Raw genomic sequence first — 57,671 nt, 5'->3', positions numbered from 1 at the left:
CCGTTTGCGTGTCTGCACCGTGGATGCCGGCGACGGGCAGCCCGTGCAGGTCGTCTGCGGAGCGCCGAATGCGCGCGCCGGGATGAAGACGGTGTTCGCGCCCCCCGGCACCTACGTGCCCGGTCTCGACAAGACCTTGGCGGTCGGCAACATCCGGGGCGTCGAGAGCCTCGGCATGCTGTGCTCGGGCGCCGAACTCGGCCTCGGCGAGGAGTCCAGCGGCATCCTCGATCTGCCGGCGGACGCCCCGACCGGCCAGACCTACGCGCTCTATGCCGGGCTCGACGATCCGGTCATCGAGATCAACCTCACCCCGAACCGCCCGGATTGTACCTCGATCCACGGCATCGCCCGCGATCTTTCGGCTGCCGGCATCGGCGTGTTGAAGCGCGAGCCGATGCCGCCTGTGCGTGGCGAGGGCGAGTGCCCCGTGCCGGTCGCCCTCGATTTCGAGCCCCTCGATAAGGGATTGTGCCCGTATTTCGCCCTGCGCCTCGTGCGCGGCGTGAAGAACGGCCCCTCCCCCGACTGGATGCAGGCCCGCCTGCGCGCCATCGGCCTTCGCCCGATCAACGCGCTCGTGGACATCACCAATTACCTTACCTTCGATCGCGGACGCCCGCTCCACGTCTTCGACGCAGCCAAGGTGAAGGGCGCTCTCACGGTCCGTCGCGCCCGCGACGGCGAGAGCCTGAAGGCCCTCGACGGCAAGACCTATGCGCTCGATGACGGCATCGTCGTCATCGCCGACGAGAACGGCCCCGAATCCATCGGCGGCATCATCGGCGGCGAGGCCTCCGGCTGCGACGACGGCACCGTGGACGTGATCATCGAATCCGCTCTGTGGGATCCGGTGAACATCGCCCAGAGCGGCCGGCGTCTCGGCATCATCACCGATGCCCGCTACCGCTTCGAGCGCGGTGTCGACCCCGTCTTCGCCCTGCCGGGGCTGGATCTGGCCACCCGCATGGTCGTCGAGATCTGTGGCGGCACGCCGAGCGAGGCGGTGATCGCCGGTGACTTGCCCGAGACCGAGCGTGTCATCGATTTTCCCTGGACCGAGACCCGCCGGCTCGCCGGGATCGAGCTGTCCCGCGCCGAGATGAAGGTGACGCTGGAGACCCTCGGGTTTCACGTGGCCGGCTCGGGCGAGCGGGTGAAGGTTCTCACCCCGTCCTGGCGCCCGGATGTGGAAGGCAAGGCCGATCTCGTGGAGGAGATCATCCGCATCGCCGGCCTCGACCGGATCGAGCCGAAGCCACTGACGCGCGGTGATGCCGCCATCGCCAAGGCGACGCTGACGCCCCTGCAGAAGCGCACGCGTCTCGCCAAGCGGGCACTGGCCACGCGCGGCCTCGTGGAGGCGGTGACGTGGTCGTTCATCCCGCATGACGACGCCGTTCTGTTCGGCGGCGGCAAGGCGGATCTGGCGCTGGCCAACCCCATCGCCGCCGATCTCTCCGACATGCGCCCGAGCCTGGTGCCCGGCCTACTCCGGGCGGCCCAGCGCAATGCCGACCGCGGCTATGGCGACGTCGCCCTGTTCGAGGTCGGCCAGTGTTTCGAGACCGACCAGCCCGAGGGCCAGTCGATCCGCGCCACGGCCATTCGCCGGGGAACGGCACGCCACGAGGGCGCCGGCCGCCATTGGGCGGGGGCCGCCGCCACCGTCGATGCGTTCGAGGCGAAGGCCGACGCGCTGGCGCTCCTCACGGCGCTGGGCGTGCCGACCGGCGGCCTCCAGATCGTGGCGGGTGGTCCCGGCTGGCTTCATCCCGGACGCTCCGGCACGATGCAGTTCGGGCCGAAGAACCAGATCGGCTATTTCGGCGAGATCCACCCCCGCGTGATGAAGGCTCTGGACCTGAAGGGCACGCTCGTGGCCTTCGAGATCACCCTGGATACGATCCCCCTGCCGAAATACCGCCCCACCAAGGTGAAGCCCGCGCTGGCCCTCTCCGACTTCCAGCCGATCTCGCGCGACTTCGCCTTCGTCGTCGGGCGCGACGTGGCGGCGGGCGACGTGGTGAAGGCGGCGCAAGCTGCCGAGCGCAAGCTCATCGCCGGGATCGACGTCTTCGACATCTACGAGGGGACGGGCATTCCCGAGGGCGCGAAATCCGTCGCCATCGCGGTGAGGCTCCAACCGGTGGAGCGGACCCTTACCGACACGGAGATCGAGGCCGTGACGGCCAAGATCGTCGCCGAGGTCGCCCGCAAGACCGGCGCGACTTTGAGGGGGTGAGAGCTTGTCTGAGGTGTTTTTCCAAGGCCTTACCTCATCCCGATGTGCCGCGTAGCGGCCTCGAAGGAGGGCTCCAGATCACGCACCGGCCTCTGGAGGCCTGCTTCGAGGCCCTTCGCCGGGGCAAAGGGCACCTCAGGATGAGGTTGTCTGCTTCGATGATCGACTCGAGCATGAGCAGCCACCGAAAAATCCGATCCGACAGGCTTTGAAACGGCGCTCGGAACTCCAGACAAGGAACCGACCACATGGCGAACCAGGAACTGATCGACGTCTTGTCGGCCGCCAAGCATCTGCCGAAGGCGGCGATGCTTGAGGCCCTGGCGAGCCCCGCCGACATCGCCGAGCCGGTCCTCGCCGTCCTGGCTTTGGCGGCGGAGGGCAAGGAGCTCGACGAGGCGCAGGGCAACCTGCTGTTCTGGGGAGTACACGTCCTGGCGGCGGCCGGTGAGACGCGCGCCTTCGCCCCGCTTCTCACCATCCTGCGACGCCAGGATTCCGACGGGCTGGACGCGCTCCTCGGCGACGCCCTCACCATCACCATGGCGAAGATGCTCACCAGCCTCTTCGATGGCGATGTCGCGCCGATGCACGCGCTGCTGCTCGATTCGACGGTGGACGGCTTTGCCCGCTACGAAGTCTTCGCCGCCCTCGCCTACCTGACCCAGATCGGACGGATCGACCGGACCCAGACCCACGATCTCCTCGTGCGGTTCGACGACAAGCGCGCCGCCGTCGAGGGCGACATCGCCTGGGTCGGCTGGGAGGAGACCATCGCGCTTCTCGGTTTCGCCGACCTTGCCCTGCGGAGCACGGCGGCCAGGGCCGACGGGCGTCTGAGCGACGAGTTCAGCGATGCAGGGTGGTTTCACACCACCCTTCGCCGGGCGACCGCGAAGCCGAGCGACCTGCAGCGGTTCGACGGACAGAATTACGGCACGTTCGACGATCCCATCGGGGCCTTGGCCTGGACCGCCGAGGGGGCGGGCCTTCCGATCCGCAATCCGGTGAAGATCGGCCGCAACGATCCGTGCCCGTGCGGAAGCGGGAAGAAGTACAAGAAGTGCTGCCTCAACGCGGCCTGACGAAGGGTGAGGATTGGCCCGGACCGTAAAGGTCCGGCGGGTCCGGTCGCGAGGACGCGACAGCCTTCACCTGTGGCGTTACGATGAACCCACCGCATTCATCTTCGCCGGAGCAGCGCCATGTCCCTCGTGATCCCCATCATCCTCGGCTCCGTCCGCAGCGAGCGCCAGGGATTGCGCGCAGCGCGATTCCTCGTGGCGCGAATGCAGGAACGCGGCATCGAGGCTCCGCTCGTGGATCCGGCCGAGTTGAAGCTTCCGCTCCTCGACAAGATGTACAAGGAATATCCCAAGGGCGAGGCGCCAGCGGTGCTGGAGGACCTTGCCACGCTCTACCGCCGGTCGGATGCGTTCGTGGTCGTCTCGGCCGAGTACAACCACTCGATCCCGCCGGCCCTCTCGAACACGCTCGATCACTTTCTCGAAGAGTATTTCTGGCGGCCTTCGGCCATCGTCTGTTACTCGGCCGGGCAATATGGCGGCGTACGGGCGGCGATGCAGCTCCGGGCGATGATGGCCGAGCTCGGCGCGCCGAGCATCGCCTCGCTGCTGCCGATCCCCCGCATCCACAAGGCGCTCGACGAAGAGGGCGTGCCGCAGGAGGAATGGCTCTCGAAGGCCGCCAAGCGGTTCCTCGACGAGCTCGTCTGGCACGCCGAGGCGCTGAAGGCGCAGCGCGCCAAGGGCACCCCGTATTGAAAGCCTGTTCGATTGGATTTCTCAGCGGATGCTCACGCCAGAGTCGAGCATCCCAGCAGACCGCCTCATCCTGAGGAGCCCGCGTCAGCGGGCTTTGGGGGAGCCCTCCATTTGGCGCACGATGTCTGGAAGCCTCCTTCGAGGCCACTACGCGGCACCTCAGGATGAGGTAAAGCGTTGGAAAAGCAAATCAAACAGGCTTTGAGGGTGGTGCTCCGTGCCGGGAACCCGCCGATGCGAGGCCCGGCGCGGGTCTTGCGCGTTGACCATCCATGATGCCGGAGGCCGCAGCAAAGATGACGATTCTTCAGACCCTTCTCGCCGACCTCGTGAAGGCGGCGCTGATCTCCGACGACGCCGAGAGCCTTCGCTGGCGTGACGATGCGAGGCGTGCCCATGCGGCGCTCGCCTCGGACCCGTCGGCTGTGGCGGGGTTGAAGATCGACGGGATCTGGACCTTGGCCGTCCGCGAGGCGGAGGCACCCGCGTTTCGCGCGTCGGAGACCCGGGTCTCGTTCATGCTGCCGGTCGCCTGCCCGTTCAGCCTTGCCGAAATCACGGATCCGGGTTTCGACATCGATGCCGGGGTGGAGCGGATCGTCGGTTCCGCGTCCACCGGTTGATGGACATCGGAAGAACATTGCCCCCGGCCTCGCGCGGTCCCATGTTGTCGGATGTGGAAAGGCCCGAGCCTGAGGCCTTTCGACCTCTCGTCGCCAAGACATGAGCGGCGCGTTATACGAGTTCGAGCCCAGAGACATTTGGCCAGACGCATCAATCCCAACCCCGGGCAGAGCGCCCTTCCCTCCCGCGAGCAGATCCTCGCCTTCATCGCGCAGGCGACCGAGAAGGTCGGCAAGCGCGAGATCGCCGCGGCCTTCGACATCAAGGGTGCCGACCGCATCGGCTTGAAGCGCATCCTCAAGGAGATCGAGGAGGAAGGGGAGATCGAGCGCGGGCGGGCCGGGTTGGTTCCGCCCGGCCGGCTGCCGCCGGTGACGTTGGCCGATATCAAGTCGCGGGATCGCGACGGCGATTTCTTCGCGGTTCCCGTGGAATGGGACCACGCCAAGGGTCCGCCCCCGAAGATCCTTGTCTCGTCACCGCGCAACGGCAAGAAACCCGGCCGTGCCGCGCCCGGTATCGGCGACCGCGCCCTTCTGCGCGTCGAACTCATTCCCGGCGAGAGCGGGCGCTATTCCGGCCGTGTCATCAAGGTGATCGGCAAGAACAAGGCGGAGGTGCTCGGCGTCTACCGCTCCGGCCCCGATGGCGGACGCATCGTGCCTGTTGAAAAGCGGGCGCAGGGCCGCGAGATCGCGATTCCGGCCGGCGAGGAAGGCGAGGCGCGGGACGGCGACCTCGTCAGCGTCAGCCTCGTCAGCGAGAGCCGGTTCGGCCTGCCGCGAGGGCGCGTCACCGAGCGCCTCGGGTCGCTCGGCTCGGAGCGCGCCGTGAGCCTCATCGCGCTCCATCTCCACCACATCCCCCACGTCTTCGCCGCCGACACCCTGGCCGAGGCCGACGCGGTGGAGCCGGTGGGGATGAAGGGACGGGAGGATTGGCGCGCCGAGCCTCTCCTGACCATCGACCCCCCCGACGCCAAGGACCATGACGACGCCGTGATGGCGGTGCCGGACCCGGACGAGGCCAATCAGGGCGGCTTCGTCGTCACCGTCGCCATCGCCGATGTGGCCGCCTATGTCCGCCCCGGCTCGGCCCTCGACCGCGAGGCGCTGCTGCGCGGCAACTCGGTCTATTTCCCGGACCGCGTCGTGCCGATGCTGCCGGAGCGCATCTCCAACGACCTCTGCTCGCTGAGGGAGAAGGAGGATCGGCCGGCCATCGCGGTGCGCATGGTGATCGGCCCCGACGGGGTGAAGAAGCGCCACAGCTTCCACCGGGTCATGATGCGCTCGCGCGCCAAGCTGTCCTACGCCCAGGCGCAGGCGGCCATCGACGGATTCACCGACGAGACGACCGCGCCGCTGCTGGAGCCGATCCTGCGCCCGCTCTGGGCCGCCTACGCGGCCCTGACGGCGGCGCGCGAGGCCCGCGGCCCCCTCGCCCTCGACCTGCCGGAGCGAAAGGTGCTGCTGACGCCGGACGGGGCCGTGGACCGGGTGGTGGTGCCGGCCCGCCTCGACGCGCACCGGCTCATCGAGGAGTTCATGATCCAGGCCAACGTGGCCGCCGCCGAGACCCTGGAACAGGCCAAGCAGCCGCTGATCTACCGGGTCCATGACGAGCCGGCCCTGGAGAAGATGCGCGCGCTCGGCGAGGTTCTCGCCTCCATCGGCATCAAGATCCCCAAGGAAGGGGCACTCCGCCCCGCCCTGTTCAACCGCATCCTCGGCTCCGTGGCCGAGACCGAGCACGCGATCTTCATCAACGAGGTGGTTCTGCGTTCGCAGGCGCAAGCCGTCTATGCCGCGCAGAATCTCGGGCATTTCGGCCTGAATCTCCGGCGCTACGCCCATTTCACCTCGCCGATCCGGCGCTATGCCGATCTCATCGTTCACCGGGCGCTGATCGCCGCCTGCCGCCTCGGGCCGGACGGCCTGTCCTCCGACGTGACGGTGGGCGCCCTGGACCAGATCGGGGAGCAGATCTCGGCCGCCGAGCGTCGCGCCATGGCGGCCGAGCGCGAGACCATCGACCGGCTCATCGCGCATCACCTCGCCGACCGGGTCGGGGCCACCTTCACCGGCCAGATCTCGGGCGTCACCCGCGCCGGGCTGTTCATCAAGCTCGACGAGACCGGTGCCGACGGCTTCGTGCCGATCTCCACCATCGGCAACGATTTCTACCACCACGACGAGGCCCGCCACGCCCTGGTCGGCTCGCGCAGCGGCGAGACCCATCGCCTCGGCGACCGGGTGGAGGTGAGGCTGGTGGAGGCGGCGGCCGTGGCCGGCGCCCTGCGCTTCGAACTGCTCTCCGAAGGCCAGACGAGGCCCGGGGCCGGGGGGGCAAGATCTCCGCGCTCGCCGAGTTTCCACAAGGCCGGACCGCCCGGCAGGCCCGCCGGCATCCGCAACTCCGGGTCGCGCCACCGCGGGTCGCGCCGCTAGGGCGGCTGGTGTAGGGTCACTGAACGTTGAGCGTTCATCTCTCCCTACCGCTCCCCTCATCCTGAGGTGCCGCGTCAGCGGCCTCGAAGGAGGGCTCCAACTGGCTCAGTGGTGGCTGGAGGGCTCCTTCGAGGCCCGCTTCGCGGGCACCTCGGGATGAGGTTGCGGCGTTCGAGATTTGAAGCAGAAAGTAGGGAAGCCATGACAGCGAGCGTCGAGTCCCTGCCCGGTGAGCGCATCGGCCTCGTCAAAGCCATGGCGCGTGGCTTCGTGTGCCGCTGCCCGCATTGCGGCGAGGGCAAGCTCTTCGGCAAGTTCCTGAAGGTCCGCCCGGCCTGCGACGCGTGCGGGCTCGAATTCCACCACCACCGGGCGGATGACCTTCCTCCCTATGTTGTGATCTTCATCATCGGACACATCGTCGGGTATTTCATTCTCGAACTCGAGACGAATTACGACGTGCCGTTGTGGTTTCAGCTCTCGTTCTGGCCGATCGTCACCCTCGGATCGGCCCTTGCCCTGCTGCAGCCGGTGAAGGGCGCGGTGGTCGGATTGCAGTACGCCCTTGGCATGGGGGGCTTTGCCACGCTACCGACGGCCCCAAGCGTGGCAATTGCGCGCTCCGAGGAGGTTCAGCTTGGACCAAGCGACAATCCTACCCCCGGCCTCGGCCGCGCCTGAATCCCCCAGGCGCGCCGCCGCTCTGCGGCCCCGCAACGCGGCGACCCTCATCATCATCGACCGCACGGCGCGCCAACCGAAATTCCTGATGGGCAAGCGGCATGAGGGCCTCGCCTTCATGCCCGGAAAGTTCGTCTTCCCCGGCGGGCGGATCGAGCCCGGCGACCGGCGCATGAGCGTGGCCGGTGCCCTCTCGTCCCGGGCCGAAGATGCCCTGGTGAAACGCGTTCCCCGTGCCTCGCACTCCCTCGGGCGGGCGCTCGCCCTGGCGGCGATCCGCGAGACCCATGAGGAGACCGGCCTCTTCCTCGGCACCACCGAATACGGCCCGCCCGAGACCGTGCCGGAGGGAAGCTGGCAGGCGTTCAAGCAGTTCGGTGTGATGCCCGACCTCGAAGCGCTCCACCTCGTGGCGCGGGCGATCACGCCGCCGGGCCGGCCACGCCGGTTCGACACGCGCTTCTTCACCATCGATCGCAAGGCCGTGGCCGCCGAACAACCGGGGATCGTCACGCCGACATCCGAACTCGTGGAACTCGCCTGGGTGAGCTTCGCCGAGGCGCGGGAACTCGACCTGCCGCGAATCACCCGTGTGGTCCTCGACGAGCTGGAGTTGCAGATCGCCGGCGGGTTCGCGCCTTACCTGCCGATCCCGTTCTTCTACGAGCGCAACGGCAGAAACGTTCGTGAGGTTCTGTAGACGATCCAGGAACCGGACCCGCTCACGTTCCGTTGAACAAACGAGGATAGAGTTGGAGTACGACCATGATGAAGGGCGGTTTGCTGTGGTTGATCGGCATCCCATTGCCGATCATTCTGCTGATCTACTTCTTCACGTCCTGGCTGCACTGAGCCGCATTGGGACGAGAACGAGCGCCGGCGCGATGCCGTTGCGGCGGATATGAAACGGAAAAGCCCTCTTTCCCTTACCGGGAGAGAGGGCTTTTTTCTTGTGCCGGCCTAAGCAGGTTGGCATTGGCGAGCCAACGCTTCACCTCGCTCAGGTCTTTGACATGTCGCAGGTTTTGGAGCGCAAAACCGGTGACTACTTTTGCTAAACCTGCTTGGGTCCGGTGTTACTCGGCGGCGTCGAGGCGTGGGCGGACGATCTCGGCGCGCTCGCGCTTGACCAGTTCGGCCGTGAGGAACGCGACTTCCAGCGCCTGCTCCGCATTGAGGCGGGGATCGCAATAGGTGTGGTAGCGATCCTGCAGGTCGTCGGCCGTCAGCGCGCGGGCGCCGCCGGTGCATTCCGTCACGTTCTTGCCGGTCATCTCCAGATGAATGCCGCCGGCGATGGTCTGCTCCGCCCGGTGGACGCCGAAGAAGCCTTCGATCTCCGTCATCACCCGCTCGAACGGACGCGTCTTGTAACGGCCGGCCGCGATGGTGTTGCCGTGCATCGGGTCACAGACCCACACGACCTTGCGGCCCTCACGCTCCACCGTGCGGATCAGACCGGGCAGATGCTCGCCGACCTTGTCCGCGCCGAAGCGGCAGATCAGGGTCAGGCGGCCTGCCTCGTTCTCCGGGTTGAGCTGGTCGATCAGCTTGATCAGCCCCTCGGAGGTCATCGACGGCCCGCATTTCAGCCCGATCGGGTTCTTGATCCCGCGCGCATACTCGATATGCGCGTGATCCGCCTGACGGGTGCGGTCGCCGACCCAGAGCATGTGACCCGATGTGGCGTACCAGTCACCGCTGGTGGAATCGACGCGGGTCAGCGCCTCCTCGTAGCCCAGCAGCAGCGCCTCGTGGCTCGTGAAGAAATCCGTGGTGCGGACCTCCTGGTGCGTCTCGGGGTTGATGCCGATGGCGCGCATGAAGTCGAGGGCGTCGCTCATCCGCTCCGCCACGTCCTGGTAGCGCGAGGATTGCGGGCTGTCCTTGACGAAGCCGAGCATCCAGCGGTGCGCGTTCTCGAGATTGGCATAGCCGCCGGTCGCGAAGGCACGCAGCAGGTTGAGCGTCGCCGCCGACTGGCGGTACGCCTCCAACTGCCGGCGCGGATCAGGGATGCGCGCCTCCTCCGAGAAGGTGATGCCGTTGACGATGTCGCCCCGGTAGCTCGGCAGGCTCACGCCATCCATCGTCTCGGTGGGCGAGGAGCGCGGCTTGGCGAACTGCCCGGCGATGCGCCCGACCTTCACCACCGGCGACCCGCCCGCGAAGGTGAGCACCAGCGCCATCTGCAGGAAGACGCGGAAGAAATCGCGGATGTTGTCGGCCGAATGCTCGTCGAAGCTCTCGGCGCAATCGCCGCCCTGCAGCAGGAAAGCTTCCCCGGTGGAGACGCGGGCGAGCGCGGATTTCAGCTTGCGCGCCTCACCTGCAAAAACGAGGGGCGGAAAGCTGGCGAGCTGGGTCTCGACCGTCTGGAGCGCAGCGGCATCCGGATAGGCCGGTACCTGCTGGATCGGCAGGTTGCGCCAGGATGTCGGCGTCCAACCGGTCTTCGATGTCCAACGCTCGCCCATGATGATCTCCCGTCCACCTCTCGGCCGGCTTCACGAAAGGGGGAATCCTTTGCGAAGAGCGCGGCTTATAGAGCGGTTCTCGAAGAGAAGCGAGCGCTTCGGATCGACGGGCTGCCCCGCGCGCGAGGTCATCGCCACGGCGAGACGGCGGAACGGCGAGCGGGTTCCTCGCCCGTGACATCGAGGGGGCGAGACCGAAGGCGGCCGGGTTCCTCGGGCCTCACGCCATGGCGGGGACCGCCGGAGCGGATCGACCTGGGCGCGAGGCCTTGGGTGAGAGGCAGAGCGCGGCGCGAATGAAGATGCCTGTCAGCGCCAACTCGATGGCGATCCTCGCGGCGAGGACGTCGGTGACGTGGATCCTGACGAGATGGAGCATTTCGCTCACCGCCACGGCTGCGACGGCCCCGACGGTGAAGACGAGAAGGGAATTCCGGCCGAGGCGACTGAGAGGGTGATCGGGCCCCATCCGATACAACAGGCGGATGAGCGGCGCTCGCGGCGCGGCGGCGACGACATAGGCCAGGGCCATCACATGCAGGAAACGCAGCGGCGATTGGTAGGTTTTGCTGGCGCCGAACCAGAACGACGCGTTGCGATGCTCCGCCCATTCGAGGGCGTCCGGCGAGACGCGGATCACGATCGCGGCGAGCATCGGGTATGTGGCGAGGTAGGCCAGGGATAGGGCAAGCGCCGAGCCGCTATGGGGCAACGGGACGTCCAGCGTCATCGCCCGGCCGAGGGCGATCCCTGTCGCGAACAGGAGGGTCCAGGGCAGGATGGTCAGGGCGAAGGGTTGGCCGGACAGACTGTTGGGCAAGACGAGATCGAAATGGCCGGCGATGGCCCAGGTGATCAGCGCGGGCGGGATCGGGGCCCACCAGCGCCACGCGGCCAGGCGCAGCAGGACGGGTGCGATCAGCATCAGCACTACGTAGAGGCGCAGGACGCTGGAATAGCCGACGGTCTGACGGAACGTCACCGCATGCCAGAACATCGTCCAGGGGCCGTGGTCGCGCAGCAAGGCCGCGTCGCCCGTGACTTCGCCGATTGGCCCGCGGATTTCCAGAATGAGCGCGAGCAGGGCGAGGGTCGCGAGAATCAGGGCAATATTGAACGTGTGCAGCCGCATGGCCCGCACCCACAGGGGTCTGACGAGCCCGGCGACGTCCACCGGATGCGGGCGCTTCGAGAAAGCGAGCGACGTCGAGATCCCGCTGAGCAGGACGAACACCTCCGAACTGTCGGAGAAGCCGAGGCGGGACGGCGAGAGGTGGAAGAGATAGCCACCATCGAGATGATTGACGAAAATGTTGACGAGGCAGAGACCACGGATGGCATCGATCGTCGTGCGCCGCTCGATCACGGAAGAGTCGTCCAGAAATTGGTCTACAACCAAGTTTGGACGAGTTCCCGTTAAGACTGCGTTTCTCCGGACTCGTCGAGGACGGCACGCTCGCTCTTTACGCGGGAGCGGCTGCCTCGCCCTACTCCCCCTCCCCGTCCTCCACGGCGATGCCGTGTTCCGACAGGATCCAGAAGATCGCCTCGAGATCCTCGGCCGTCACGTCGCGCGGCGGCAGGGCCTCCTCCAGATCCTCGTAGGTCAGGCGGCGCGCCCGCTGCGCTTCGGCCTTGGCGAGCAGGCGATCCACCGTCTCACGCATGTCCTCCGGCAGGGCGTCGTGACTCGGCAGGCGACGATCGACATCCGGAAACAGCGCCTGTTCCAGCATTCGGTCGATGATCGCCTGGCGCCGGTCGTGCGCGTCGTCGTTCTTTGCCATGCCCCGTTATGGAGCGCGAAAGCCGCTCGAAACAAGAGAGCCCCGCATCGCCGACTTCATGGCGCCGGAGGACGCGGCGGCCTCAACCCTGAAGGGTCGAGGCCGAGCGGGCGATGGTCACCGGGATCGCCTTGGCGGCCGGCGTCTTCGATTGCTCGTCGTGGTGCCAGAGCGGGATCAGCGGATTGAGCTCCGGGTAGTAGCCCGCGCAATTCCCCGGCGGGATGTTGTAGGCGACGATGCGAAGCCCCTTCACCGAACGGACCCTATCGTCGGAGACCGTCGTCACGTCGACGATCTCGGCATCGGCAAAGCCCAGGCGAGCGATGTCGTCGGCATTCATGAACAGGATCGTCCGCGTGCCCTTCACGCCACGGAAGCGGTCGTCATAGCCGTAGACGGTGGTGTTGAACTGGTCGTTCGAGCGCAACGTGATGAGGTCGAGGGCATCTTCGCTCCGCAGCGGCATGTCGGGATCGGCCTCGATTCCCTCCGGAACCGTGAAATTGGCCTTGCCCGTCTCCGTCTCCCAGCGGCGGTCGCGGGCGGCCAGCGGCTTGTGGATGCCGCCCGGCTCGAACATCCGGCCTTCGAGGTTGTGGAACACCGAGGGGTAGGTCGCCTCCATGGCCCCGCGAATGCGGGAATAGTCACCGACCCATGAGTCCCAGGGAACGTTCGGATTCGGCTCCAGCGTCGCCTTGGCGATCTCGGCGACGATCCAGGGCTCGGAGCGGACCTGGTCGCTCACCGGATTGGTCTTGCCCCGCGAGCCATGGAAGCACGAGGTCGAGCTTTCCATCGAGACCGCCTGCGGTCCGCTTGCCTGGGTGTCGATCTCGATCCGGCCGAGGCAGGGCAGGATATAGGCGACCTCACCGTTGATGAGGTGCGAGCGGTTGAGCTTGGTCGAGATCTGCACGGTGAGGCGCATGGTCCGCCATGCCTCCTCCATCCGCACCGTCTCGGGGATGGCGCGGACGAAGTTGCCGCCGAGGCTGATGAAGGCCTTCACGTCCCCGGACACGATACCTTCGCAGGCCTCCACCGTGTTGAGGCCCTTCTCGCGGGGCGGCTCGAAACCGTATTGCTCCTTCAGGACATCGAGGGGCGCGAGTTCCGGCTTCTCGGTGATCCCCACCGTGCGCTGGCCCTGAACGTTGGAATGGCCGCGAACCGGACAGGGGCCGGCGCCTTTCCGCCCGATATTTCCGCGCAGGAGCAAGAGGTTCACCAGCATCTGCACGGATTCCGTGCCCTTGCGATGCTGGGTCAACCCCATGCCGTAGACGCCGATGACGGCACGCGCGCGGGCATAGACGGTGGCCGCCGCCTCGATGGCGGTGCGGGTGAGACCCGACCGGCCTTCGAGGGCCGCCCAATCCTGGCTTTCGCAATAGGCCGCGAAGGCGTCGAACCCGTGGGTGTGCTCGTCGATGAAGCTCCGGTCGAGGATGCCCGGACGTCCGACGCCCAGCGCCTCCCGGTCGGCGGCGATGAGCGCCTTGCACATCCCGGTGATCGCCGCGAGATCGCCGCCCGCCTTGACCTGATGGTACTGGGTCGAGATCTCCGTGGCGTGGCGCGTCGCCATCTCCACCACCGATTGTGGGTTGGTGAAGCGCTCGAGCCCGCGCTCGCGCAGCGGGTTGAAGGTGACGATCGGAACCCGGCGTTTGCGGGCCTCCTGCAACTGGTGCAGCATCCGGGGCGCGTTCGAGCCGACATTCTGGCCGAAGAACAGGATCAGGTCGGTGGTGTCGAAATCCTCCAGCACCACCGTTCCCACGGGGACGCCGATCGACGCCTTGAGGCCGACGGAGGTCGGCTCGTGGCACATGTTGGACGAGTCGGGCAGATTGTTGTTGCCGTACATCCGGGCAAGGAGCCCGTACATATAGGACGTCTCCAGCGACGCCCGGCCCGATGCGTAGAACACCGCCGATTTCGGATCGAGGGCACGCAATTCCCGACCGATCGCCGCCGTCGCCTCGTCCCAGGAGACCGGCACGTAACGATCGCTGCCCGCATCGTAGCGCATCGGATGCGTGAGCCGGCCCTGCTCTTCCAGGGCGTAATCCGTCCAGTCGCGGAGTTCCGTCACCGTGTGCCTGGCGAAGAAGTCGGGGCCGCAGCGCTTGGCGGTCTGCTCCCAGGCCGTCGCCTTCGCGCCGTTCTCGCAATATTCGAACGTCAGCGGCTTGGCGGGCTTGGCCCAGGCGCAGGATACGCACATGAAGCCGTCCGGCTTGTTCTGCTTCATCAGCAGCGCCGCGCCCGACACCGGGATCTCCTCCCGCAGGAGGATCTCGGTGAGGGACTGCGCCGAGCCCCAGCCGCCGGCCGGCCCGCCATAGGCCTCGATCTTCGGCTCCGCCATCTTGTCGGTCATTCGCTGGGCCTCTGACGCTGGGTCGGTTGGCAAGCCAACGGCAGCGCCGAGTCCCTGTTCCGGGGTGCGGCTCTAACCCACTCCCTCCGGCCGTTTGGTCACGGCGGGCACCCGCATGGTGACGAGTTCCTCGCCCGCGGTGGGATGGACCGCGATGGTCCGGTCGAAATCGGCCTTCGTCGCGCCCATCGTCACGGCGATGGCCACCGCCTGGATGATCTCGCCGGCATCGTGGCCGACGATATGGACGCCGAGCACCCGGTCGCTGGCGCAATCCACGATGATCTTCATCAGGACACGCTCGGCGCTGTTGGAGAGCGTCGCTTTCATCGAGCGGAAGCTCGACTTGTAGATATCGACCGCCTCGAACCGCTCGCGCGCCTGATCCTCGGTGAGGCCGACGGTGCCGATTTCGGGCGTCGAGAACACGGCGGTGGCGATGAGGTCGTGGTTCACCGCCCAAGGCTTGCCGCCGAAGACGGTGTCGGCGAAGGCATGGCCCTCCCGGATGGCGATGGGCGTCAGGGCGGCACGGTTGGTGACGTCGCCCACCGCGTAGATCGAGGGCACGCTGGTCTGCGAGAAGGCGTCCACCGGGATCGCGCCGCTCTCGTCGGTCTCGATGCCCACATTCTCCAGGCCGAGGCCGCTCACCGCCGGCTTGCGCCCCGTGGCGACGAGAACCTGGTCGACCTCGATGACGCTGCCATCGCCCAGGGTGGCGGCGATGCCGCTGTCGCGCCGTTCGAGGCGCTCCACCGTCTGGTCGAGCCGGAGATCCAGGCGCTTGTCGAAGGCGAGGCCGAGGGCGTCGCGGACCTCGTCGTCGAACCCGCGCAGCAGGCGGTCGCCCCGGTGCAGCAGGGTCGTGCGCGACCCGAGATGCGCGAAGACGCTGGCGAATTCCACCGCGATGTAGCCGCCGCCGATGATGAGGATACGCTCGGGCAAGGTCTCCAGCTCGAAGACTTCGTTGGAGGTGATGCCGAGATCGCCGCCGGGAATGACCGGCACCTTCACCGGATACGCGCCCACCGCCACGAGGATGTATTTCGCCCGCACGCGGCGCCCCGAGGCGACGAGGCGGATCGTATGCGCGTCCTCGATGACGGCCCGCTCCGCGATGACGGTGACGCCCGCCCGTTCGAGATTGGTGTCGTAGATCGATTCGAGGCGCGAGACCTCGGCGTCCCGGCGGGTTTTCAGGACGCTCCAGTCGAAGCGCGGCTCGCCCACCGACCAGCCGAATCCGGCCGCGTCCTCGAACTCGTCGGCGAAGCGCCCGGCATAGACCATGAGCTTCTTCGGAACGCAGCCGCGGATCACGCAGGTGCCGCCGATCCGGTACTCTTCGGCAAGACTGACCCTGGCGCCGTAGCCGGCCGCGATGCGTGCCGCCCGCACGCCCCCCGAGCCGCCACCGATGACGAACAGATCGACGTCGAATTCGTCGGTCATGGCAGATTCCTCACAGTGACGGATGCGGGTTCGGCGATCTTGGCGGAACGCGGGGCTGGTTCCGTCCGCTCTATCGCAGGAACACGATGCCCGTCATCGCCGAACGCCGAGAATCCATCGTCGCAGATGGTTATGCCGTGCCGGGATGGCTGCCCGGCCGCGGGCTCGACGTCCGAACGACGTGCCGGCTACAGGAGGAAGTCACTCGCGTGCAGGCTCTCCACCACGTTCTTGAGGGAGATCTGGAAGTCGGCCTTGCCGTCGCCGGTCACGTCGCCCTCCACGATCGTCGCACTGCCTGAGACGAGGGCGTGGAGCTGGCCCGCCTGCTTGCTGAAGGCGGCGTCGCCGATGAAGCTGAAAGGCTGATCGCCCGTCGCACCCGTCACGGCTTGGATCAGGTGCAGATCGATATGGTCGGCACCGATGGTGAAATCCGAGATCTGGTCCCGGTGCTCGGCGCCCACCGCGCTGTCCCTGACGGACTTGAACTGGAAGGTGTCGTCGCCCGCCCCGCCGAGGAGGACGTCGCGGCCGCGTCCGCCGATCAGCGCATCGTCCCCCGCGCCGCCCTTCAGCGTGTTTGCGGCGGCGTTGCCGGTGAGAACGTTGTCCCCGGTGTTGCCGGTTCCGTCGATCGCCGACGTGCCGGTGAGCGTGAGGTTCTCGATGAACTGGCCGCCGATGGAGAAGGACACGGAGGATTTGACGAGGTCGACGCCGTTCAAGCTCCGCTCGATGACGCGATCGCCGGAATTATCGACGATGTAGACGTCGTCACCATCGCCGCCCTTCATCGTATCGGCGCCGGTATAGCCATCGATGTAGTCGGAATACCGCGATCCGTTGATCGTGTCGTTCCCGGCGAAGATGTCCTTCAGCACGTATTGCGTGTCGTTGTGATCGAAGAATGTCTTCTCGTGGGCGACCGTCACGTCGATGCCGCGCAGCGTGCTGTAGAGGCCCGCGCCGTCGTCGTAATCGAGTGCCGTCGTCGTCCCCGATGTCGGGTCTCCGTTCCTCGCGTAAGTCAGATCGTGGCCTTGGACCAGGATGGCCGTGCGATCGTTGAAATCGAGCTCGTATCCGTTCGGGCCAGTATCGTAATAAAGTCCACCCGTCTTATCGAGGTGCCAGATATCCAGCGTTCGAAAATCGACCTTGTCGTAGACGCTGTACGTCGCCATCGTTTCCACCCGTGTTCGAGCAGCGATGTCTGGGCCTGACAGTGCCTATGGCCGGATCATCGCGTGGGGCGCTCGGTATCCGGGCCTAAGAGCGTTGTACATTCACACAATTGCGACGTGCCGGACCGGGACGAAGCCTCCTTCGACGTGGTCGCTCCGGTAAGATCGCAGGTAGGAGCCTGGCGATATCGACATGCATCTGAGCCATGGGTGGCGGCCTGAAGCATGGTTGCAATGGTAACGCTAAATATTTTTCGAGACGGCCGCGATCCCAGCTACGCTTAGCGGCCGTGTATCGGGTGATATCTACGGAACGCTTTGGCTTCCATCGGAATTGAATGGGTCCGATGAGGGAGATTATCATGCGACATCAGCTGGCTACACTCGCCTTTGTGGCGATTCTTGGTTCGAGCGCGGCCTACGCGCAGACCACCGTGACCGGCAAGCCCGCCACCGACGCCGAGACGAGCGCCAAGTCCGGCGGCCAGGAATCCGTGACGCGGCCCAACACCGACAAGCCCGACGCGAACCGCCCCGCCACCACACAGGCGACAGCGGCCAACGCCAAGCTCGAAGAAGGCGCCAACAGCTTCACCGAGGGCCAGACCCGCAGCCGGCTCGAGCAGGCGGGCTACAAGGACGTCAAGGAACTCAAGAAGGACGACAAGGGCATCTGGCGCGGGGCGGCGACGCTCAACGGCAAGCCGGTCACCGTCGGCGTCGACTTCAAGGGCAACGTCGCGGCCAACTAGCCGCGCCCCTGAAGCCGCAGGCCTGTCGATACAGTGAGAGGAACGATCCCATGGCATACCAGACCATTACGGCACTCTACGATTCCTACGACGATGCCGGTAAGGCTGTCGCCAAGCTCGAAGCGTCGGGCATCAGCCACAGCGACATCAGCATCGTCAGCAGCAACGAGAACGACCGGCATGCCGGACGCGTGACCACCGCCGATCATACTCGCACCGACACCGCCGAGACGGCATCGACGGGTGCCGGCACCGGAGCGGGCGTCGGTACGTTGCTGGGCGGCGCGGCCGGCCTCCTGACCGGGCTCGGCCTCCTCGCCATCCCGGGCGTCGGTCCCGTCGTCGCCGCCGGCTGGCTCGTCACCACCCTGGCCGGTGCCGGCATCGGTGCCGCGGCCGGTGGCCTCGTCGGCGGCCTGACCGGCGCGGGCTTGAGCGAAGCCGATGCCCATACCTACAGCGAGGGCGTGCGCCGGGGCGGTACCCTCGTGACCGTCAAGGCCAACGATGCCCGCGCGTCGCAGGTGATGGACGTGCTGGAAGAGCACGGTTCGGTGAACGTCACCGAGCGCGCCGAAGGCTGGAAGGCCGATGGCTGGACCGCGCCGACCACGACGCCCTCCGATGCCACCACGGTCCCCGGCGCCCGTCCGGGCGTGCGCTCCTACCCCACCGCGCCGCTGTAATCCCGGCACCGATCCCAAACGGAAAAAGCCGCCCGAAAGGGCGGCTTTTTTGTGCTGTCTCGATGAGGAGACGAAGCTTACTTGATCTTGGTTTCCTTGAAGTCGACATGCTTGCGCACGACGGGGTCGTACTTCTTCATGGACAGCTTCTCGGTCTGCGTCCGGGAGTTCTTCTTCGTGACGTAGAAGTAGCCGGTGTCGGCGGTCGAGATCAGCTTGACTTTAACGGTGACGGCCTTGGCCATGGCGCGGTGCTCCTGAAGGTGGCGGCATTCCGCTTGAGCGAAACGCAAAATGGCCGGCACGGACCGGCTGAATTCCGCGCGGTCATTGCCTCATCGGGCTCACTTCGTCAAGGCCGGGGCGGTTCTCCGAAGCCGCCACAGGACGAGGCCGGCATAGGCGACGAGCACGCCGCACATGGCATGGGCGAAGCCCTGGGGGGGCATCAGGTCCATGCCGCCGCCGATGATCGGCGGCCCGACCATCAGGCCGACATTGTAGAAGATCAGGAAAGCGGCATTCGCGCCGGCGAGCTCGGCCCCGCGCACGCTGGCCCCCAGATGGGCCAAGCCGACCGTGTAGAGCGTGCCGGTCAGGCCGCCCCAGATCAGCAGTAGGACGGCGAGCCAGAAAGGGGACGCCGAGGCCGCCGGGATCAAGGCCGCGCCGATCGCACCGCCAAGGGCCGAGGCGAGGAGGAGGTGGCGGCGGTCGAACCGGTCGGCGAGGAGGCCGAACGGGATCTGGAACAGGACGTGGCCGAGAGCGAGCATGCTGACGAGACCGGCGGCACTCTCCGCATCGAGCCCGATCCGCAGGCCGTAGAGCGGCAGGATGGCGAATCCCCCGGTCTCGACGGCGCCGTAGACCAGGGCCGCGAAGATGGCGGCCGGCGCCAGCCGGACATAGCCGAGGACGCCTCGGCTGCTCTTTCCCTCGATCACCGGCGCCAGGCCGCGCGCCAGGGCGATGGGCACGGTCCCGAGGAGGAAGAGAGCCGCACCGGCGCAATACGGTGCATAGCCATGGGTGCCGATGACGACGAGGAGGGTTGGTCCCACCGCGAAACCCAGCGCAAGCACCGTCGCGTAGATGCCCATGACGAGGCCGCGCCGGGCCGGGGGCGCGACCTCGTTAATCCAGAACTCGGACAGCACGAAGAGGACGCCCAGCGTCGCCGAGAAGACGAAGCGGAGGGGGAACCACCAGCGGATATCGTGGAGCAGCTTGAACCCGACGAGGGAGGCGGCGCCGACGCAGATCGCCAGGATGAGAAAGCGCACGACGCCGATCCGGGCGGCCAGACGCGGCACGAACGGCACGGTGACGATGCTGGCGAGACCCGCCAGAGCCGTATTGATGCCGATGACCGTGCTCGACACGCCCATACGCTCCATCTCGAGGGAGAGGAGCGGGATCGACAGGCTGAGGCCGATGCCGACCACCGCCACGCAGGTGATCGCGGCGCTCATCGCCGCCACATGCGCGCGATCGAGGGTGTCCGAGGCGGGGCGGTCGAGCATGATCCAGGGCCGTTCCGAGGGATGCGCGAGAGGGCGCATGGAGGGTGAGGCTCTACGCCATCATCCCCCTTCCGCGGAACCTGCCGGACGGCTGGGCCGGGCTGCGCACCCGGCCAGCCGGCGCTATCGTGCCGCCGATTTCAGGGGCTTCCCATCCTGCTTGGGGGCCTGGCGCTCCATCTTCTGCCCATCGCGCAGGTCGACGGGCGGGCTCAGGACGATCTGCTCGCCCCCGTCCAACCCCTGGTCGATCTCGATGGTGGTGCCGAGATCGCGCTGGATATGGACGCCGCGCCATTCCACCGTGCCGTCGTCGCGGGAGATCGCGACCTGGGTGCCGCGCTGATTGAACACCAGGCCCTCGGCCGGGATGACCGTGTTCCTTCCCGTCCGCGGCACCTTCAGCGTCACGTAGACGTAGAGGCCGGGCCGCAGGCTGCCGTCGCCATTGGGAACGTCCACCTGCGTGGTCAGGGTCCGGGACGAGGTCAGCAGGGCGACCGAGCTGCGCTCGACCTTGCCGGAGAAGGTCCGGTCCGGGATCTGCGGCACCTTGATCGTCGCGGCGACGCCCGGGCTTACCCCGACGGCGAGATTCTGGGGCACGTTGACGACCACGCGCAGGACGTCGTCCCGGTCCATGGACAGCAGGGCGGTGCCGGTGCCGTCAGCCTGGACGAGATCGCCGATATCGACGCTGCGGGCGGTCACGACACCGTCGAACGGGGCGATCACGTCCTTGAAGCCGGTCAGTGCCTTCAGGCGGTCCACGGTGGCGCGCTGCGCCTTGATGTTGGCCTCGGCCACCTTCACTCCCGCTTCCGCCGAGGCGAGGCTCGCGCCCTGGCTCAGGACGCTGGCCTGGGAATTGTCCGCGTTCTGCTTCGAGGCCCAGCCCTGCACGGCGAGGGTCGAGGTACGGCTGTTGGTGGCGGTGGCGAGATTCACGTTGGCTTTCGCCTGATCGACCATGGCCCTCGCCTGGAGCAGCTGGGCTTCGAGTTGGCCCACCTGCGCCTGGGCCTGCGCCAGCTGCTGGTCGAGATCGGGGGCGGCGATGCGGATGAGGATGTCGCCCTGCTTCACCCGCGTGCCGATATCGACCCGGCGCTCGGCGATGTAGCCCGTGGCACGGGCGAAGAGGGAGGCCCTGGCGAAGGCGTCGGTCTGTCCGGGCAGGGTGATGTCGATGGGCTGGTCGGCCCGCTCCACCGCGATGGTCCGCAGCTTCGGCACGAACTCCCTGGCCTTGCGCTGCGTCTCTTGCGCCGCGGCGGCCTTCTGCCAATGGCCGTAACCGCCCCAGCCGAGCAGGCCGACGGCGATGAGCCCGGCGATGAGGAACGGCCCCTTCCCCGGCGGCGGCGGGATCTCCGCCGGGCCTCGCCCGGACCCATCACTCGAACCATGAGCCGTCACCGTGCCGGACTTCTCATCGATCGCGTCACCAGGGCTGTTCCCGCTCATGCGTAATCCTGAAGCGGCTTGACCTCGCCCCGCCTGAGGAGGGTGTAGAGGAAGGGCACGAAGAGCAAGGTCGAGGGCGTGCCGATGGCGATGCCGCCCATCACGGCGCGGGCCAGCGCCGCGTTCTGCTCGCCGCCCTCCCCGGTGCCCAGCGCCATGGGGATAAGGCCAAGGAACATCGCGCCCGCCGTCATCAGCACCGGCCGCAGTCTCGTTTCACCCGCCAGCAACGCCGCTTCCGCCGCGCTGCATCCCGTCGCCTCCCGGTGCTCCTTGGCGAAGGTGACGAGGAGGATGGAATTGGCCGACGCGATCCCCACCGACATGATCGCCCCGAACAGCGACGGGATCGAGAAGGTCGTGCCGGTGATGAACAGGCTCGCGACGATCCCGCAGAAGGCGAGCGGGAGCGCCGCAAGCACCACGAGTGGGTCGCCCCAAGACTGGAAGTTCACGGCCATGAGCAGATAGACCGCCACCAGGGCGATGGAGAGGCCGATTCCCATGCGGAAGAAGGCCGATTGCATGTTCTCGATCTGCCCGCGCACGGTGATCTTGTCCGGAGCCGGCAGGGCCTTCTGCTCTTCCTCGACGATCCGGCGGATGTCTTTGGCCACCGAACCGAGATCGGAATCCTGCACCGCCGCGTAGATGTTGAAGGTCGGCTGCGTGTTGACGTGGTTGATCACGGTCTGCGACCCCTCGCGGCGCATGGTCGAGACGCTGGAGAGCAGCGTCAGCACGCCCGGCGCATCGGAATTGCCGCTGACGAGGAGCGGAGTGTTCTGGATCGCCGTGAGGCTGTCGTTGCGGTATTCCGGGGTCTGCACCCAGAGTTGGTAGGGGATGCCGGTCTTCGGGTCGGTCCAGAAGTTCGGCGTCACCTGGAAGGAGCCGGACAGGGAGACGTTGAGCCCTTGCGCGATCTGCTGCTCGGTGAGGCCGAGCTCGGAGGCGAGGCGCCGGTCGACATCGACGAAGAATTGCGGCGTGCCGACGATCTGGTGGAGATGGACGTCCACCGCCCCGCGCGTCTCCTTGAGGCGACGGACGATGTTCTGCGCGGCGGCGAGGTCCTTGGCGGTGTTGCGGCCCGAGACCTGGATGTCGATCTGCGCCAGCGTTCCGAAATTGAGGATCTGCGTGATGATGTCGGATGGCTGGAAATAGACGATCAGGTCGGGGAAGCGCTCGCGCAGCACCTCGCGCAGGCGCTTGGTGTAGTCCGCGACCGAGCCGTGGCCCTCTTTCAGGTTGATGAGCATCTGTCCGTCGTTGTTGGCGACGAACGACCCGTCCGAGAAGGCGAAATTGTAGTTGTTCGCGGGCAGGCCGAGATTGTCGAGAACCTGGTCGATCTCGCCCTCGGGGATGACCTCGCGGACGACGGCCTGGACTTCGGCGAAGGTCTGCACCGCCGTCTCGATGCGCATGCCCGGCCGGGTGCGCAGATGCAGCGTCATCTGGCTCGATTCGACCTGCGGGAAGTAATCCTGGCCGACGAAGCCGAACAGGCCCGCCGTGCCCGCGAAGATCACCGCCACGGTGGCCAGCGTGACGACGCGGCGGCGCAGGACCACGTGGAGCAGTCCGAGATAGCTACGGTGGAAGCGGGCGAACCGGGCTTCGAATCCCCGCCGGAACCAGCCCGCGAGGCGGAAGAGCGGCCCGAACAGCCATCCCAGCGCACGGGCGACGCGGCCCCTTCGCGGAGCCTGCCCGCCCTTGCCGTGATGCGCTTCGTATTCCCGTGCCACGAGCACGTCGATCAGCACCGGCACCAGGGTGCGGGACAGGACGTAGGAGGTCAGCATCGCGAAGACGACGGCGAGCGCCTGGGGCGTGAACAGGTATTTCGGCGTGTCCGTGAGGGCGAAGACCGAGACGAAGGCGGCACAGATCGAGAGTGTCGAGATCAGCGCGGGTTTGGCGATGCCGGCCGCGCCCTCCACCACGGATTTGCGGAACGGCTCCCCCTCCTCGAACAGCCGGTAGGTGTTCTCGATGGCCACCGTGGCGTCGTCCACGAGGATGCCCACCGCCAAGGCGAGTCCGCCCAGCGTCATGACGTTGATGGTCTCGCCCAGCGCCGTGAGGATCGCGAGCGAGGTCAGGATCGACAGCGGGATCGAGACGAGCACCACGATGGTGGAGCGCCAGGAGCCGAGGAACAGCAGGATGGTCAGGCCGGTGAGCGCGGCGGCGATGACCGCCTCGTGGATCACGCCCTCGATGGCGGCGGAGACGAAGACCGACTGATCGAACAATTCGCGTAGCGCCATGCCCTCGGGGGCGGCGGCGCGGATGTCCGGCAGGGCCTTCTTCACGTTGTTGACGACGTCGAGGGTCGAGGCGGTGCCGTTCTTGAAGATGCGCATCAGCACAGAGTTCAGGCCGTCGGCCCGCACGATGTTCACCTGCGGCGGGCCGCCGTCGCGGACATTGGCCACGTCGCGCACCAGCACCGGCTGTCCGCCGACCACCCGGATCGGCACCTGATTGAGCGCCTCGATGGCGTCCGGCGTGGCGTTGAGCTGGATCGGGTATTGCTGCTCGCCGATCTTGGCGAGGCCGGAGGGCACGGTGAGGTTCTGCGCCGTCATGGCGTTGGTGACGTCCAGCGCCGTCAGGCCCAGAGCGCGCAGGGCCTGGAGGTCGAGATCGACCATGATCTGGCGCGGCGTGCCGCCGAAGGGCGAGGGCAGCGTGGAGCCCGGCACCTGGGTCAGGCGCTGGCGGATGCGGTACTGCGCGTAATCGTAGACCTTGGTCAGGCTCTCGCTGGTGGAGGAGAGCGAGAGCTGGATCACCGGGACGGAGGAAGCCGAGAACCGCAGGACGATGGGCGGCTGCACCCCCGGCGGCATGGTCGAGCGGATCGAGTTCATCGCCGAGACGGTTTGGGCGATGGCGAGATCGATGCTCACCGACTGGTCGAAATAGACCTTCTGGATCGCCGTGCCCTGCAGGGTCGTCGATTCCATCCGGGCGATGTTGTTGACGTTGTTGGAGAGCGAGAACTCCGCATAGGTCGTGATGCGACGCTCCATCTCGGAGGTCGAAAGGCCGGTATAGGTCCACACCACCACGACCACCGGGATGTCCACGGTGGGCAGCACGTCCTTGGGCGCCACGATCACCGAGGCCGCTCCCCCGAGCATCATCAGCACGGCCAGCACGTAGATCGTGATGCGAAACTTCAGAGCATACTGGACGAGGCCCATACGGTATCCGCGCAAACCTATTCGGGCTGGTGTACCACGTTCGTCGCATGCGACGAGGTGATCTGTAGCCGTGACGCCGCGACGCAAGCGGCGGACCGGGCCGGGATATTTGTTTCCGGATGTAACCGGTACGCGGAGACGCTCCTCCCAGGACCGCGCCTATTTCGCGGGTTTGGCCGGCACGTTGCGGCAGATGCCCTTGAGCGTCGTCCAGTCCGTCTCATCGAGAATGCGGCGGCCCACCGTCTCCGAGCCCGCCATCGCGCGGATGCGGTTGGCGCGTTCCACCGTGAAGGGATGGCTGCGGAGCAGGCCCGCGAACTCGGGCTTCTCGTCGTCCTTGGCGATGCGTTCGAGGATCGTCGCCAGCGCCGTCGCATCCCCGCCCGACCGGCGCATGACCTCCACCGAATAGGAATCCGCCGCGTTCTCGGCCTCACGCGAATAGCCGGCCGAGATGGCGGCCTGTCCCACCGCGACGACGATCGTGGAGCCGGTCAGGTCGCCCAGCACGAGACTGAGGAGGAACGAGCTTCCGCTCGCCGCCAGCAGAGCGCGCATGGGATCGTGCGCGGCGACATGGCCGAATTCGTGGGCCAGCACGCCGGCGAATTCGTCGGGCGTCCGGGACTGATCGATGAGGTCCGACAGCACGACGACCCGCCCACCGGGCAAGGTCAGGGCATTGGCGATGGCGTGCCGGCGGACGCTGATCGCCGGATCGACCGGCAGGCCGCCATTCGCCGTCATCCGCTCGATCAGCCGGTCGAGGACGGCCCGCGCCGGGGCATCGCCGCAGACCGGCGGGTCGCCCAGGATCTTGCCGATCTGCCCGTCCACCGCGCCGCCGAGCCGCGCTTCGATCGCCGCCGGGATGACGGGTGCCAGACGCACGGCAATGGCCGGGACACCGTAGATCGCCAGACCGATCACCGAGATCCCGGCCGCGATCGACCACAGGACGAGGCGCAGGCGACCGCCCGAGGCGGAGGAGTCGGTTCGGTACAGGTCCGGACAGCGATCCTTCAGCGCGGCGGCCAGAGTCTCGTCGGTGAAATCGACCCGCTCGGCACGTCCCGCCGGGCCGACCCGCATGAGCGGGGCGGCCGTGTCGCCCGCCGCGAGGTCGGCGAGTGTCCAGGCGAGGCGGAGGTCCCGCCCGGTGATCTCCAGGCTGTCCTCGAGGACCAGGGTCACGGGATGGGCCCTGGCGCTCAAGCCATCGTAGTACGTGCCGTGGACCGCTTGTGCCGGCACTAGAACCCCACTTCGAGGGCGCCGCCGACATCCAGCGCGTCGGCGAGGCCCTCGTTGAGGCCGCTGCCCACGCGCCGGCTCGACGCGAGCACGGCATCGAGGCCGCCGGCATTCTCGACCACCGTCGTGGTGGCGACCGCGGCCCAGAGCCGCGCCGTGATGACCCGGACATAGAGGACCGCGAAGAACAGCGCGCCGCCGAGATAGCCGAATGCCATGCCGAACAAGAGCGCCCAATGAAATCCGCTTTCCATGCCCTGCGCCTGGAGGAGCAGGCCGCCGCCGCCGATGACGAGGCCGAGGATCAGCACGAATCCGATCACGGAGAGAAGGTAGACGAGATAGGGCCAGTAGAACTGGCGGGCCTTCAGGGTGGACGAAAGGCGCACGGGGCCGAGGCTGGCCGCGTTCATGAAGAGCCGTGTCTCCCGCGCCCGGTAGAAGGGGATGAGCAGCAGCCCGAGAGGAATGGTAATCCCCAGCGTCGTGAGGAAGAGCTCCCCGAACGTTGCGATGGGGGTGCCCTCGTAATCGCTGTTGAACTCCGTCTCGCCGGGCTTGCCCCCCTCCTTGGGGATGAACAGGTCGTCGGGGATGGTGAAATCGGCGGCCACGAGGAAGGCGATCAGCGCGGCGGCGATGGGCAGCACCACCACCACGTAGAAGGCCAGCCAGGGCAGCAGCAGCGAGCGCCCGCGCGCGGTGGATTCCATCCGGCTCGACCCGATCAGGGTGTGATTGATCCGGTACCGCTCCAGGCTCGCGCGCATGAAGGGGAAGGCGAGGCCGAGGGTCAGAAGCGTCAGCAGCGACCAGCCGATAGCCATCAGCGCGTAGGTGATCGCCGATCCGTCCTGCCCGAGGCGGATGCCGCGCCACAGGGTGCGCGAGGCGCGATAGCGCCGGCCGCGATAGATCGCGAACTGGCCGAGGACGTAGAGGACGAGGAAGGACAGCACGCTGCCGAAGGCCGCGAGCCAGGGCGCGGAGATCGTCGCGATGAAGATCAGCACGTAGACGGGGATCAGGATGGCGACGGCGACGAGGAAGCCGAGGAACAGCTCCTTGCCGGTTCCGGTATATTCGCCCGGGCTGCCGTCGACGATTGTCCGGTTCCAGAAGTAGCGCCGCAACTCGGTGATGTACCAGAACCGGTAGATGCCGAAGGTGACGAGGGACAGGAGGAAGCCACGGACGGCGATGCCGGTGAGGCCCTTGAGTGTTCTGTCGAAGGTGATCGGGCCGGAGCGGTCCATCCCGGATCGCGTGTCGGTCATTGGCGGCTGCGACATGATACCTCCTCTCTCTGGAGGCGACATATAAGCCTATCGTCTCAGACGAGGCTACCCGCCGACGTGACTTTAGATCGGCCTGCTCTTGCCCGGATGAAGTACGGGGCCGCCGCCATTGTCACAAAGCCCCCGTCCGGTCTTCGAATGTCGCCCGGAGACCTGTATTAAAAGCGTTTTCATCGCGTGATCGCGATGGAGGGGGAGATCTGTCTCACCGACTGTCGAATGATCGAAGGAGATCGCTCCGATCAGCAGCAGCGGAAACCATTCCGGTTACCGACACCGAACCGGGCATTCTCCCGGTTGCGGTAGAATTCCCGCTCGGTCATCGGCTCCTGGTCGGCATGGGTCCGGCGGATATGGGCGGCATAGGCTTCGTAATCGCCCTGCCCCACCATGAGGCGGGCGCCGTCACAGACGCATTTCGAGAAGGTCTTGAGCCGGTCCCGCAATTCCGTCGACGACAGCGCCATGGTTCTTACTCCGCCGGGACGGGGGACGGGCCGCCGCTCTCGAGCGCCGTCCAGCGGTCGGCCCTGTAGGCCTTCAGGCAGGCCTGGACGCCGAAGACGGCGATGGCCACCACGAGGCCGACGAACATGACGGCCAGCGCCGCGTCGATCCGGTCGTTGAAGACGATCTTGTGCATGTCGGCCATGTTCTTGGCCGGACCCAGCACCTTGCCCTCGGCGATCGCCGCCGAGAACCGGTCCGCATGGGACAGGAAGCCGATCTTGGGATCGGCCGAGAAGATCTTCTGCCAGCCCGCCGTGAGCGTGCAGATCAACAGCCAGACGGTGGGGATGACCGTGACGAAGGCGTAGCGCTCGCGCTTCATCTTGAAGATCACCACGGTGGCCAGCGTCAGCGCCACGGCCGCCAGCATCTGGTTCGAGATGCCGAACAGCGGCCACAGGGTGTAGATGCCGCCGAGAGGGTCGGTGACGCCCTGGTAGAGGAAGTAGCCCCAGGCCGAGACGCAGAGGGCCGTGGCCAGGATGCTGGGCGCCCAGGCCGAGGTGTCCTTGAAGGTCGGCGAGATCAGGCCGAGCAGGTCCTGCAGCATGAAGCGTCCCGCCCGCGTGCCGGCATCCACGGCGGTGAGGATGAACAGGGCCTCGAACAGGATCGCGAAGTGGTACCAGAAGGCCATCATCGTCTTGCCGCCGATGGCGGACGAGATGATGTGGGCCATGCCGACGGCGAGCGTCGGGGCGCCGCCGGTGCGCGAGATGATCGAGTGCTCGCCGACATCCTTGGCGGTCTGGGTGATCACATCGGCGGAGATCGGGAAGCCGAGATTGGTCACGGCGGCGGCCGCCGTCTCGGCGGAGGTGCCGAGCAGGGCGCCCGGCGAGTTCATGGTGAAGTAGATGCCCGGATCGATCACGCTCGCGGCGACCAGCGCCATGATCGCGACGAAGCTCTCCATGAGCATGCCGCCGTAGCCGATGAAGCGGGTGTCGGCTTCGTTGTCGATGAGTTTCGGGGTCGTGCCCGACGAAATCAGCGCGTGGAAGCCGGAGACGGCACCGCAGGCGATGGTGATGAACAGGAACGGGAAGAGGGAGCCCGCCCAGACCGGGCCGGTGCCGTCGACGAACTTCGTCATGGCCGGCATCTGCAGATGCGGGGCGACGACGACGATGCCGAGCGCGAGACCGATGATGGTGCCGATCTTGAGGAAGGTCGAGAGGTAGTCGCGCGGGGCGAGCAGGAGCCAGACCGGCAGGATCGAGGCGACGAAGCCGTAGCCGATCAGCATCCAGGTGAGCTGCGTGCCGGTAAAGGTGAAGGCCGGGCCCCAGACCGGGTGTTCGTTGATCTGGCCGCCGCCGATGATGGCGGCCATGAGCAGGATGAAGCCGAGGATCGACACTTCGCCGATCTTGCCCGGCCGGATGAAGCGCGCGTAGAGGCCCATCAGGATCGCGATCGGGATCGTGGCCGCCACCGTGAAGGTGCCCCAGGGGCTCTCGGCCAGCGCCTTGACCACGATCATCGCCAGCACGGCGAGCAGGATCACCATGATCATGAAGGTGCCGAACAGCGCGATCACGCCGGGGATCACGCCGAGCTCGGCCCGGATCAGCTCACCGAGGGAGCGCCCGTCGCGGCGCATGGAGATGAACAGGATCATGAAGTCCTGCACCGCGCCCGCGAGCACGACGCCCGCCAGGATCCAGAGCATGCCGGGCAGGTAGCCCATCTGCGCGGCCAGGACCGGGCCGACGAGGGGACCCGCGCCCGCGATCGCCGCGAAATGGTGGCCGAACAGGACGGTCTTGTTGGTGGGGACGTAGTCGAGCCCGTCGTTGTGACGGTGGGCCGGGGTCTTGCGGCTCGGATCGAGCTGCATCACCTTGTCGGAGATGTAGAGCGAGTAATAGCGGTAGGCGATGAGATAGACGCAGACCGCCGCCACGACGATCCACAGGGCGTTGATCGATTCGCCGCGGCTGGTGGCGACGATCGCCAGGGCCGCCGCGCCCAACGCACCCACAAGGGCCCACGGCCCGTGCTTCTGTATAGCACCCATCGACGTCTCGCTCCCGCGACCCGTCCTTGATGGCGGATCGTCAGGTTTCTTCTCGCTCAAAAATTCTTTCGGGGCCAGAGAGAAAAATACAAAGGCGCGGACGATGTCAGTCCGTGACGATCACACGGTTGGGCAACTCGTCGATATCCCCCGCCCGACGCGGCAAATGCTGCGCGAGGACCGCGCCGATCCCCTCCACGGCGGAGACGAGGCCGTCGGTCGCCGCGCCGCGTCGAAGGGACGACAGCAGCGCGTCGATGGCCGACGACCACGCCGCCGGAGAAATCCGGGAGGCGATGCCCGAATCGGCGACGATCTCCGCATGGCCCTCGGCGACGGCGAGGTAGATCAGGATGCCCGTGCGCCCACGCGTCCGGGCCAATCCGCGGGCGGTGAACTCCCGCGATGCCGCCTCGTGCGCCCGTGCCCGTCGGATCGAGCGTGGAACGAGGAGAAGGCGGGCTCGCGGATGGGCGGCCGCGGCGAGCGCCGCGAGGACGATGGCGGCCTGCGCCAGGGCGATCGAGGCGGCGCTCCACGGGGTGAGCAGGATCAGCGGCCAGGGCGCCGCGAGCCCGAGGGCCAAAGCCGGCACCAAAGCGGCGGACCGGTAGAGGCCGGCGCGGGCGGCCACGAGAACGACGATTTCCGCCGACGTGGTCGATTCCGCCGTGGCGATCGCGTCGGCGATGCGCGTCCTGTCGGTGTCGCTCAGCATCCTACCAATCCCCGGAGGCTCCGCCCCCTCCCGATGAGCCGCCCCCGCCCGAAAATCCCCCGCCGTCCCCGAAGCCGCCGGAGACGCCGCCGCTCCATCCCCCCGAGGATGGGCCGGGCAGGATGATGAACCCGCCTCCACGGCGGCCCCGATTCATCCGGTACACGACGAACAGAATCACCAGGAAGAGGACGATGAAGCCGACGACGTGGGACGGCTCTGCCTCGTCGCTTCGCACCTTCCCCTTGCGCTGCCACTCCTCGGCGTCGCCGCTCAGGATCGACAGCATGGCATCGATTCCGGCCTTGATGCCGCCGCCGTAATCCCCCGTCTTGAAGCGGGGCGCGATGGAGGTGGTGATGATGACCTTCGACAGGGCGTCGGTGAGCGCCCCTTCGAGGCCGTAGCCGACCTCGATCCTGACCTTGCGGTCGTTGGGCGCCACGAGGAGGAGCGCGCCGTTGTTGGTCTTGGCCTGCCCGATGGCCCAGGAGCGGAACAGCCGGTTGCCGTAATCCTCGATGGTCAGTCCCTGGAGGTTGGGCACCGTCGCCACGACGACCTGATCGGAGGTCTTCTCCTCGTAGGCCTTCAGCTGCGCTTCGAGCGCGGCCGTCTCGTCCGGCTTGAGGATGCCGGCGGCATCCACGACCCGGCCGCTGAGGGCCGGGAAGGTCGGCTCCGCCGCCATGGCCTCGCCGCGCACCAGCAGCAGCATCCCCGCCAGGACGACGAGGACGAGTGCCATGACGGACGCTGGCGCGCGCCCTCGAACAACCGCCGCCCTCGTCACCGCGCTAGAACTTCACGGCCGGCGGCTTGTCCGAATTGGGCGTCGCCGTGAACGTCTCCATCGGCTTCGATTCGGGGTAGAACCAAGCGGCGATCCAGCGGCCCGGTATGGTGCGGACCTCGGTGTTGTAGGCCTGGACGGCACCGATATAGTCGCGGCGCGCCACCGCGATCCGGTTCTCGGTACCCTCCAACTGGGATTGCAGCGCCAGGAAGTTCTGGTTCGACTTGAGGTCGGGATAACGCTCGACGGTGACGAGGAGACGGCCCAGGGCGCCGGAGAGCTGGTTCTGGGCGTCCTGGAACTCCTTGAACTTCTGGGGATCGGAGACGGTGGAGGCGTCGACCTTCACGCTCGACGCCTTCGCGCGGGCTTCGGTGACGCCGACGAGCACGTCCTTCTCCTGCTGCGCGTAGCCCTTCACCGTCTCCACGAGGTTCGGGAGCAGATCGGCGCGGCGCTGGTACTGGTTCTGAACCTCGCTCCACGAGGATTTCGCGCTCTCCTCCAGGGTGGGCACCCGGTTGATCGCGCCGCAGCCCGAAAGGGTCGTGGCCAGGGCGACGGCGACGAGCGCGGACCGCATCCGGCGGATCAGCGATGGGCGGGGCGAGCGCGCGAAGGGCGCGGCGGCGGCGGGACGCAGAACGGACGGCATGGGTGGCTCCTCGCGGACGGGCGCGGCATCGGGCATGGTATGGACGGGTCCAGGCCCCTGCCGCCCGGCTACGCTCGTGGAGATAGGGCGCGATGCCGCGGGTGAAAGGCCGGGTGGGCGCACTCCTGCCGTCAAACGCCCTGTCTATCAGGGGGCCGAACGGTTCAAGCGACGGGCCGACTGTTACGCTGGCAGGTTGACAAGGCACCGTGCATGGGTCGCTGTGCCGGCCATGGATGAAACGCCACCTGCCCCACAGGTCGAGAAACCCAGGGTTTCCATCACCTACTGCACGCAGTGTCAGTGGCTCCTGCGCGCCGGCTGGATGGCGCAGGAGCTCCTCTCCACCTTCCGCGACGATATCGGCGAGGTCGCCCTGATCCCGGGGAATGGCGGCGTCTTCCTGATCGTCTGCGGATCGGAGACGATCTGGGACCGGACGCGGGACGGGGGATTTCCCGACGTGAAGACCTTGAAACAGCGTGTCCGCGATCGGCTGGCGCCGTCCCGCGACCTCGGTCACATCGACAGGCCATGACCGCCGAGACCCATCACGACGCCGAGCCCGAGAACCACATCGACCCCGCTTCCGAGCGGACGAAGAGCGGTGGGTGGCAGGCCACGGCCCCGGGCCGGCTGTTCGCGCGCATCCGGCAGCGCGGGTTCTCGACGCAGGTGTATCTGGTCGCCCTCGTGGTGGCGTTGATCGGGCCGGGATTGCTGTTCACGGCGATCCTGCTGTTTCGCTATGCCGGGACCGAGCGGGCGCGCTTCGAGCAGGATGCGCGCGAGAACGTTCGCGGGATCGCCCTCTCCATCGACCGCGACACGGCGGGGCTCGTCTCCGTGCTGCAGACCCTGGCGACGTCGCCCCGCCTGAAGGACTCGGAATTCGAGAATTTCGACGCGCAGGCACGGCTCGTCCGGGAAACCGTCGGGCTCGACATCCTGCTGCGTCGGCCGGACGGCCAGCAACTGGTGAACACCTCGGTCCCGCGCGGAGCGCCGCTGCCGAAGACCGCCCTGCCCTTCGACCGCGAGATCGCATCGGGCACGCAGCGGGCGATGATCTCCGGCATCCTGTCGGGCAGCATGCCCGACCGCGCGACCTATGCCATCGCCGTGCCGGTCCAGACCGAGGGCGAGGTCGCCTATGTCCTCAGCTTCCTCGCGCCGGTGAGCCGGCTGCAGGGCATCCTCGGCCGGGAATACGTCCAGGGCTGGATGACGGGCGTGTCGGACCGGGACGGCATCGCCCTCGCCCGCATCCCCGATCCGGCATCGATCGTCGGGCGCCCGCGCCTCGCGACCCTTCGCCAGCGCCAGACCGAGACGCCGGGGGTTTGGGAAGGCAAGGATTTCAACATGCGCCCCGTCACGGTCGTGGAGGCCCGCTCGCGCCTCACCGGCTGGACGGTGAGCGCGGTGATTCCGAAGGCCCTGGTGGATGCGCGACTGCGCGGATGGATCTGGGCCTTCACCGGCTTCGGCCTCCTCGTCCTCGCGACCTCGTCGATCCTGGCCATCAATCTCTGGTCGAAGGTCTCGCAGCCGCTGCGCCGCCTCGTGGCGACGGGGCCGGCTTTGGCGCGCGGCGAGGCGATCCCGCGCATCACCTCGCCGATCCACGAGATCCGCCGTCTCGGCGACGTGCTGGCGGACGCCTCCCTGCGCCTACGGACCCGAGGCGAGGAACGCGATACGGCGCTCGCCGAGACGGAACGCGGCCTTTCGGCCCTGCGCGAGAGCGAGGCACGATTCCGGCACATGGCGGATTCGGCCCCCGCCCTGATCTGGATGACGGACGAGGTCGGGGAGATCAGCTTCGCCAACCTGCATTTCGACCACCTGTTCGGGAAGCCGGCCAGCGCGCTGGCGGCCGGCGGGTGGCAGACGATCGTCCATCCGGACGACCTGCCGGCGTTCTCCGCCAAGTTCTCTGACGCCTTCATCGGCCGCGTTCCCGTGAGGGCGGAGGTTCGGGTCGTGGATCGCGACGGGGTGGTGCGCTGGCTGCGATGCGAAGGCGTGCCGCGCCTCGACGATACGGGAACCTTCCTCGGCTATACCGGCTGCAACGTCGACATCACCGATGCCAAGCGCGCGGAAGAGCATCTGCTCCTGCTCATCCATGAACTCAACCACCGCGTGAAGAACACCCTCGCCACCGTCCAATCCATCGCCATCCAGTCCCTGCGCGGCCTCGACACGCCGGAGGCGGCGGCGGCCAAGGCCGCGTTCGAAGCGAGGCTCCTGGCACTCGCCCGCGTTCACGACGTCCTCACCCGCGAAAGCTGGGAGGGAGCGGAACTCGGCAACGTGGTGGCCGATGCCACCGCTCCCCTCGATTCCACCGAAGCGGGTCGATCCCGATTCATCGTGTCGGGACCGCATCTGCGCCTGCCGCCCCGGCTCGCGCTCTCCATCGCCATGGCGCTGCACGAACTCGGCACCAACGCGGTCAAGTACGGCTCGCTCTCGCGGGAGGGTGGCACCGTGACGATCAGCTGGAGCGTGGTGAAGGAGCCGGAAACCCGCCTCCTCCTGCGCTGGAGCGAGAGCGGCGGGCCACCGGTGACGAAGCCGACACGCACCGGGTTCGGCTCGCGCCTCATCGAGCGCAGTCTCGCCCGCGAGCTCGATGGCGAGGTCCAGCTCATGTTCGCGGCCAGCGGCGTGGTCTGCTCGATCGAAGCGCCCGTGCCTCCGCCGACCCTGCTCGAGCGCAAGGCGGGCCTCGTTCCCCTGCGACCCGCGACGCTTCTCCCCCATTCGGCCTGAGCTCTTCAGCGAGCCGAACAAGTCATGGTGTACGTCCCGCCGAATACTTTCGACACGTCGGTGTCCCATCGTGCCTCGTTCGTCCGCGCGGAATAATGTCCCACCGCATCGGCGCGAAGCGCGGAACAAATTTACTTTAGGGGTTGCGGCGTCCTATGAGCTATAATTCAACTACAAGTACACGGATATCTTGTCATTGGCTTGAGCTTAATTCTTTTTGCTCAATGGTGTGATTGGGCAAAAGGCAAAACCGAGGATTTTTATCTGCGCGTCATGCTAAGACTAGGTCATTAGATCGGTCGGCTCTTCTGTCTTGGGGCTCCGGTGTTCGATACTGCCATGGAAAAGAAATCGTCCGCAACATGGCGCACGGTTACCATTGGTTGCTGGCGCCGGTATCCGGGAAGTCGACGAACCATTCGTTCCGGCCGGCGCGGAAGGGGGGACTGCTAAGGCGCCATTAAACAATAGCGTTTATGACTTTGTCTTATCGGTATCTCAAGGTTGTAGTTTTATGATTGGCTTCTCCCGAAAGCGTCCGGCCAACGACACGGTTGCGGTGCCTACCGCGGCTCAGCAGACCGAGGCCGACGACCTTCGTCTCGGTGCTGCGGTGGAAGCGCTGATGTCGAGCCAGGGGCTGTCGACGATCGACCTGCCCGACGGAAAGCTCAAATCCGCGATCGAGCGCCTCAACGGCCGTGGCGAGGACGACAATCAGCGTAACCTCTCCTCCATCGCCACCATGGCGAAGGAGACGTCCGAGGCGGCCATCAACATCGGCTGGATGACCTACGATGTCGGCGAAGTCGCCCGCGCCACGCAGACGATCGCCGGCGCCACGGAAGAGATGGCGGCATCCATCGCCGAGGTCTCCCAGACGTCCGACACGGTCGTCACCGTCGCCCAGGACGCCCTGACCGCCATGAGCGCCTGCATCGGCGACGGGCGCGAGGCCAAGTCCGCCATGCAGGAGATCGACGTCCGCACCTCGCTCATCTCGGAGCGGGTCGTGGTGCTGGAGCGGGCCATCGCCCAGATCGAGGTCATGGCGACCGCCATCGCGTCGATCTCCGCCCAGACCAACCTGCTCGCCCTCAACGCGACCATCGAGGCGGCGCGCGCCGGCGAGGCCGGTCGCGGGTTCTCCGTGGTCGCGGCCGAAGTGAAGTCGCTGTCCGCCCAGACCGCCAAGTCCACGGGCGAGATCCGGGGGCTTCTCAGCACGCTGACATCGGAGATGTCGGCCATTTCCACCGCCGTCGGCGAGAGCCGGAATGCGGTCACGTCCGGCCGGGCCATCGTCGAGCAACTGGAAACGCGGGTCGAGCAGACCAACGAGCGGATCTCCCAGGCGAGCGACCTGAACCAGGCGATCTCGCAGATGCTCGCCCAGCAGCGTTCGGCCACCGCCGAAATCTCCACCAGCGTGCAGAACATCGCCGGCAAGGCCGCCAAGACCCATGAGGAGATCGACAAGATCACGACGCGTCTCGTGAAGGCCGAGGATTTTGGCCGGACCGCCCTCGCGGCGGAAAGCGGACGCGTCAAGGCCCATGGCCTGGTCTGCCTGCCGGCGGATGTCGGCATGTGGAAGCGCAAGCTCGCCCGCATCCTCGTCGGTCTCGCCCCGGCCGCGTCCTCCGATCCGACGATGCTCGGCCGCGCGGATCACAGCGTCTGCACGGACCTGCGGAATGGCCCGCTGCGCGATCATCCGGCACTGGCCCGTCTCGCCGCTGCCGAGAAGACCGCGCTCGAAGAAGCCAAGACGATGACCGACGCCGTCGCCGCGAACAATTGGGACGTGGGCACGCCGGCCTATCAGGCCGCTTCCGCCGCCATGAAGGAGATGCTCGCGGCGGCCAAAGAGTTGCTCGCCGTCAAGGCTGCGTGATCGACGCCCCTTGTGGGTAGCGCGCACTCGAACGTTCCGAAGTCCCGCGGGCGGCCCCTTGTTGCCGGCCGCGGGTTTCGGCATGGCTTGAGCGCGTCGCCACGCGAGAACCCGAACCGTTTCATGATCCGACCGGACGCTCCTCCACCGGCCCGTTTCAATGCCGCCCGCCACTGTCTCGCTGAGAATGCGCGCCTGCGGCCGGACAAGACCGCGCTGATCATGGCGGGCGCGGAGGACGGGGCTTTTCACCTGACCTTCGCCGAGGCCGACCGTGCCGTGCGCGGCATCGCCGCCGGTCTCCTCGCCCTGGGCCTGCGCCGCGGCGACCGCGTGATGATCCGGATGGGCAACGAGGCGGATTACGTCCTCGTGTATTTCGGCGCCCTCGCCGCCGGGCTCGTGGCCCTCCCCTCCTCGCCCCAGCTGACGCCGGCGGAAGCCATGTTCCTCATGGAGAATTCCGGCGCCGCCGTCGTGGTGACCGGGGCGGGCCACCGTCTCGACCCGGCCGAGGCTGAGGGCCGCATCGTCCTCGGCCCCTCCGAGATCGCCGCGATGAAGCGTGCCGAGCCGGTGGCGGAGTACGCCGACACCGCGGCGGACGATCCGGCGACCCTGGTCTACACCTCCGGCACCACCAGCCGGCCGAAGGGCGTGCTCCATGCCCATCGCGCGATCTGGGGGCGCCGCCCGATGCATGCGCATTGGCTGGGGCTGACGGAGGCTGACGTCATGCTGCATGCCGGCACCATGAACTGGACCTATACGCTCGGCGTCGGCATCACCGATCCCTGGGCCTGCGGCGCCACGAGCGTCCTCTACGACGGGCCCCGCGATCCCGCCGTATGGCCAGCCCTCATCGCCCGGCACGGTGCGACGCTGTTTGCCGCCGTGCCGAGCCTCTACCGCCAGATCCTGAAATACGCCGATCTGTCCGCGCACGATCTGTCCCGCCTGCGGCACGGCTGCACCGCCGGCGAGGCCCTTCCTGCCGAACTGCTGGACGCCTGGACCGCCGCCACCGGCAAGCCCCTCTACGAGGCGCTCGGCATGAGCGAGGTCTCCACCTATGTCTCCAGCGGCCCCACCATCCCGGTGAAGCCCGGCTCTCCCGGCAAGCCCCAGCCCGGGCGCCGCGTGGCGATCCTGCCCGTGGACGGGCCGGACGAGCCGCTGCCGGAGGGCGAGACGGGGCTCCTCGCGATCCACCGCACGGAGCCGGGCCTGATGCTCGGCTACTGGAACCGGCCCGAGGAGGAAGCCGCTGTCCTGCGCGGCGAATGGTTCGCGGGCGGCGATCTCGCGAGCCTCGACGGGGACGGCTACCTCTGGTTCCACGGGCGCAACGACGACTTGATGAACGCCCTCGGCTACCGGGTCTCGCCCAACGAGGTCGAGGGCGTGGTCGGGGGGCATCCCGCCGTGGCGGAGGTCGGCGTCACCGAACTCGCCGTCCGGCCTGACCTCAAGGTCATCGCCGCCTTCGTCGTGTTGAAACCCGGTGAAGAGGCGGATGGACCCTCGATCCTGGCCTGGTGCGCCGAGAGACTGGCCGGCTACAAATGCCCGCGCGAGGTCCGGTTCCTCGATGCCCTGCCCCGCACCGCCAATGGCAAGGTCCAGCGCAAGCGGCTCGCCGACCAGCCGGTCGCGGCATGAGGTCGAGATCGCCGGGCCAGCCCTGCCGATCCCGAGTCCAGGGTCTTCGTTCCATGACGAACGTGGCGAGAAAGGTGTATCGGCCGGCCGGACCGATATCGTAGAGCCCTCACCATGTCCGCGCCGCCGCTTTCGATCTTCCTCATCGCCTTCAACGAAGCAGACCGGATCGGCGCGACCATCCGCGCGGTCCGTGACCTGACCGACGACCTCGTGGTGGTCGATTCCGGCTCCACCGATGGAACGCAGGCCCTGGCGGCCTCCCTCGGTGCGCGGGTGATCCACAACACCTGGTCCGGCTACGGCCCGCAGAAGCGCTTCGCCGAGACCGTCTGCCGTCACGACTGGCTGCTCAACCTCGATGCCGACGAGGTGGTGCCCCCGGACCTCTCCGACGCCATCCGGACCTTGTTCGCCGCCGGTGAACCCGCCCACCCGGCCTATCGCATCGCCATCGCGGAGATCTTCCCCGGTGAGTCGAGGCCCCATCCCTGGGCCTATGCCCTGCATCCCGTGCGCCTCTACCGCAAGGACAGGGGCCGCTACTCGCCCTCCCCCGTCCACGACCGGGTGGAGCTCGATCCCGGCGCCAGCGTCGGACGCCTGAAGGGGGTCATCCACCACTTTTCCGTGCGCTCGCTCGGCGATCAGCTCGACAAGCTCAACCGCTATTCCGACCAGCAGGCCCGGGACCTCGAAGCCCGTGGCGTCACGATTCCCACCTGGCGGATCTTCGTCGAGCTGCCGCTGAATTTCCTGAAGGCCTATCTCGGCCGGCGCCATTTCGTGAGGGGCGTCTACGGCTTCCTCACAGCCGCGAACTACGCGATCTCCCGCCATCTCCGGGTGGCCAAGCACTACGAACGGCGCAGCGCGCTAATTTCCACCCCGTTGCCGCCTATTGAACCGGCCAAGCGGGTTGACCCGTCCGACGCGAAATTCTAGAGCCACCCCTACGGAGACGTGGCCGAGCGGCTGAAGGCACTCGTTTGCTAAATGAGCATACCCCGAAAGGGGTATCGAGGGTTCGAATCCCTCCGTCTCCGCCATTTACCCTTAAACCACTGAAATAGCTGGTTTTTTCCTCGATCATCGCGGACCAATTTGTGACGCTGTGTCACCTTGGCTGTTCAGATGCGAGGCCATGGGTGCAGAGGGTGCAATATCTCCAATGTCGTCGCGGACGCTGGTTCATCCGAGTGCGAGTTCCGTCTCACCTCGTGTCCGCTGTAGCTGGACCTCCTGGCCGACTTGGATGACCGCATCGCCGAACTCGAACGGGAGATTGCCCGCCGGGACTGGGGGGACGAGACGAGTCGTCGGCTGATGACCATCCCCGGCATCGGCCCCATTACCGCAACGGCACTGACTGCCCTGGCTCCTGCGGCCGAGCCCTTCACCAAGGGACGGGACTTCGCTGCCTGGCTGCAGGGGGCGTCCACAGATGGATCACGTCCGCGAACGGGCCTGAGCGAGCCGGACCATTGATTTTAGTTCGCCGCTGCCACGGTCGATCGTCTATCATCGACGTCTCGTGGCGATAGTGCGGAGGCTTCAGAGATGCTGAGCCCGACGGGACACCCCGCTGCCCACGATGACGGCTGCCATCACGGGCGCTCCACCGGCGGCTGCGTCGATTGCAAAGTGCGTCTGATCAGCGTCTGTGCGGCGCTGACGATCGACGAACTCGATGGTCTCGAAGCCATCAGCCAGGTGGTCGAGCTGGCGCCGCGGCAGGCCCTGTTTGCCCAGGGCGAGGAGGCGGGAGCCGTCTACAACATCACCGAAGGCACGCTGCGCCTCTTCCGGCTCCTGCCCGACGGGCGTCGCCACGTCATGGGCTTCGCGCTCATCGGCGATTTCCTCGGCTTGGCCCTGGCGGAGCGGTTCACGGTGACGGCCGAAGCGCTTTCGCCGGTCAGGGTCTGTCGATTCGAGCGCGCGGCGTTCAAGGCCCTGGTGGCGGAACGGCCCAGTCTCCTCGAGCGCCTGCATGAGCGCGCCGGCTGCGAACTCAGACTTGCGCAGGACCAGATGACCCTCCTCAGCCGGCGTACGGCCGAGGAGAAGGTGGCCATCTTTCTCGTCGGTCTACGCGAGCGCTATGCCCGGCTCGGACAAGCTTCGGTGACCCTCGAACTTCCGATGGGGCGGCAGGACATCGCCGATCATCTCGGCCTGACGATCGAGACGGTCAGCCGGATCATCACGCGCCTCGACCGCGAGAGGATGATCCTCGTGGTGCCGGGTGGCGTACGCCTCATCGATCCAGCCCGGCTGGAGCGCCTCGCCGCCAGCTGACGATCCGCGTCGCGCGGCCTACCGCTCCAACGTCTTGAGGTAGGCGATCAGGTTGTCCGCTTCGTCGGGATCGAGACGAAACTCCGGCATGGTCGGATGCCCGGTCGTGATGCCTTCGGCCAGCGCCTCCCCGAGATCCCCGACGGGATAGCGCCGGTGAAGCATGCGAAACGGCGGGGCCTCCGCCAGGGTGCTGGGACCGATGCGACCGATCGCGTGGCAACGGACGCAATTGGTCCGCGCGATGACCTCGCCGCGCTTCTCGTGTGTGTCCAGAACGCGTGGATCCCTGGCATGGGCGTTCTGGCCGGTGGCCATGAGCGCCAGCGCGAGAGCGGTGAACCGGCACATCAGTGGCTCATCAGGCAGCAGACCGGCGTCGTCCGCAGGATCTCGCGGGTTGCCCCGCCGAACAGCCATTCCCGCAGCCGGGAATGGCCATAGGCGCCCATGACGACGAGATCGGCATCGTGCCGTGCGGCAAACCGCAGGATCTCGTCGGCGGCAGCCAGATCCGGCCTTGCCAGCAAATGGGTCGTGACGTGGGCGCCATGCCGGGCGAGGTGAGTGGCGACGTCCTCCGCCCCCTCGAAACGGGCATCGTCGCCGGCCGTGACCACGTACACCTGATCGGCCCGTTTGATGAAGGGAAGCGCTCCCGATATGGCGCGGCGCGCCTCGGGCGTATCCTTCCAGGCGATGACGATACGCGCGGCCTGGATCTGCTCGATCCGGGGCGGGACGACGAGGACGGGTCGCCCAGCCTCCATCAGCACCGGACCGGGCAGGACGCCCATGTCTCCCGGATCCCCATCGTCGATACCGCGGCGCCCCACGATCACGAGATCGGCCCACGCGCTTGCTCGACGAGAAACGGGACTGAAGCGACCATATCCGAGCGCCAGTCGACACGTGCTTCTCCGACGCTCCTCTCGAAGACCGCCCTGACGCACGACAACTGCTCCTCCAGCTTGGCTTTTTCTTCAGCGAAGAGGGACTCGGCTTCATGGATGTCGTTGACCGCGACCGGTGACGGAATCCTCCGGGCCGCGACCCCGGTCAGCGTGGCCTCGAACCGCAGGGCCACTCCGCCGGCGAGCCGAGCCCTGTCGGGCGTATCGGGACCCGTGTCGAGGGAGACCAGGATACTGGCGTAAGACATGTCCACCTCCTTTGGCCGGTCTGCCGGCTCGATGGAATCGTCGTGATTGCAGAGGGCCGCGGACATGATTCGATTGCCTATCGGATCGGCCGCGGCCGTCGGGCGCGATGCGCCGCGGCTTCAGAGCACCACCCAGAGTAGCCCGGTGAGGAGGATCGAGGCGGTGACGGCAAGGGCGAGGGCCTGAAGGCTGCCGATATCCGCGCCGTGGAAGCCGTCCTCGATCCGTCCGGGGACGTCCCCAGCCAGGGCCGGAGGCACCGGTTGCGGATTTGCCGGATCGCCGGGCTCAACGGAGGAAAGCTTTCGCGCCTGAGATCCCCTGGGCATCCCGACTCGGCCGGAGGATGCGAGGTCGGCCGTCCCGATCGCTGAGGTCATGATCGTCTCCCGTTGTTGCGACGAGAAGAGGATGCTCCGGTCCTGCGGAGGGCGCTTTGAGATGGATCAAGGCCAGGGATTTTCAGACGGTCTTGAGAAGCCACCGGAGCGGGAGCGCGATCGCCGTCAGGCCGGCGATACCGCTGGCCCAGAGGGCCACGAACCAGGCGAGACGGCGAATGGGAGGGGCGACGGCCATGGTGCCTCTCCTCAATGGTAGCCGGGCGCGCCGGCGGTGACCTTGCCGCGAAACAGCCAGTAGACGTAGCCGGTATAGGCCAGCACCATCGGCAGCAGCACCACCGTGCCCACGAGCAGGAAGAGCTGGCTGCTCGGATGGGTGGCGGCATCCCAGATCGTCACCGTCGGCGGCACAATCATCGGGAACAGGCTGATGCCGAGCCCGATATAGGACAGCAGGAAGAGGCCGAGGCCGCAGAGGAAGGGAGCGACCTCCTCTCTCCGGTCGAGGGCCGCCAGGAAGCGCCACCCCAGGGCCGCGACGAGGAGCGGCACGGGCGCGGCCAGGGCCATGGCCGGCCAGGTCAGCCAACGCCCACGGAAGGCAGGGCTGAGGAACGGCATGGCGATCGACACGGCCGCGATGGCGAACAGCGTCGCGAACCCGAGCGCCCGCGCGAGCCGGAAGGCTCGCAACTGCAGCACCCCTTCCGTCTTCCAGATCAGCCAGCAGGCCCCGAGCAGGGCGTAGCCCGCCACCAAGGCGAGGCCGGTCAGCAGGGAGAACGGCGTCAGCCAGTCCCACCAGCCGCCGGCATACGCGCGGCCCTCGACACGGATTCCCTGGACGAGGGCCCCGAGGCAGATCCCCTGGCAGAACGCCGCACCGTAGCTGCCGAGGGCGAAGGCGGCGTCCCATGCCGTCTGAGCCGGAGCGGAGGCCGCCCGGAACCGCATCTCGAAGGCGACACCGCGGAAGACGAGGGCGAGGAGCATCAGGGTGATCGGCATGTAGAGCGCCGGCAGGAGGGTGGCGTAGGCGAGGGGAAACACCGCGAACAGACCGCCGCCGCCCAGGATCAGCCAGGTCTCGTTGCCGTCCCAGACCGGCGCCACCGTATTGACCATGACGTCCCGGTCGGCCTTCTCGGGAAAGGTCGGGAACAGGATGCCGATGCCGAGATCGAACCCGTCCATGACCACGTAGAGGAAGACCGCCGTGGCGATGAGGATCGCCCAGATGAGGGTGAGGTCGAGGGACATGGGCACTACTCCGCGGGCTGGATGGCGGGACGGCCGCCGCCGGGACGCGTAGCGTCGAGCGAGGGCGCCGGCGTGATGCCGGCGGTGCGGATCGGCTGGCCTGTGGGCGGCCCCGACTCGTGGGCGTGGGGCGTCTGGTTGAAGAGGTGCAGGAGATACCAGATGCCCGCCCCGAACACGGCGAGGTAGACCACAGCGAACGCCGCGAGGGAGGCGGCGACGGCGGGTGCGGCGACGGGCGAGACGCTGTCGGCGGTGCGTAGCAGGCCGTAGACGGTGAAGGGCTGGCGGCCGGTCTCGGTCACCGTCCAGCCGGCGGTGACGGCGATGAGCCCGGACGGCCCCATGGCGACCGCGAAGCGCTGGAACCAGGCGGCGTCGTAGAGCCGGCCCTTCCGGCGCAGCCAAAGCGAGGCGAGGCCGAGGGCGATCATCAACATGCCGAGACCGACCATGATCCGGAACGACCAGAACACCAGCGGCAGGTTGGTCGGCCACGTCTCGCGCGGCAGGCTCTTGAGCCCCCGCACTTCGCCGTCGAGCTCGTGCGTCAGGTAGAGGCTGGCGAGGCCCGGGATGCCGACGGCGCCCCGCGTCTCCCCGGCCGCCGCATCCGGCCAGCCGAACAGGTATGCGGGTGCCCGGCGCTGCGTCTCGAAATGGCCCTCCATGGCGGCGACCTTGGCGGGTTGGTGCTCGTAGCTGTTGGCGCCGTGCATGTCCCCGATGACGAGTTGCGCGGGCGCGACGATGGCGGCCATCCACATGGCCATGGAGAACATCACCCGGGCGCGCGGGTTGGCCCGATCACGCAGGAGGTGCCACGCCCCGACCGCGCCGACGATCATCGCGGTGGTCAGGTAGGCCCCCGTCACCGTATGGGCGAAGCGGTAGGGAAAGGACGGGTTGAACACGATCGCCCACCAGTCGGCGGGAGCGAAGCGACCGTCCGGCCCCAGCACGTGGCCGGTCGGCGTCTGCATCCAGGAATTGGCGGACAGGATCCAGAAGGCCGAGGTCAGGGTGCCGAAGGCGACAAGGCAGGTCGCCAGGAAGTGGAGGCGCGGACCGACGCGCTCCAGACCGAACAGCATGACGCCGAGGAATCCGGCCTCGAGGAAGAAGGCGGTGAGCACCTCGTAGCCGAGGAGCGGCCCGAGGATCGGCGCCGTCCGGTCGGCGAAGACCGACCAGTTGGTGCCGAACTGGTAGCTCATCACCAGACCCGAGACGACGCCCATGGCGAAAGCCACGGCGAAGACCTTGAGCCAGTAGCGGTAGGCATCGAGATAGACCGCCTTGCCGCTACGGAGCCACAGGCCTTCCAGCACGGCGAGGAAGCTCGCCAAGCCGATGGTGAAGGCGGGGAACAGGAAGTGCCAGACGATCGTCAGGGCGAATTGCGTTCGCGCGAGATCGACCGCGCTCGGCAGGGTGAAGGCTGTCATCGGGGTCTCCGGGCGTCCGGGTGAAATTATCGGACCGGTTCCCCAGACCTTGATCCAATCGTGAGGCGCCGGCTTTGCGCTGGATCAAGGACAGCCCGTGTCGGGGGCGCCAGATCGATCCGTGAAAGACAATCGAGCGGGATGGAAATGAATCGGCTGTTCAGTGCGCCTGCGTCCACCCGCCGAAGCCATGATCGGATGCCGTCAGCCCGCGAGTTCCGCGAGCGGTCGGAAGGCATGGACAAGGTCCATATCCAACTTGCCGGTCATGCTTTCGAGGATGGCATACGCTTTCACGCCCGACATGGGTTCCTTGTAGGAGCGACGCTCGATCAATGCGCCGAAGATATCGCAGATGGTGACCAGACGAACGAGGTCCGGAATGTCCGTGTCGGTCAGACCATCCGGGTAGCCGGAGCCATCGAGGTACTCGTGGTGCGAGCGCACGACGGTGAGAATATCCTCGGAGAAGCCCTGGCCCCCGAGCATCGCATGGCCGAGTGCGGGATGCTCATGCATGATAGCGGTCTCTATGGTGTTGAGCCTTCCCGGCTTGTTCAAGATGGCAATCGGGATCCGCGATTTTCCAAGGTCGTGAAGAAGCGCGGCGTGGGTAAGACGCTGACAGTCGGCTCGGCTCATACCAAGTTGCCGTCCGAAGGCAGCCGCCAGACCCGCGACGAGAAGGCAATGCTGGTGAGTGGCGTTGTCGAACTGCCACACGACCTCCAGCCACCCCCGGATGTTGCTGCTGCACAATGCGGTCTCGACGATCTCACCCGCACTTGTGAGAGCTTGTAGCGTCACGCCCCCGCCGGAACCGGCGACATGAAAAAGCCGAATGAGGGCGGCGTTTGCCAGCGCGACTTTCCTGTCGATTGATAGGCTTTCGGGTTGGTGGGCAATCGCGACACCTACCGTCGACAACGCCGCCGGAAGCAGTCGGGCAGCGCGGCTCGCCGGCAGGGTTTGGACAGCACCGAGAGCATGAGCTTGAGCCCTGCTCCGAGCAGCGCTTTCATGGAGCAAGCAGAATAACGGTGGCCGATTGTCTTGAAAACGATCGAGATGCTGACGGAGAGCGCCAATGGTGGAGGAATTTATGAATGAGACATCGCTGACGATTGCCTTAAATGCATGAGTTTCACGTCGGCTGAAGATCTGATCCGGGTCGATGATATCGACGACATTGCAGATATCGAGCGCTGCCATATCTTTGACGATCTGCGACCCTCGCAAAACGTTGTCCGTCAGGAAAAGTGTCGAGCACGATAAATCTAATGCTTGATCCATTGTAAAAACCCGTGCGGCATAGATTTGATGATGCTTTAGGATATCCATGTGCCCGGAAACTTGACCGGCATTGAATGTAATATACTGCATCTCCTGCCCGATGGTTAAATTGTCAAAATGAAATCCAGCTCGAAATCTGAAATTTGAGTTGTTACGTGGCACGAAAATGCTTCTTTGCGAAAATCCGTGTATTTCTGATGAGAAACCGCTCACGCGGCGTAGCCCTCTGTGGCGAAGGATTCACGCTATGCCTGCACGGTCCCTCATGCGCCCTTCCTGGGCAGCCACGACAGACAAGGCGAAGGGCGGATTTTCTTCACGACATTTTCTGAGGCTCGTAGAGAGTTCCATTGATATCGGCTTCTGGTCGGGCGATCTGGACGGTGAGTTGATTGAGGGATCGATCGGCCTCTATCGAGTTTTCGGGCTTGATCCGTCCATTGCGCTGACTTTCGGCTTTGCCAAGGAGATGATGCATCCCGAAGACCGTGCTCGGCACGCCGATCTCTTGCCACTGTTGCGTACCGGTCAGCCGATGCAGCGGGAGTTCCGCATCATTCGACCGGATCAGACTCAGCGTTGGGTCTTGCACCGTGTCGAGGTGCTCATCGGCCCCGACGGCCGCCCAAAGCTTGCCATCGGAATGGTCAAGGACGTCACGCCTCGGTACGAGGTCGAGATGTCGGTCGAACAGGGCAACGACCGCTTCAAGGCCTTGATTGAGGCAACAGCCGCCGTGGTCTGGACCGTCAGCCCCGATGGCCGCGTACAGGACATGCCACAATGGCGGATGTTGACCGGCCAAAGCCAAGCCGAAGTCCAGGGGGACGGCTGGCTCGAAGCCATCCATCCCGATGATCGCGATCTGACCGCTTCGGCTTGGCAGTTCTCAGTGAGTCACCGTGAGCCCTACAATACCGATTACCGTCTTCAACTCGCTGATGGCTCCTACCGTTGGTACAATGCCCGCGGCGTTCCGATCTTGAACCGGGATGGGTCCGTCCGAGAATGGATCGGCATCTGTCTCGACCTCTCTGACCGGCATCGCGTTTCCTCCTCATCGGCCAAGGCCGCCGGCGCAACCGCCGCGCAGGACATCACGGTCGAGCAGATCCGTGGCGCGCGCGGCATGACGGGCCTGTCTGCGGAGGAGCTTGGCCGCCGGGCCGGTGTCTCGGTCTCCACCGTGCGCCGTCTGGAATCGGAGGCCACGACGACGCAGGCCCGGCCCGACACGATCCTGGCCGTTCGGCAGGTCTTGGAAGCGGCAGGGATCGAGTTCACCTTCGAGGCCAATGCAAAACCCGGAGTTCGGCCCGCCTGATGCCCGGCGATCGGCTGTCCCATCACAGGATGCTCGAACCACCTGGGGCGCTGAAAGCCTTCACAGTCTGCCATGCCGAACGTTTCAGGTAAATTCGGACTTAAGTCCAATTGACTGGCGTGTTATTGTTTGATCGTCCCTAGATTTGATGCAGAACTTTCATTTCTGACTGTAATTAAGAACGACAGCGAAGCCCCAGAAAAGACCGTTCTGCGTTCATTTTTGCAAACGAACGCCATAGGGTCCCCTAAATCATCTTCATCGTGAGCAAATTCCAATCATTCGAACACTGTCGGCAGCGCAGAATCGGTGGTGGCATTTAGCGATCGGAGAGGTCCCTCGCGTCACACTCACGCTCTCTTCTCCAGCGCGAGTGCAGCCGTGACGACGTCCATCGACAGAATTCCACCTTCGTCCACCTCCGCATCCGGGACCCGTTCCACGCTGGGCTCGATCAAGTTCAAGATCATCACGATCTCCGGGGCGTGTGTGGTGCTCGTCTCCGCGGCGATCGTCGGCTACGGCGCGCGCGCCAACATCCACAGTGCTGCGATCGTCAACAGGTCGACGGAAGAGATCCTCGACAAGAGCAGCAGCGAGAACCTGCTTTCGATCGCAACCGCCCAAGCCGCGACCATCCAGGGCAAGATCGACTTTGCCTTCGCGGCAGCGCGCGACATGAGCAGCGCTCTCGGCGTCGTCGCCGGAGGCAAGACCGCGTCCCGCGACACGATCCGCCGGGGACAGCTCAACGATATCCTGCTGAGCGTGCTCAAGCGCAACCCGGACTTCAACGGGACCTACAGCGCCTGGGAGCCGAACGCGATCGATGCCCTCGATGCCGAACACGTGGACCGGCGCGAGGTCGGCTCCGACGGAACGGGCCGGGCTCTGCCGTACTGGACGCGCTCCGCCGACGGGCAGATCGCGGTCCAGCCCCTGGTGGAATACGACAGCCGGGCCCTTCACCCCAACGGCGTCATGCGTGGCGGCTGGTACATCGGACCGAAGGAGAGCGGACGGGAAAGCATGCTCGCGCCGCTGCCCTATATCGTGCAGGGCAAGCCCGTTCAGTTGGCAACGATGTCGGTTCCGATCGTGATCGACGGCAAGTTCCGCGGCGTGGCCGGTGCCGATTTCGATCTCTCATTCGTCCAGAAGACTGCCGAGGCCGTCAACGCCTCGATCTACGGGGGCAAGGGTTCGGTCGCCATCGTCTCGCCGACCGGCCTCCTGGTGGCGTCGAGCCGCCATCCCCAGGGCATCGGCGGCCCCCTCGTCAGCGTCGATTCGAGCTGGAACGCCTATGCCGAGACCATGCGGTCGGGACGCTCCTTCGTCGGCCGCGACGAGGCCCTCGACGAGATCCGTGTCGTCGCCCCTCTCACCCTCGGGCAGACCGGAAGTAGCTGGTCGGTCGTCATCGCCGTCCCGCGGACCCTCGTCATGGCGGAAGCGGTCAAGCTCGGCGATGGATTGTCGGCCCGCGCGCATACGGACCTGATCTGGCAGCTCGGCGTGTCGGGCGGCATCGCACTTATCGCGCTCGTCCTGATGTATCTCCTCTCGACCAGCATCACGAACCCGATCAACCGCCTCACCCGGACCCTGACCGTCATGGCCCGCGGCGAAGCGGTGTCCGAGATCGAGGGCGCGACGCGCGGCGACGAGATCGGTGAGATCGCCCGGGCGGTCGACCGCATCCGGATCGTCACCGAGGAGGAAGCGGAGCGCCGGGGCACGCTGGCCGAGGAGATGCGTCGGACGACCGAGGCCCAGCGGCGGCAGATGCTGCACGAGATGGCGGGGAGCTTCGAGGCCGCTGTCGGTGGCATCGTCGGAGCGGTCTCGTCCTCCGCGACGGAGCTGCAAGCCACGGCCAAGGCCATGGCCGGGAACGCCGCCGACACCGCCCATCAATCGGGGACGGTGGCGGAGGCTGCACGGGATGCCGCCGCCAATGTCGGCACCGTCGCGGCGGCGGCCGAAGAGTTGGGCTCGTCGGTCCAGGAGATCGGTCGCCAAGTCGACAATTCGGCGACCCTGGCGCGCGATGCCGTCACGGAAGCCACTCGCACGGAGGCCCTCGTGCGCGATCTCAGCGAGGCGGCGACCCGGATCGGGGACGTGGTGGCGATGATCTCGTCCATTGCGGGCCAGACCAACCTGCTGGCGCTGAACGCGACCATCGAGGCAGCCCGCGCGGGCGAGGCAGGCCGAGGCTTTGCGGTGGTGGCCGCCGAGGTCAAGGAGCTCGCCAACCAGACGGCGCGGGCGACGGACGAGATCGGCACCCAGATCGGCCGCATCCAGGGCTCGACAGGCGCCGCAGTTTCGGCGATCGGCAGCATCACGAGCAGAATCCAGGAGATCAGCAGCGTCGCGACGATGATCGCCTCGGCCGTCGAGGAACAGGGCGCTGCCACGCAGGAGATCGTTCGCAACGTGAGTCAAGCAGCCTCGGGGACGAGCGACGTCACGTCCAATATCTCGGGGGTGGCCCACGCGGCCGAGGAGACCGGAGCCGCGGCAACCCAGGTCTTGGATTCGGCCTCCGAACTATCGCGGCAATCCGAACATCTGACCGCGGAAGTATCGCGCTTCCTTGCAACGGTTCGGGCGGCCTAAAGCCGACGACCATAGTTCGGTCATAAATCATCAAGTATTGACAGGGCGAATGAGTTTTCGTCGTCCTGTTAAAAGCTCTCCAATGGTCTGAGTTAGAGGCTGTTATGAACCGCTTTTCAGTTGAGCGGCCTGTTTGATCATGCGGCAGACGAAGGCGACGATGTGGAGATCGGCGAGCGTGCTGGGATAGCGCTCGTAATCCTTGACGAGGCGGCGGAAGCGCGTCGCCCAGGCGAAGGAACGCTCCACGAACCAGCGGCGCGGCACCAGGACGACGCCGCGCTTGGCCTCCGGGAGTTTGACGACCTCCAGTTCGATGCGGTGTTCGCGGGCGGCCTTGGCCGGCTTTTCCCCGGTGTAGCCCTGGTCGACATAGGAGCGCCTAACGGAACGGCATTCGGTCCTCCGACGGGCCGACATCCATGCCGACCACTTCCCTGCGACCATCGCTGTTTACGCCGACCGCCACGATGACGGCGACCGAGATGATCCGGCCGTCCTGGCGCACCTTCACGTAAGTCGCGTCGATTCAGAGATAGGGCCACTCGCCCTCGAGCGGCCGGTCGAGGAATGCGCCGACGCGCTCATCGATCTCTTGGCACAGGCGCGAGACCTGGCACTTCGACACGCCCGTGCCACCCATGGCCTGGACTAGGTCGCCCACGGAGCGAGTCGAGATGCCCTGGATTTAGGCCTCCTGGATCACGGCCGTGAGCGCCCCTCATCCTTAGCCTGTCGAAGGGCTCCGCCATACGCCTCGGCTCCAGTAAGCCCGGGAAGTAGCTGCCCTTGCGCAGCTTCGGGATGCGCAGCTCGACCGTGCCGGCTCGCGTCTGCCAATCCCGGTCGCGATAGCCGTTGCGCTGGACCAGACGCTCGGCGCTCTTCTCGCCGTGGGCCGCCCAGGTTAGGCCACCCACCTCCAGCTCCATCAGCCGTTTGGCCGCAAAGCCGATCATCTCGCGCAGCAAATCCGCGTCGGCACTCTTCTCCATGAGGCCGCGCAGGGTCATCATCTCGTCGGTCATCGGGGATCTCTCGGGTTGGGGATCGGTGGTCGCAACCCGACCCTACCCGGCAATCGCCGATGACCGCCCGTCATATACACCACCGCTCGGGACACGACCCACCAGGGATATCGGCAGGTTTGTAGATTTCGGTTCCAACGCCGGATATCTATGCCGAGATGCCGAGCTTATTGGTTTGACGAGTGCACCGAATTGCTGCTACAAAATTTGGATAGAGCGCATTGAGAAGCTTTTTGTTTACAGGGCATTAGGAACGTCGGCGTCGAATCCCTTCGTCTCCGCCATTTTAGCCTTACTAAGTAGTTGTTTTTGCTGCTGAAAGCCGTTTGATCCTGGCTCAGCACCTCTCATCCACCCCACATTTCGAATCGGCCTGCTCCGGCTATAGCGGGATCTCGCTGGACTTCGCCTCGCGCGCGAGGCCGGGCGCTCGAGGTTCATGGCAGCGTTTCGATCAATGCGATTTTTTGGCTGGAGGTGCTGATCTCCGGCCGGGAGGATGCGTTTGAAGAGCGGGCAACCACTCGAGGCACGCGGCGACATCGGATTCCTTCCTGTACGAACTCCCTACAGTCCGGTTTCGAGATAGATGGTGCGTGGCAGCCTGATGATCGGCTCAAGGACTGGAAGGGGCTTCGAGGATGCCGATCAGCAGGAAGGATCTGGCCGACGCGGGCTCGCCGGAGGCGCTCGTCAAACGCATCCTAAAGGCCGAGCCGAACCTGCCGGTGCCCGTACCGATCCAAGAGCTGTGCGCACGCCTCGGGATCCTCAGGATCGAGGAACTGGACACTGACGGGTTCGAGGGCGGCCTCGTCACCGACGCGAAGCGGTCCGAAGGAACCATCCTCGCCAAGCGCGGGGGCGAACCGCGCCGCCGCTTCACCATCGCGCACGAACTCGGCCACTTCCTGATGGCGCACCACGTCCCGGATCAGCCCGGCCGGTTCCTGTGCAAGAGTTCCGACCTACTGCGCCTCACAGCCAAGGAGGGCGACGAACGCCAGCTTAGGGAAGTCGAGGCCAACCGCTTCGCCACACTCGTGCTGATGCCACCGCACTTGCTGCGGGAGGCCGTGGCTGCCTTTCGCGAGCCCGACCTGCAGCACGTACTTGCGCTCGCGCGCGACTTTGCGGTCGGCAAGGAGGCGGCGGCTCGGGCCTACGTGCAGTACCACCCCGAGCGGATCGCCATCGTCGTGGCGGGCAACGGCCGGGTGCAGCGGTGCTATCGCAGCCTCTCCTTTCCGACCATCGTCTGCGGGGTCGGCAGTCCGGTCCCGACACGCTCGCGCTATCATAGCAGTTCGCATCGGCCGAACATCGCGGGCGACATCGCCCCGTGCAGTCCCGATCTCTGGATCGATGTAAGGCGCGACCTCCGCGCGCCGGCCCTCTCCGAGCAGGTCTATCTCCAGCAGAACGGCTTCGCGATGATCCTGCTGCGTCTGGAACCCGTCCCGGAGGAGAGCGCGGAGGAGCGCAGGCTCGAGGAGGGTTGGCGTCACCGTTTTCACTCGGGGCGCCGGTAGGCGAGACTTTTGTAAGATATAATTCTTAGCTGGAGTGACAACCTCAGAATCTAGGAAATCGTTTCTGACTAAAAATAGAAAAATTTGACTTTCAGGTAGATGATAGTCAATTCAATCATCTGTTATGCCGCCTGCGGGTATAGGCCGGTTGTCCTATACAACAATAAATCTGCCGCGATTTAAGGCCGAAAAGTGATTGATGAGCTCATCTTTAAGAATTCATCTGCATGAGAGTAAGATATGAAAAATCGTAGCGCGTTGTTAATGTGGCTTCACATATTAGGGCTTCTTCATTTCAGCAAAACGGTCGCCCAGTGAAACGAACTTATTGAGGTGGCTCGCGAAAATCAAAAGTGGATCACGGCTCGTTGTCACATTAGGGTACACCCTGGCGTCACGTAACACAGCTGGCGCCGGTCATCGTAATATCTGGGGTGACACCGGCTATTTGTGACAAGGTAACCTCAGGCCTAAAGCCTGAGGTTACAAGCCATGGCCCGCATCGGTTACGCTCGCGTCAGCACCCTCGACAGGATCTTGATGGGCAGGTTGCCCGGTTGAAGGCCGAAGGCTGCGGGGTCATCCGTTAGGAGAAGATCTCGGGCGGCAGCCGCGACGGCCGGGTCGAGTTGGCGACGGTGCTTGAGTCCCTACGGCGGTTCATCAAGGAGCGCCAGCGCGATGGCATCGAGCGCGCGACGGGCAGCGGTGTGTATGCCGGCAGCAAGCGCCGCGTCGACCGCGACCGGATCATGACGTTGTCGAAGGCCGGCAATGGGGCCGCAGCAATCGCTGTGGCCTTGGGCCGCTCCGGCATGCAGGTTTGTCGGGTGCTTCGCGAGTCCTGACGGTCCGGCTGGAGCAGGCCATGCCGGTTGCTTGGTCGGGCTTCATGCGGATGTCACCTGGCCTATCGCCAGTCCAGGCTCGGGAGGAATGCCGGCGCCTTACGTTCGAGGTCTCTGCCGTAATCCGTCGAGGCAGGGGAATTTCGAATACGTGTCACAGGACTGTTATGAGCGCGACCTACTGGCAGGATCACTGATCCCTAGGGTCCTGAGGCCATCATGTCCGACGCCGTTGCTGCTCCGACTGGCTTGCCGAAGGGCGCCATTGCGCCCGCCGCAGGGCCAAAGCTCGATCACGGCATTCATCCGGGCGGGGTCATCGCGTTCCTGCTCGTCCTGGTCGCGGGATTGGCCTACGCGCTCTACAGTCTTGTGACAGACATGAACGCGGTGGGCCAGTCGCCTCTCGCCATCGGCGCCTTCGTGCTGCTCGGCCTGGCTCTGCTCATCGCCCTGGCCTTCGAGTTCGTGAACGGGTTCCACGACACCGCCAATGCGGTCGCCACCGTGATCTACACCCACTCGATGCCGCCGCTCGTCGCGGTCATCTGGTCCGGCGCCTTCAACTTCCTCGGTGTGATGCTGTCCTCCGGCGCGGTCGCCTACGCCATCGTCACCCTGTTGCCGGTGGAACTGATCCTGCAGGTCGGGTCATCGGCCGGTTACGCCATGATCTTCGCGCTGCTCATCGCCGCGATCCTCTGGAATCTCGGCACCTGGGCTTTCGGCCTGCCGAACTCGTCGTCCCATGCCCTGATCGGATCGGTCATCGGCGTCGGCCTCGCCAACCAGCTGATGGCCCCCGAGGGACAGGCCACTTCGGGCGTCGACTGGGCGCAGGCCCTCGGCGTGTTCAAGGCGCTGCTGTTCAGCCCCGTCATCGGGTTCATCGCCGCCGCCCTGCTGCTGCTGGCCCTCAAGTTCACGGTGCGCCGGAAGGATCTCTACGAGGCCCCCAAGGGCGAAACCCCGCCGCCTTTGTGGATCCGCAGCCTGCTGATCCTGACCTGCACCCTCGTGTCGTTCTTCCATGGCGGCAATGACGGCCAGAAGGGCATGGGCCTGATCATGCTCATTCTCATCGGCGCGGCCCCCACCGCCTACGCCCTCAACCGCACGATGTCGGACGACACCACCCCGGCCTTCATCCAGACCTCCCAGAACGCCAGCACGGTGTTCGCGAGCCATGCCGGGAACGGGCCGAAGCCCGATGCCGCCGAGGCTCGCAAGCAGGTGTCGGAAGCCCTGAAGACCAAGGACCTGAACCGGCCTGCCGTGTACGGGGCGCTCGCCGCGCTCTCGACCGACATCGCCGACAACGTGAAGGGCTACGGCGCCATCAAGCAGGTGCCGGCGGCGGCGACCTCGAACCTGCGCAACGACATGTATCTCGCCGCCGACGCGATCCGGCTTCTGCCGAAGAACGGGGCGACGTTCTCGGAGGCCGAGACCGGCACCCTGAAGGCCTATACCGGCCTCCTCAACGACGGGACCCGCTACATTCCGACCTGGGTCAAGGTCTGCGTCGCCTTGGCCCTCGGCCTCGGCACCATGGTCGGCTGGAAGCGCATCGTCGTCACCGTAGGCGAGAAGATCGGCAAGACCCATCTCACCTACGCGCAGGGGGCGTCCGCTGAGATGGTCGCCGCCGGCACCATCGGCCTCGCCGAGCTTTACGGTCTGCCGGTCTCGACCACCCACATCCTGTCGAGCGGCGTCGCCGGCACCATGGCGGCCAACGGCTCGGGCCTGCAGATGTCCACCGTCCGCAACATGGCATTGGCCTGGGTCCTGACCCTGCCCGCCGCCATCACCCTGGCGGGCGTCCTCTTCTTCATCCTGCGACATGTCTTCTGAGATGACGGATGCGACGCGGGTGACCGCCTCAGTTTCATGACTACGATGGGCCGAATGGCCTGCGGGACCGTGCTGTACACTCCCTGTAAGGAAAAACTCTCACCAAGAGTTGCATGATCGCGTAGATGCCGCTGCTTCGGCCTAGGGCTGCTCCCGCGAGCGCTCTCCGCCGAAGTGGATGCCGGTTCGGCGAAAAAGAGCGCGGCACAACAAAGGCCTGGAGATGTGCCCCGACCCAACGTGGTCGGGCGCAGCCCTAGAGCCACTGGTGATGGTCGAGAAATCATTCGATCCAAGACAACCGGATGGTGAAGAGAAGGTGACGGGAACCGGCGTGTTGTTGTTGACCGTCGCTGTCAGAACGCTCTGTGCCTGAGCCGTATTCGCCATGACCGACGAAGCGAGAATGAGAGTGCCCACGAACAATGTCTTATTCATGATATCCTCTTTTTGACATGTCAGTTATACTGCACATGTCGCAGCAATAAATCGTCCGAGAATTTGAGTATGGGCAAATTTTAAAGAAACAGATTGACAGATGGGGCAAAAACTGAATCTATATATAAAATTTATGTCATTGTTCGCAATAATAAGGCAATGATACTTATATTAGGCAGAACAGGATTGGCATTTGACGCTGTTATCAAAAATGGGGATTGTCAATCTACTAAAATAGTAGCTTGCTCGCAAAGTCAGAGTATCGATAGTCACACCCGAAGCCCCTTGTCCCGTCGGACAAAGTGTTAGGTCGGGCATGGGCTGGGCCATGATGAGCATCGAGAACGTCACGAAGGCCTATCATGGCCGGGCAGGTTCGCTCCCCGTCCTCAGCCGGGTGAACCTCCACGTCCGAAGCGGGGAACTCTGCGCCCGCACGGGGCGCCTCGGGGTCCGGCAAGACCACGCTCATGAACCTCATCGGACTCCTCGACCGGCCCGACGAAGGCGCGATCCGCCTGGTCGGGACCAACACGGCGGACCTGAACGAGAGCAAGACCGCCGGGTTGCGCAACCGCCTGATCGGCTTCGTCTTTCAGGCCTTCCATCTGCTGCCGCGCCTGTCGGCCCTCGACAACGTCGCCCTGCCGCTCGGCGCTGGCCGTCGGCAAGGCCATTCGTGTCGAGCTGCTATGAGACACCGTCTTGATACGGCGCGAGACGTGCACCCTGGCGTCGATCGTCGACACACAAGATTTGTGAGGAGGACCGCTTTCCAGGGGGCAGGCCACTGACACATGCCCTCCCCGGTTCTTGGTGTAGGGTCATGTCATCTCGACCGACAAAGGGGCATCCTATGAGACTGATCCGGGCTCTCTGCTTGGGAGGCGTCATGGCTGTGAGTGGGCTTTCTCAGCAGGCATCCGCGGGCGATGCGCAACTGCCCGGTTATTCCGAGGGGGCTCAGGTCGTTCGCGTCGAAGGAAGCCGAAGCCAGGTCGACCAGATCAGCGGTGTGATCTATTCCCAGATCCGTTCGATGCGTGCAGTCAGACAATTGCGCATGTCGCTGCTCGTGCCACGCACCAACGACAAGAAGCCTGCGATCGTCTATTTCCCAGGTGGCGGATTTACCTCTGCCGACCATGAGAAATACTTCGAAATGCGCTCGGCATTGGCCGCGGCCGGCTTCGTCGTCGCCGCCGCCGAGTATCGCGTCGTCCCCGACAGGTTCCCGGCTCTGGTGCAGGACGGCAAGGCGGCCGTGCGCTACCTGCGGGCTCATGCGGCCGAATACGGCATCGACCCGGCCCGGATCGGCGTGCTCGGCGATTCCGCCGGCGGCTATCTCTCGCAGATGGTCGGCGTCACCGGTGGAGAGAAAGCCTTCGACAAGGGCGATCATCTCGATCAGTCCTCCGATGTGCAGGCGGCGGTGACCCTTTACGGTATCTCGAACCTCCTCAATATCGGCGAGGGATTTTCGCCGGCGGTTCAACTCATGCACCAATCGCCTGCGGTGACCGAAGCGCTCTTGGTCAACGGACCGGCCTTTCGCGACTTCGCCGGTGCTTCGATCTCGGCCGATCCTGCCAAGGCGCTGGCGGCAAGTCCCATGGGTCATCTCGGCGTCGATGAACCGCCTTTCCTGATCATGCACGGCACCGCCGACACGCTCGTCTCGCCGGTGCAGAGCAAGCAGTTGTTCGAAGCCCTGCGGGCTAAGGGCAACAAGGCGGAGTATGTGCTGGTCGAGGGAGCGGGCCACGGCGACCTGCCCTGGTTTCAGCAGCCCGTGATCGATCGGGTCGTCGCCTGGTTCAAGGCGACGCTCGGTGGCCCCATTGCGGGAGCCGGCGGCAAGACCGAT

At 66.1% G+C, this 57,671-nt stretch carries 44 protein-coding genes, 1 tRNA gene and 5 pseudogenes (2 of these 50 running past the window's edge); 24 read left to right on the top strand and 26 right to left on the bottom strand.

The window, feature by feature from the left end; translation table 11 throughout:
* The 7 genes from pheT to ASF08_RS13740 form a co-directional block, all read left to right on the top strand.
* A protein-coding gene (gene pheT / locus ASF08_RS13770; RefSeq protein ID WP_056146202.1) for a phenylalanine--tRNA ligase subunit beta crosses the window boundary here: on the top strand, nucleotides 1–2,245 show its 3' portion. 179 nt of this gene lie to the left of the window's left edge; the window shows 2,245 of its 2,424 coding nt (coding positions 180–2,424); its start codon lies off the left edge, out of view; its stop codon occupies nucleotides 2,243–2,245.
* A gap of 248 nt (nucleotides 2,246–2,493) precedes the next feature.
* Nucleotides 2,494–3,330, top strand: coding sequence for a DUF1186 domain-containing protein (locus tag ASF08_RS13765; protein ID WP_056146198.1), 837 nt, complete (start codon nucleotides 2,494–2,496; stop codon nucleotides 3,328–3,330).
* 120 nt (nucleotides 3,331–3,450) lie between these two features.
* Nucleotides 3,451–4,029 carry an NADPH-dependent FMN reductase gene (locus ASF08_RS13760; protein WP_056146195.1) on the top strand — a complete coding sequence of 193 codons (579 nt, stop codon included), beginning with the start codon at nucleotides 3,451–3,453 and terminating at the stop codon, nucleotides 4,027–4,029.
* A gap of 296 nt (nucleotides 4,030–4,325) precedes the next feature.
* Nucleotides 4,326–4,652: a hypothetical protein gene (locus ASF08_RS13755; protein WP_056146580.1), complete on the top strand. Its 327-nt coding sequence runs from the start codon at nucleotides 4,326–4,328 to the stop codon at nucleotides 4,650–4,652.
* A 138-nt stretch (nucleotides 4,653–4,790) separates the two neighbouring features.
* Complete coding sequence (gene rnr / locus ASF08_RS13750; RefSeq protein WP_056146191.1) at nucleotides 4,791–7,103, top strand: ribonuclease R; 2,313 nt, start codon at nucleotides 4,791–4,793, stop codon at nucleotides 7,101–7,103.
* 201 nt (nucleotides 7,104–7,304) lie between these two features.
* Nucleotides 7,305–7,784 carry a DUF983 domain-containing protein gene (locus tag ASF08_RS13745; RefSeq protein ID WP_056146188.1) on the top strand — a complete coding sequence of 160 codons (480 nt, stop codon included), beginning with the start codon at nucleotides 7,305–7,307 and terminating at the stop codon, nucleotides 7,782–7,784.
* Complete coding sequence (locus ASF08_RS13740) at nucleotides 7,741–8,484, top strand: NUDIX hydrolase (protein WP_056146183.1); 744 nt, start codon at nucleotides 7,741–7,743, stop codon at nucleotides 8,482–8,484. The genes ASF08_RS13745 and ASF08_RS13740 overlap by 44 nt, the downstream gene beginning before the upstream one ends.
* A 376-nt stretch (nucleotides 8,485–8,860) precedes the next feature.
* On the opposite strand, the gene ASF08_RS13735 is transcribed toward ASF08_RS13740, so the two are convergent.
* The 6 genes from ASF08_RS13735 to ASF08_RS13710 all read right to left on the bottom strand — a co-directional run bounded on the left by ASF08_RS13735 (nucleotide 8,861) and on the right by ASF08_RS13710 (nucleotide 17,085).
* A complete protein-coding gene (locus ASF08_RS13735; protein ID WP_056146180.1) occupies nucleotides 8,861–10,261 on the bottom strand; it encodes a class II 3-deoxy-7-phosphoheptulonate synthase in 1,401 nt (466 codons plus the stop codon).
* Nucleotides 10,262–10,481: 220 nt separating this feature from the next.
* Nucleotides 10,482–11,627 carry an OpgC domain-containing protein gene (gene opgC / locus ASF08_RS13730; protein WP_056146177.1) on the bottom strand — a complete coding sequence of 382 codons (1,146 nt, stop codon included), beginning with the start codon at nucleotides 11,625–11,627 and terminating at the stop codon, nucleotides 10,482–10,484.
* A gap of 121 nt (nucleotides 11,628–11,748) precedes the next feature.
* Entirely contained in the window at nucleotides 11,749–12,048 is a 300-nt protein-coding gene (locus ASF08_RS13725) for an RNA polymerase sigma factor region1.1 domain-containing protein (protein ID WP_018044569.1), read from the bottom strand.
* A gap of 82 nt (nucleotides 12,049–12,130) precedes the next feature.
* Entirely contained in the window at nucleotides 12,131–14,428 is a 2,298-nt protein-coding gene (locus tag ASF08_RS13720; protein WP_056146578.1) for an FdhF/YdeP family oxidoreductase, read from the bottom strand.
* Nucleotides 14,429–14,512: 84 nt separating this feature from the next.
* Nucleotides 14,513–15,898 (bottom strand): glutathione-disulfide reductase, encoded by a 1,386-nt coding sequence (gene gor, locus ASF08_RS13715; protein ID WP_056146174.1) that lies wholly within the window; start codon nucleotides 15,896–15,898, stop codon nucleotides 14,513–14,515.
* Nucleotides 15,899–16,086: 188 nt separating this feature from the next.
* Entirely contained in the window at nucleotides 16,087–17,085 is a 999-nt protein-coding gene (locus ASF08_RS13710; protein ID WP_056146171.1) for a M10 family metallopeptidase C-terminal domain-containing protein, read from the bottom strand.
* A 362-nt stretch (nucleotides 17,086–17,447) separates the two neighbouring features.
* On the opposite strand from ASF08_RS13710, the gene ASF08_RS13705 reads away from it, so the two are divergent.
* Nucleotides 17,448–17,837: a hypothetical protein gene (locus ASF08_RS13705; RefSeq protein WP_018044573.1), complete on the top strand. Its 390-nt coding sequence runs from the start codon at nucleotides 17,448–17,450 to the stop codon at nucleotides 17,835–17,837.
* Between the two features lie 50 nt (nucleotides 17,838–17,887).
* Complete coding sequence (locus ASF08_RS13700) at nucleotides 17,888–18,523, top strand: general stress protein (RefSeq protein ID WP_056146166.1); 636 nt, start codon at nucleotides 17,888–17,890, stop codon at nucleotides 18,521–18,523.
* Between the two features lie 77 nt (nucleotides 18,524–18,600).
* Here ASF08_RS13700 and rpmG read toward each other — a convergent pair whose 3' ends face one another.
* From rpmG to ASF08_RS13645, 11 genes are all read right to left on the bottom strand, one after another.
* Nucleotides 18,601–18,768 (bottom strand): 50S ribosomal protein L33, encoded by a 168-nt coding sequence (gene rpmG / locus ASF08_RS13695; protein WP_018044575.1) that lies wholly within the window; start codon nucleotides 18,766–18,768, stop codon nucleotides 18,601–18,603.
* A 99-nt stretch (nucleotides 18,769–18,867) separates the two neighbouring features.
* Nucleotides 18,868–20,049: an MFS transporter gene (locus ASF08_RS13690; RefSeq protein WP_056146577.1), complete on the bottom strand. Its 1,182-nt coding sequence runs from the start codon at nucleotides 20,047–20,049 to the stop codon at nucleotides 18,868–18,870.
* Between the two features lie 123 nt (nucleotides 20,050–20,172).
* The gene (locus ASF08_RS13685; RefSeq protein ID WP_200931858.1) at nucleotides 20,173–21,516 is read right to left on the bottom strand and encodes an efflux RND transporter periplasmic adaptor subunit; all 1,344 of its coding nucleotides are present in this window, start codon (nucleotides 21,514–21,516) and stop codon (nucleotides 20,173–20,175) included.
* Nucleotides 21,513–24,740: an efflux RND transporter permease subunit gene (locus ASF08_RS13680; protein WP_056146162.1), complete on the bottom strand. Its 3,228-nt coding sequence runs from the start codon at nucleotides 24,738–24,740 to the stop codon at nucleotides 21,513–21,515. Before ASF08_RS13680 ends, ASF08_RS13685 begins: the two co-directional genes overlap by 4 nt.
* Nucleotides 24,741–24,899: 159 nt before the next feature.
* The gene (locus ASF08_RS13675) at nucleotides 24,900–25,997 is read right to left on the bottom strand and encodes a M48 family metallopeptidase (RefSeq protein ID WP_056146160.1); all 1,098 of its coding nucleotides are present in this window, start codon (nucleotides 25,995–25,997) and stop codon (nucleotides 24,900–24,902) included.
* Nucleotides 25,997–27,289 carry a YjgN family protein gene (locus ASF08_RS13670; protein ID WP_056146158.1) on the bottom strand — a complete coding sequence of 431 codons (1,293 nt, stop codon included), beginning with the start codon at nucleotides 27,287–27,289 and terminating at the stop codon, nucleotides 25,997–25,999. The genes ASF08_RS13675 and ASF08_RS13670 overlap by 1 nt, the downstream gene beginning before the upstream one ends.
* A 248-nt stretch (nucleotides 27,290–27,537) precedes the next feature.
* Nucleotides 27,538–27,762 (bottom strand): YbdD/YjiX family protein, encoded by a 225-nt coding sequence (locus ASF08_RS13665; protein ID WP_027172736.1) that lies wholly within the window; start codon nucleotides 27,760–27,762, stop codon nucleotides 27,538–27,540.
* A gap of 5 nt (nucleotides 27,763–27,767) precedes the next feature.
* The gene (locus ASF08_RS13660) at nucleotides 27,768–29,828 is read right to left on the bottom strand and encodes a carbon starvation CstA family protein (protein WP_056146156.1); all 2,061 of its coding nucleotides are present in this window, start codon (nucleotides 29,826–29,828) and stop codon (nucleotides 27,768–27,770) included.
* A 106-nt stretch (nucleotides 29,829–29,934) separates the two neighbouring features.
* Nucleotides 29,935–30,546 carry a TPM domain-containing protein gene (locus ASF08_RS13655; RefSeq protein WP_056146153.1) on the bottom strand — a complete coding sequence of 204 codons (612 nt, stop codon included), beginning with the start codon at nucleotides 30,544–30,546 and terminating at the stop codon, nucleotides 29,935–29,937.
* Nucleotide 30,547: 1 nt separating this feature from the next.
* A complete protein-coding gene (locus ASF08_RS13650) occupies nucleotides 30,548–31,294 on the bottom strand; it encodes a TPM domain-containing protein (RefSeq protein WP_056146149.1) in 747 nt (248 codons plus the stop codon).
* A 49-nt stretch (nucleotides 31,295–31,343) separates the two neighbouring features.
* Entirely contained in the window at nucleotides 31,344–31,997 is a 654-nt protein-coding gene (locus ASF08_RS13645) for a LemA family protein (RefSeq protein ID WP_156629586.1), read from the bottom strand.
* A 232-nt stretch (nucleotides 31,998–32,229) separates the two neighbouring features.
* Here ASF08_RS13645 and ASF08_RS13640 point away from each other — a divergent pair, with 232 nt between their 5' ends.
* The 8 genes and pseudogenes from ASF08_RS13640 to ASF08_RS13610 all read left to right on the top strand — a co-directional run bounded on the left by ASF08_RS13640 (nucleotide 32,230) and on the right by ASF08_RS13610 (nucleotide 40,638).
* A complete protein-coding gene (locus ASF08_RS13640) occupies nucleotides 32,230–32,535 on the top strand; it encodes a SelT/SelW/SelH family protein (RefSeq protein ID WP_018044586.1) in 306 nt (101 codons plus the stop codon).
* Nucleotides 32,532–34,778, top strand: coding sequence for a sensor histidine kinase (locus ASF08_RS13635; RefSeq protein ID WP_443136822.1), 2,247 nt, complete (start codon nucleotides 32,532–32,534; stop codon nucleotides 34,776–34,778). Before ASF08_RS13640 ends, ASF08_RS13635 begins: the two co-directional genes overlap by 4 nt.
* Nucleotides 34,779–35,337: 559 nt before the next feature.
* Entirely contained in the window at nucleotides 35,338–36,675 is a 1,338-nt protein-coding gene (locus ASF08_RS13630; RefSeq protein ID WP_238253801.1) for a methyl-accepting chemotaxis protein, read from the top strand.
* 123 nt (nucleotides 36,676–36,798) lie between these two features.
* Complete coding sequence (locus ASF08_RS13625) at nucleotides 36,799–38,337, top strand: acyl-CoA synthetase (protein ID WP_056146140.1); 1,539 nt, start codon at nucleotides 36,799–36,801, stop codon at nucleotides 38,335–38,337.
* Nucleotides 38,338–38,451: 114 nt separating this feature from the next.
* Nucleotides 38,452–39,282 carry a glycosyltransferase family 2 protein gene (locus ASF08_RS13620; RefSeq protein WP_056146135.1) on the top strand — a complete coding sequence of 277 codons (831 nt, stop codon included), beginning with the start codon at nucleotides 38,452–38,454 and terminating at the stop codon, nucleotides 39,280–39,282.
* Nucleotides 39,283–39,294: 12 nt separating this feature from the next.
* Nucleotides 39,295–39,386: transfer RNA gene (locus tag ASF08_RS13615), tRNA-Ser, on the top strand.
* A gap of 193 nt (nucleotides 39,387–39,579) precedes the next feature.
* A pseudogene (locus ASF08_RS24165) lies at nucleotides 39,580–39,765 on the top strand (transposase); the annotation flags it as partial.
* A gap of 132 nt (nucleotides 39,766–39,897) precedes the next feature.
* Complete coding sequence (locus ASF08_RS13610) at nucleotides 39,898–40,638, top strand: Crp/Fnr family transcriptional regulator (RefSeq protein WP_056146132.1); 741 nt, start codon at nucleotides 39,898–39,900, stop codon at nucleotides 40,636–40,638.
* A gap of 18 nt (nucleotides 40,639–40,656) precedes the next feature.
* Here ASF08_RS13610 and ASF08_RS13605 read toward each other — a convergent pair whose 3' ends face one another.
* From ASF08_RS13605 to ASF08_RS13585, 7 genes and pseudogenes are all read right to left on the bottom strand, one after another.
* A complete protein-coding gene (locus ASF08_RS13605; RefSeq protein ID WP_056146570.1) occupies nucleotides 40,657–40,956 on the bottom strand; it encodes a c-type cytochrome in 300 nt (99 codons plus the stop codon).
* Nucleotides 40,957–40,988: 32 nt separating this feature from the next.
* Nucleotides 40,989–41,800, bottom strand: a pseudogene (locus ASF08_RS13600) (universal stress protein).
* A 120-nt stretch (nucleotides 41,801–41,920) separates the two neighbouring features.
* Entirely contained in the window at nucleotides 41,921–42,181 is a 261-nt protein-coding gene (locus ASF08_RS24865) for a hypothetical protein (RefSeq protein ID WP_147829843.1), read from the bottom strand.
* A gap of 82 nt (nucleotides 42,182–42,263) precedes the next feature.
* Nucleotides 42,264–42,380 (bottom strand): DUF2474 family protein, encoded by a 117-nt coding sequence (locus ASF08_RS24860; protein ID WP_147829841.1) that lies wholly within the window; start codon nucleotides 42,378–42,380, stop codon nucleotides 42,264–42,266.
* Nucleotides 42,381–42,391: 11 nt separating this feature from the next.
* Entirely contained in the window at nucleotides 42,392–43,405 is a 1,014-nt protein-coding gene (gene cydB, locus ASF08_RS13595; RefSeq protein WP_056146129.1) for a cytochrome d ubiquinol oxidase subunit II, read from the bottom strand.
* Between the two features lie 5 nt (nucleotides 43,406–43,410).
* Entirely contained in the window at nucleotides 43,411–44,853 is a 1,443-nt protein-coding gene (locus tag ASF08_RS13590; protein ID WP_056146126.1) for a cytochrome ubiquinol oxidase subunit I, read from the bottom strand.
* Nucleotides 44,854–45,057: 204 nt separating this feature from the next.
* Nucleotides 45,058–46,359, bottom strand: coding sequence for an HD-GYP domain-containing protein (locus ASF08_RS13585; RefSeq protein ID WP_156629585.1), 1,302 nt, complete (start codon nucleotides 46,357–46,359; stop codon nucleotides 45,058–45,060).
* A gap of 34 nt (nucleotides 46,360–46,393) precedes the next feature.
* On the opposite strand from ASF08_RS13585, the gene ASF08_RS13580 reads away from it, so the two are divergent.
* Both ASF08_RS13580 and ASF08_RS13575 read left to right on the top strand, forming a co-directional pair.
* Nucleotides 46,394–47,470 carry a PAS domain-containing protein gene (locus ASF08_RS13580; RefSeq protein ID WP_082473204.1) on the top strand — a complete coding sequence of 359 codons (1,077 nt, stop codon included), beginning with the start codon at nucleotides 46,394–46,396 and terminating at the stop codon, nucleotides 47,468–47,470.
* Nucleotides 47,471–47,851: 381 nt separating this feature from the next.
* A complete protein-coding gene (locus tag ASF08_RS13575) occupies nucleotides 47,852–50,098 on the top strand; it encodes a methyl-accepting chemotaxis protein (protein ID WP_244474526.1) in 2,247 nt (748 codons plus the stop codon).
* Between the two features lie 102 nt (nucleotides 50,099–50,200).
* On the opposite strand, the pseudogene ASF08_RS13570 reads toward ASF08_RS13575, so the two are convergent.
* Together ASF08_RS13570 and ASF08_RS13565 are read right to left on the bottom strand one after the other, a co-directional pair.
* Nucleotides 50,201–50,488, bottom strand: a pseudogene (locus tag ASF08_RS13570) (transposase); the annotation flags it as partial.
* A gap of 13 nt (nucleotides 50,489–50,501) precedes the next feature.
* Nucleotides 50,502–51,126 (bottom strand): annotated as a pseudogene (locus tag ASF08_RS13565) (transposase); the annotation flags it as partial.
* A 641-nt stretch (nucleotides 51,127–51,767) separates the two neighbouring features.
* On the opposite strand from ASF08_RS13565, the gene ASF08_RS13560 reads away from it, so the two are divergent.
* The 5 genes and pseudogenes from ASF08_RS13560 to ASF08_RS13540 all read left to right on the top strand — a co-directional run.
* The gene (locus ASF08_RS13560; protein WP_056146122.1) at nucleotides 51,768–52,658 is read left to right on the top strand and encodes an ImmA/IrrE family metallo-endopeptidase; all 891 of its coding nucleotides are present in this window, start codon (nucleotides 51,768–51,770) and stop codon (nucleotides 52,656–52,658) included.
* 492 nt (nucleotides 52,659–53,150) lie between these two features.
* A pseudogene (locus ASF08_RS13555) lies at nucleotides 53,151–53,506 on the top strand (recombinase family protein).
* A gap of 219 nt (nucleotides 53,507–53,725) precedes the next feature.
* The gene (locus ASF08_RS13550; protein WP_026176071.1) at nucleotides 53,726–55,363 is read left to right on the top strand and encodes an inorganic phosphate transporter; all 1,638 of its coding nucleotides are present in this window, start codon (nucleotides 53,726–53,728) and stop codon (nucleotides 55,361–55,363) included.
* Between the two features lie 908 nt (nucleotides 55,364–56,271).
* On the top strand, nucleotides 56,272–56,595 hold the full coding sequence (locus ASF08_RS13545; RefSeq protein WP_056146118.1) for a hypothetical protein: 324 nt from the start codon (nucleotides 56,272–56,274) through the stop codon (nucleotides 56,593–56,595).
* A gap of 62 nt (nucleotides 56,596–56,657) precedes the next feature.
* Nucleotides 56,658–57,671: the 5' portion of an alpha/beta hydrolase gene (locus tag ASF08_RS13540; RefSeq protein ID WP_056146116.1), read on the top strand. Its footprint extends 18 nt past the window's final position; the window shows 1,014 of its 1,032 coding nt (coding positions 1–1,014); the start codon lies at nucleotides 56,658–56,660; the stop codon falls past the right edge of the window.

The sequence above is a fragment of the Methylobacterium sp. Leaf85 genome (assembly GCF_001422125.1).
Lineage (GTDB): Bacteria > Pseudomonadota > Alphaproteobacteria > Rhizobiales > Beijerinckiaceae > Methylobacterium > Methylobacterium bullatum.
This window is presented reverse-complemented; position numbering and strand designations above follow the sequence as displayed.

Coding starts and splice junctions, on each gene's coding strand:
- ASF08_RS13765 (WP_056146198.1), top strand. CDS start 2,494: ATGGCGAACCAGGAACTGATCGACGTCTTGTCGGCCGCCAAGCATCTG.
- ASF08_RS13760 (WP_056146195.1), top strand. CDS start 3,451: ATGTCCCTCGTGATCCCCATCATCCTCGGCTCCGTCCGCAGCGAGCGC.
- ASF08_RS13755 (WP_056146580.1), top strand. CDS start 4,326: ATGACGATTCTTCAGACCCTTCTCGCCGACCTCGTGAAGGCGGCGCTG.
- ASF08_RS13745 (WP_056146188.1), top strand. CDS start 7,305: ATGACAGCGAGCGTCGAGTCCCTGCCCGGTGAGCGCATCGGCCTCGTC.
- ASF08_RS13735 (WP_056146180.1), bottom strand. CDS start 10,261: ATGGGCGAGCGTTGGACATCGAAGACCGGTTGGACGCCGACATCCTGG.
- ASF08_RS13725 (WP_018044569.1), bottom strand. CDS start 12,048: ATGGCAAAGAACGACGACGCGCACGACCGGCGCCAGGCGATCATCGAC.
- ASF08_RS13720 (WP_056146578.1), bottom strand. CDS start 14,428: ATGGCGGAGCCGAAGATCGAGGCCTATGGCGGGCCGGCCGGCGGCTGG.
- gor (WP_056146174.1), bottom strand. CDS start 15,898: ATGACCGACGAATTCGACGTCGATCTGTTCGTCATCGGTGGCGGCTCG.
- ASF08_RS13710 (WP_056146171.1), bottom strand. CDS start 17,085: ATGGCGACGTACAGCGTCTACGACAAGGTCGATTTTCGAACGCTGGAT.
- ASF08_RS13705 (WP_018044573.1), top strand. CDS start 17,448: ATGCGACATCAGCTGGCTACACTCGCCTTTGTGGCGATTCTTGGTTCG.
- ASF08_RS13700 (WP_056146166.1), top strand. CDS start 17,888: ATGGCATACCAGACCATTACGGCACTCTACGATTCCTACGACGATGCC.
- rpmG (WP_018044575.1), bottom strand. CDS start 18,768: ATGGCCAAGGCCGTCACCGTTAAAGTCAAGCTGATCTCGACCGCCGAC.
- ASF08_RS13690 (WP_056146577.1), bottom strand. CDS start 20,049: ATGCTCGACCGCCCCGCCTCGGACACCCTCGATCGCGCGCATGTGGCG.
- ASF08_RS13685 (WP_200931858.1), bottom strand. CDS start 21,516: ATGAGCGGGAACAGCCCTGGTGACGCGATCGATGAGAAGTCCGGCACG.
- ASF08_RS13680 (WP_056146162.1), bottom strand. CDS start 24,740: ATGGGCCTCGTCCAGTATGCTCTGAAGTTTCGCATCACGATCTACGTG.
- ASF08_RS13670 (WP_056146158.1), bottom strand. CDS start 27,289: ATGTCGCAGCCGCCAATGACCGACACGCGATCCGGGATGGACCGCTCC.
- ASF08_RS13665 (WP_027172736.1), bottom strand. CDS start 27,762: ATGGCGCTGTCGTCGACGGAATTGCGGGACCGGCTCAAGACCTTCTCG.
- ASF08_RS13660 (WP_056146156.1), bottom strand. CDS start 29,828: ATGGGTGCTATACAGAAGCACGGGCCGTGGGCCCTTGTGGGTGCGTTG.
- ASF08_RS13655 (WP_056146153.1), bottom strand. CDS start 30,546: ATGCTGAGCGACACCGACAGGACGCGCATCGCCGACGCGATCGCCACG.
- ASF08_RS13650 (WP_056146149.1), bottom strand. CDS start 31,294: ATGGCACTCGTCCTCGTCGTCCTGGCGGGGATGCTGCTGCTGGTGCGC.
- ASF08_RS13645 (WP_156629586.1), bottom strand. CDS start 31,997: ATGCCGTCCGTTCTGCGTCCCGCCGCCGCCGCGCCCTTCGCGCGCTCG.
- ASF08_RS13640 (WP_018044586.1), top strand. CDS start 32,230: ATGGATGAAACGCCACCTGCCCCACAGGTCGAGAAACCCAGGGTTTCC.
- ASF08_RS13635 (WP_443136822.1), top strand. CDS start 32,532: ATGACCGCCGAGACCCATCACGACGCCGAGCCCGAGAACCACATCGAC.
- ASF08_RS13625 (WP_056146140.1), top strand. CDS start 36,799: ATGATCCGACCGGACGCTCCTCCACCGGCCCGTTTCAATGCCGCCCGC.
- ASF08_RS13620 (WP_056146135.1), top strand. CDS start 38,452: ATGTCCGCGCCGCCGCTTTCGATCTTCCTCATCGCCTTCAACGAAGCA.
- ASF08_RS13610 (WP_056146132.1), top strand. CDS start 39,898: ATGCTGAGCCCGACGGGACACCCCGCTGCCCACGATGACGGCTGCCAT.
- ASF08_RS13605 (WP_056146570.1), bottom strand. CDS start 40,956: ATGGCCACCGGCCAGAACGCCCATGCCAGGGATCCACGCGTTCTGGAC.
- ASF08_RS24865 (WP_147829843.1), bottom strand. CDS start 42,181: ATGACCTCAGCGATCGGGACGGCCGACCTCGCATCCTCCGGCCGAGTC.
- ASF08_RS24860 (WP_147829841.1), bottom strand. CDS start 42,380: ATGGCCGTCGCCCCTCCCATTCGCCGTCTCGCCTGGTTCGTGGCCCTC.
- cydB (WP_056146129.1), bottom strand. CDS start 43,405: ATGTCCCTCGACCTCACCCTCATCTGGGCGATCCTCATCGCCACGGCG.
- ASF08_RS13590 (WP_056146126.1), bottom strand. CDS start 44,853: ATGACAGCCTTCACCCTGCCGAGCGCGGTCGATCTCGCGCGAACGCAA.
- ASF08_RS13580 (WP_082473204.1), top strand. CDS start 46,394: ATGCCTGCACGGTCCCTCATGCGCCCTTCCTGGGCAGCCACGACAGAC.
- ASF08_RS13560 (WP_056146122.1), top strand. CDS start 51,768: ATGCCGATCAGCAGGAAGGATCTGGCCGACGCGGGCTCGCCGGAGGCG.
- ASF08_RS13550 (WP_026176071.1), top strand. CDS start 53,726: ATGTCCGACGCCGTTGCTGCTCCGACTGGCTTGCCGAAGGGCGCCATT.
- ASF08_RS13545 (WP_056146118.1), top strand. CDS start 56,272: ATGAACCTCATCGGACTCCTCGACCGGCCCGACGAAGGCGCGATCCGC.